The organism is Rhizobium sp. Root708 (genome assembly GCF_001429725.1).
GTDB lineage: Bacteria > Pseudomonadota > Alphaproteobacteria > Rhizobiales > Rhizobiaceae > Rhizobium.
Genome location: NZ_LMHV01000041.1, coordinates 286444 through 344114, shown reverse-complemented (window position 1 = coordinate 344114; position 57671 = coordinate 286444). Strand labels below are relative to the sequence as shown.

50 protein-coding genes and 1 other annotated feature (2 of these 51 only partly in view) are annotated in these 57671 nt (G+C 60.2%); of the genes, 26 read left to right on the top strand and 24 right to left on the bottom strand.

The genetic code is table 11. The features are described from left to right. Together ASE04_RS22515 and ASE04_RS22510 are read left to right on the top strand one after the other, a co-directional pair. Nucleotides 1-455 carry the 3' portion of an ABC transporter permease gene (locus ASE04_RS22515; RefSeq protein ID WP_056822363.1) on the top strand. The gene continues 595 nt to the left of window position 1, outside the view, so only the last 455 of its 1050 coding nucleotides appear in the window; its start codon lies beyond the left edge, outside the window; its stop codon occupies nucleotides 453-455. Nucleotides 456-507: 52 nt separating this feature from the next. Then, entirely contained in the window at nucleotides 508-1551 is a 1044-nt protein-coding gene (locus tag ASE04_RS22510; RefSeq protein ID WP_056822358.1) for a substrate-binding domain-containing protein, read from the top strand. Nucleotides 1552-1642: 91 nt separating this feature from the next. Here the strand turns inward: ASE04_RS22510 and ASE04_RS22505 are convergent, their stop codons facing one another. From ASE04_RS22505 to ASE04_RS22490, 4 genes are all read right to left on the bottom strand, one after another. Then, the gene (locus tag ASE04_RS22505) at nucleotides 1643-3697 is read right to left on the bottom strand and encodes a bifunctional aldolase/short-chain dehydrogenase (protein ID WP_056822353.1); all 2055 of its coding nucleotides are present in this window, start codon (nucleotides 3695-3697) and stop codon (nucleotides 1643-1645) included. Nucleotides 3698-3747: 50 nt separating this feature from the next. Further along, nucleotides 3748-4728, bottom strand: a complete 981-nt coding sequence (locus tag ASE04_RS22500) for a sugar-binding transcriptional regulator (RefSeq protein ID WP_056822350.1) — start codon at nucleotides 4726-4728, stop codon at nucleotides 3748-3750. Nucleotides 4729-5102: 374 nt separating this feature from the next. Beyond that, nucleotides 5103-5882 carry an ABC transporter ATP-binding protein gene (locus ASE04_RS22495; protein WP_056822345.1) on the bottom strand — a complete coding sequence of 260 codons (780 nt, stop codon included), beginning with the start codon at nucleotides 5880-5882 and terminating at the stop codon, nucleotides 5103-5105. 122 nt (nucleotides 5883-6004) lie between these two features. Then, nucleotides 6005-6991, bottom strand: a complete 987-nt coding sequence (locus tag ASE04_RS22490) for a helix-turn-helix transcriptional regulator (RefSeq protein WP_056822339.1) — start codon at nucleotides 6989-6991, stop codon at nucleotides 6005-6007. 193 nt (nucleotides 6992-7184) lie between these two features. On the opposite strand from ASE04_RS22490, the gene ASE04_RS22485 reads away from it, so the two are divergent. The 3 genes from ASE04_RS22485 to ASE04_RS22475 are packed head-to-tail and all read left to right on the top strand — an operon-like array spanning nucleotide 7185 to nucleotide 11499. After that, nucleotides 7185-9416 carry a TonB-dependent siderophore receptor gene (locus tag ASE04_RS22485; RefSeq protein ID WP_056822335.1) on the top strand — a complete coding sequence of 744 codons (2232 nt, stop codon included), beginning with the start codon at nucleotides 7185-7187 and terminating at the stop codon, nucleotides 9414-9416. 5 nt (nucleotides 9417-9421) lie between these two features. After that, nucleotides 9422-10543 (top strand): ABC transporter substrate-binding protein, encoded by a 1122-nt coding sequence (locus tag ASE04_RS22480; RefSeq protein WP_244490475.1) that lies wholly within the window; start codon nucleotides 9422-9424, stop codon nucleotides 10541-10543. An 8-nt stretch (nucleotides 10544-10551) separates the two neighbouring features. After that, nucleotides 10552-11499, top strand: a complete 948-nt coding sequence (locus tag ASE04_RS22475) for an alpha/beta hydrolase (protein ID WP_082597441.1) — start codon at nucleotides 10552-10554, stop codon at nucleotides 11497-11499. Between the two features lie 29 nt (nucleotides 11500-11528). On the opposite strand, the gene ASE04_RS22470 is transcribed toward ASE04_RS22475, so the two are convergent. Beyond that, on the bottom strand, nucleotides 11529-12323 hold the full coding sequence (locus ASE04_RS22470) for a class I SAM-dependent methyltransferase (RefSeq protein ID WP_056822326.1): 795 nt from the start codon (nucleotides 12321-12323) through the stop codon (nucleotides 11529-11531). Nucleotides 12324-12440: 117 nt separating this feature from the next. On the opposite strand from ASE04_RS22470, the gene ASE04_RS22465 reads away from it, so the two are divergent. Genes ASE04_RS22465 through ASE04_RS22455 form a run of 3 tightly spaced genes read left to right on the top strand, consistent with a single transcriptional unit; the run spans nucleotide 12441 to nucleotide 15381 of the window. Continuing rightward, complete coding sequence (locus ASE04_RS22465; protein ID WP_443216900.1) at nucleotides 12441-13565, top strand: ABC transporter substrate-binding protein; 1125 nt, start codon at nucleotides 12441-12443, stop codon at nucleotides 13563-13565. Nucleotides 13566-13567: 2 nt separating this feature from the next. Further along, on the top strand, nucleotides 13568-14632 hold the full coding sequence (locus ASE04_RS22460; RefSeq protein WP_056822321.1) for a FecCD family ABC transporter permease: 1065 nt from the start codon (nucleotides 13568-13570) through the stop codon (nucleotides 14630-14632). Then, a complete protein-coding gene (locus tag ASE04_RS22455) occupies nucleotides 14626-15381 on the top strand; it encodes an ABC transporter ATP-binding protein (RefSeq protein WP_056822320.1) in 756 nt (251 codons plus the stop codon). Before ASE04_RS22460 ends, ASE04_RS22455 begins: the two co-directional genes overlap by 7 nt. A 45-nt stretch (nucleotides 15382-15426) precedes the next feature. Here the strand turns inward: ASE04_RS22455 and ASE04_RS22450 are convergent, their stop codons facing one another. The 6 genes from ASE04_RS22450 to ASE04_RS22425 form a co-directional block, all read right to left on the bottom strand. Next, entirely contained in the window at nucleotides 15427-16443 is a 1017-nt protein-coding gene (locus tag ASE04_RS22450) for a LacI family DNA-binding transcriptional regulator (protein ID WP_056822755.1), read from the bottom strand. Between the two features lie 121 nt (nucleotides 16444-16564). Continuing rightward, complete coding sequence (locus ASE04_RS22445; protein WP_056822317.1) at nucleotides 16565-17848, bottom strand: D-tagatose-bisphosphate aldolase, class II, non-catalytic subunit; 1284 nt, start codon at nucleotides 17846-17848, stop codon at nucleotides 16565-16567. Nucleotides 17849-17860: 12 nt separating this feature from the next. Further along, nucleotides 17861-18793 (bottom strand): tagatose kinase, encoded by a 933-nt coding sequence (locus tag ASE04_RS22440; RefSeq protein ID WP_056822314.1) that lies wholly within the window; start codon nucleotides 18791-18793, stop codon nucleotides 17861-17863. Between the two features lie 10 nt (nucleotides 18794-18803). Further along, the gene (locus ASE04_RS22435; RefSeq protein WP_056822307.1) at nucleotides 18804-19766 is read right to left on the bottom strand and encodes an ABC transporter permease; all 963 of its coding nucleotides are present in this window, start codon (nucleotides 19764-19766) and stop codon (nucleotides 18804-18806) included. Further along, on the bottom strand, nucleotides 19763-21277 hold the full coding sequence (locus tag ASE04_RS22430) for a sugar ABC transporter ATP-binding protein (RefSeq protein WP_056822305.1): 1515 nt from the start codon (nucleotides 21275-21277) through the stop codon (nucleotides 19763-19765). Before ASE04_RS22430 ends, ASE04_RS22435 begins: the two co-directional genes overlap by 4 nt. Nucleotides 21278-21382: 105 nt before the next feature. Then, nucleotides 21383-22273, bottom strand: a complete 891-nt coding sequence (locus ASE04_RS22425) for a substrate-binding domain-containing protein (protein WP_056822303.1) — start codon at nucleotides 22271-22273, stop codon at nucleotides 21383-21385. A 338-nt stretch (nucleotides 22274-22611) separates the two neighbouring features. Between ASE04_RS22425 and ASE04_RS22420 the strand changes: the two genes are divergently transcribed. After that, entirely contained in the window at nucleotides 22612-23340 is a 729-nt protein-coding gene (locus tag ASE04_RS22420; protein WP_056822301.1) for a L,D-transpeptidase, read from the top strand. A 46-nt stretch (nucleotides 23341-23386) separates the two neighbouring features. Here ASE04_RS22420 and ASE04_RS22415 read toward each other — a convergent pair whose 3' ends face one another. The 5 genes from ASE04_RS22415 to ASE04_RS22395 are packed head-to-tail and all read right to left on the bottom strand — an operon-like array spanning nucleotide 23387 to nucleotide 28255. Beyond that, complete coding sequence (locus ASE04_RS22415; protein ID WP_056822753.1) at nucleotides 23387-24526, bottom strand: MalY/PatB family protein; 1140 nt, start codon at nucleotides 24524-24526, stop codon at nucleotides 23387-23389. 5 nt (nucleotides 24527-24531) lie between these two features. Then, nucleotides 24532-25290: an SDR family oxidoreductase gene (locus tag ASE04_RS22410; RefSeq protein ID WP_056822300.1), complete on the bottom strand. Its 759-nt coding sequence runs from the start codon at nucleotides 25288-25290 to the stop codon at nucleotides 24532-24534. Next, nucleotides 25290-26216, bottom strand: a complete 927-nt coding sequence (locus ASE04_RS22405) for a dihydrodipicolinate synthase family protein (RefSeq protein ID WP_056822299.1) — start codon at nucleotides 26214-26216, stop codon at nucleotides 25290-25292. Before ASE04_RS22405 ends, ASE04_RS22410 begins: the two co-directional genes overlap by 1 nt. Nucleotides 26217-26231: 15 nt before the next feature. Continuing rightward, the gene (locus ASE04_RS22400; protein WP_056822298.1) at nucleotides 26232-27596 is read right to left on the bottom strand and encodes a dihydroorotase; all 1365 of its coding nucleotides are present in this window, start codon (nucleotides 27594-27596) and stop codon (nucleotides 26232-26234) included. Continuing rightward, nucleotides 27593-28255 carry an aspartate/glutamate racemase family protein gene (locus ASE04_RS22395; RefSeq protein ID WP_056822297.1) on the bottom strand — a complete coding sequence of 221 codons (663 nt, stop codon included), beginning with the start codon at nucleotides 28253-28255 and terminating at the stop codon, nucleotides 27593-27595. The genes ASE04_RS22400 and ASE04_RS22395 overlap by 4 nt, the downstream gene beginning before the upstream one ends. Before the next feature lie 198 nt (nucleotides 28256-28453). Here ASE04_RS22395 and ASE04_RS22390 point away from each other — a divergent pair, with 198 nt between their 5' ends. Continuing rightward, on the top strand, nucleotides 28454-29155 hold the full coding sequence (locus ASE04_RS22390) for a GntR family transcriptional regulator (RefSeq protein ID WP_056822295.1): 702 nt from the start codon (nucleotides 28454-28456) through the stop codon (nucleotides 29153-29155). 15 nt (nucleotides 29156-29170) lie between these two features. On the opposite strand, the gene ASE04_RS22385 is transcribed toward ASE04_RS22390, so the two are convergent. After that, nucleotides 29171-30964, bottom strand: coding sequence for an ABC transporter ATP-binding protein (locus ASE04_RS22385; RefSeq protein WP_056822293.1), 1794 nt, complete (start codon nucleotides 30962-30964; stop codon nucleotides 29171-29173). 147 nt (nucleotides 30965-31111) lie between these two features. On the opposite strand from ASE04_RS22385, the gene ASE04_RS22380 reads away from it, so the two are divergent. The 14 genes from ASE04_RS22380 to ASE04_RS22315 all read left to right on the top strand — a co-directional run bounded on the left by ASE04_RS22380 (nucleotide 31112) and on the right by ASE04_RS22315 (nucleotide 48256). Next, nucleotides 31112-31969 (top strand): sulfurtransferase, encoded by an 858-nt coding sequence (locus ASE04_RS22380; RefSeq protein ID WP_056822286.1) that lies wholly within the window; start codon nucleotides 31112-31114, stop codon nucleotides 31967-31969. A gap of 250 nt (nucleotides 31970-32219) precedes the next feature. Further along, nucleotides 32220-33782 (top strand): ABC transporter substrate-binding protein, encoded by a 1563-nt coding sequence (locus ASE04_RS22375; RefSeq protein ID WP_056822273.1) that lies wholly within the window; start codon nucleotides 32220-32222, stop codon nucleotides 33780-33782. Nucleotides 33783-33906: 124 nt separating this feature from the next. Further along, nucleotides 33907-34917: an ABC transporter permease gene (locus ASE04_RS22370; RefSeq protein WP_056822268.1), complete on the top strand. Its 1011-nt coding sequence runs from the start codon at nucleotides 33907-33909 to the stop codon at nucleotides 34915-34917. 5 nt (nucleotides 34918-34922) lie between these two features. Beyond that, nucleotides 34923-35762, top strand: coding sequence for an ABC transporter permease (locus ASE04_RS22365; protein ID WP_056822267.1), 840 nt, complete (start codon nucleotides 34923-34925; stop codon nucleotides 35760-35762). Nucleotides 35763-35769: 7 nt separating this feature from the next. Further along, complete coding sequence (locus ASE04_RS22360) at nucleotides 35770-37155, top strand: ABC transporter substrate-binding protein (RefSeq protein ID WP_200960758.1); 1386 nt, start codon at nucleotides 35770-35772, stop codon at nucleotides 37153-37155. Between the two features lie 14 nt (nucleotides 37156-37169). Then, nucleotides 37170-37550 (top strand): VOC family protein, encoded by a 381-nt coding sequence (locus tag ASE04_RS22355; protein ID WP_056822260.1) that lies wholly within the window; start codon nucleotides 37170-37172, stop codon nucleotides 37548-37550. Then, on the top strand, nucleotides 37550-39607 hold the full coding sequence (locus ASE04_RS22350) for an SUMF1/EgtB/PvdO family nonheme iron enzyme (protein ID WP_056822257.1): 2058 nt from the start codon (nucleotides 37550-37552) through the stop codon (nucleotides 39605-39607). The genes ASE04_RS22355 and ASE04_RS22350 overlap by 1 nt, the downstream gene beginning before the upstream one ends. 389 nt (nucleotides 39608-39996) lie before the next feature. Beyond that, nucleotides 39997-40320, top strand: a complete 324-nt coding sequence (locus ASE04_RS22345; protein WP_200960757.1) for a hypothetical protein — start codon at nucleotides 39997-39999, stop codon at nucleotides 40318-40320. Nucleotides 40321-41127: 807 nt separating this feature from the next. Beyond that, nucleotides 41128-42081 (top strand): LacI family DNA-binding transcriptional regulator, encoded by a 954-nt coding sequence (locus ASE04_RS22340; RefSeq protein ID WP_443216903.1) that lies wholly within the window; start codon nucleotides 41128-41130, stop codon nucleotides 42079-42081. Between the two features lie 54 nt (nucleotides 42082-42135). After that, on the top strand, nucleotides 42136-43371 hold the full coding sequence (locus tag ASE04_RS22335) for an ABC transporter substrate-binding protein (RefSeq protein WP_056822249.1): 1236 nt from the start codon (nucleotides 42136-42138) through the stop codon (nucleotides 43369-43371). A gap of 69 nt (nucleotides 43372-43440) precedes the next feature. Then, a complete protein-coding gene (locus tag ASE04_RS22330) occupies nucleotides 43441-44355 on the top strand; it encodes a carbohydrate ABC transporter permease (RefSeq protein WP_056822246.1) in 915 nt (304 codons plus the stop codon). Next, a complete protein-coding gene (locus ASE04_RS22325) occupies nucleotides 44352-45215 on the top strand; it encodes a carbohydrate ABC transporter permease (RefSeq protein ID WP_056822243.1) in 864 nt (287 codons plus the stop codon). Before ASE04_RS22330 ends, ASE04_RS22325 begins: the two co-directional genes overlap by 4 nt. A gap of 25 nt (nucleotides 45216-45240) precedes the next feature. Continuing rightward, nucleotides 45241-47163 carry a glycoside hydrolase family 127 protein gene (locus ASE04_RS22320; protein WP_056822240.1) on the top strand — a complete coding sequence of 641 codons (1923 nt, stop codon included), beginning with the start codon at nucleotides 45241-45243 and terminating at the stop codon, nucleotides 47161-47163. A gap of 19 nt (nucleotides 47164-47182) precedes the next feature. Next, nucleotides 47183-48256: an ABC transporter ATP-binding protein gene (locus ASE04_RS22315; RefSeq protein ID WP_056822238.1), complete on the top strand. Its 1074-nt coding sequence runs from the start codon at nucleotides 47183-47185 to the stop codon at nucleotides 48254-48256. A 66-nt stretch (nucleotides 48257-48322) separates the two neighbouring features. Here the strand turns inward: ASE04_RS22315 and ppk2 are convergent, their stop codons facing one another. After that, nucleotides 48323-49237: a polyphosphate kinase 2 gene (gene ppk2, locus ASE04_RS22310; RefSeq protein ID WP_056822234.1), complete on the bottom strand. Its 915-nt coding sequence runs from the start codon at nucleotides 49235-49237 to the stop codon at nucleotides 48323-48325. 221 nt (nucleotides 49238-49458) lie between these two features. Next, nucleotides 49459-49514 (top strand) — a sequence feature (sul1 is cis-regulatory element that is thought to sense ions involved in sulfur or methionine metabolism; They are found in Alphaproteobacteria). A gap of 66 nt (nucleotides 49515-49580) precedes the next feature. Between ppk2 and ASE04_RS22305 the strand changes: the two genes are divergently transcribed. After that, nucleotides 49581-51044 carry a SulP family inorganic anion transporter gene (locus ASE04_RS22305; protein WP_056822231.1) on the top strand — a complete coding sequence of 488 codons (1464 nt, stop codon included), beginning with the start codon at nucleotides 49581-49583 and terminating at the stop codon, nucleotides 51042-51044. A gap of 55 nt (nucleotides 51045-51099) precedes the next feature. Here the strand turns inward: ASE04_RS22305 and ASE04_RS22300 are convergent, their stop codons facing one another. Beyond that, entirely contained in the window at nucleotides 51100-51306 is a 207-nt protein-coding gene (locus tag ASE04_RS22300) for a CsbD family protein (RefSeq protein ID WP_056822227.1), read from the bottom strand. A gap of 367 nt (nucleotides 51307-51673) precedes the next feature. On the opposite strand from ASE04_RS22300, the gene ASE04_RS22295 reads away from it, so the two are divergent. Next, a complete protein-coding gene (locus ASE04_RS22295; RefSeq protein WP_056822744.1) occupies nucleotides 51674-53161 on the top strand; it encodes a DegQ family serine endoprotease in 1488 nt (495 codons plus the stop codon). Between the two features lie 73 nt (nucleotides 53162-53234). Here the strand turns inward: ASE04_RS22295 and ASE04_RS22290 are convergent, their stop codons facing one another. The 5 genes in view from ASE04_RS22290 to ASE04_RS22270 are tightly spaced (at most 52 nt apart) and all read right to left on the bottom strand, a layout consistent with a single transcriptional unit that may run on beyond the window. Next, a complete protein-coding gene (locus ASE04_RS22290; RefSeq protein ID WP_056822224.1) occupies nucleotides 53235-54230 on the bottom strand; it encodes a sugar kinase in 996 nt (331 codons plus the stop codon). After that, entirely contained in the window at nucleotides 54227-55042 is an 816-nt protein-coding gene (locus ASE04_RS22285; protein ID WP_056822220.1) for a carbohydrate ABC transporter permease, read from the bottom strand. The genes ASE04_RS22290 and ASE04_RS22285 overlap by 4 nt, the downstream gene beginning before the upstream one ends. 2 nt (nucleotides 55043-55044) lie before the next feature. Next, nucleotides 55045-55983 carry a carbohydrate ABC transporter permease gene (locus ASE04_RS22280; RefSeq protein WP_056822217.1) on the bottom strand — a complete coding sequence of 313 codons (939 nt, stop codon included), beginning with the start codon at nucleotides 55981-55983 and terminating at the stop codon, nucleotides 55045-55047. Next, nucleotides 55983-57314, bottom strand: coding sequence for an ABC transporter substrate-binding protein (locus ASE04_RS22275; protein ID WP_056822214.1), 1332 nt, complete (start codon nucleotides 57312-57314; stop codon nucleotides 55983-55985). The genes ASE04_RS22280 and ASE04_RS22275 overlap by 1 nt, the downstream gene beginning before the upstream one ends. A 52-nt stretch (nucleotides 57315-57366) precedes the next feature. Further along, nucleotides 57367-57671, bottom strand: partial view of a GntR family transcriptional regulator gene (locus ASE04_RS22270; protein ID WP_443216899.1) — the final stretch only. The gene runs 373 nt beyond the window's last position; only the last 305 of its 678 coding nucleotides appear in the window; its start codon lies off the right edge, out of view; it ends in the stop codon at nucleotides 57367-57369.

The window sequence follows — 57671 nt, the reverse complement described above, 5'->3', positions numbered from 1 at the left end:
TCGTGGTGCTGATCGTGCTGGCGATCGTGATCTGGTTCTTCCTGGAGTACACTCGGTTCGGTCGCATGATGTATGCGGTTGGCTCCAACGAGCGCGCCGCAAGCCTCGCCGGCGCCCCGGTCAATGCCTACAAGATCTCGGCTTACATCATCTCGGGCGTCTTCGCATCGATCGGCGGGATCCTTCTCGCGGCGCGTCTCGGCCGCGGCGATATTGCCTCCGGCAACAATCTTCTGCTCGATGCCGTTGCTGCGGCGCTCATCGGCTTTGCGGTCATGGGAGCCGCCAAGCCGAACGCGTTCGGAACAGCGGTCGGCGCCCTCTTTGTCGGCATCCTTCTTCAAGGGCTGACGATGATGAACGCGCCCTATTACACACAGGACTTCGTGAAGGGCGCCGTCCTCGTGATCGCCCTGATCTTCACCTTTGCCCTCTCGAAAAGAGGCAAACCCTGACGGGCGCTGCCCGCAGGCGGATAGACAAGGTTCACCAGTGGAGGAGACTGAAATGAACATAACACGCAGAACCCTGGGCAAGTTAACGCTCGGGCTGATGGGCGCGACGGCATTCGCCGGCCCGTTGGCAGCAGCAGACATGCCAAAGCCATTCGACAAGCCGGGCGACGTGAAGATCGCGCTCGTGCGCTATCTGTCGACCGGTGACTTCTTCCAGTCGTACCTTGCCGGTGTGGAGGCACAGGCAAAGGCGCTCGGCGTTCAGTTGCAGGTTTTCGACAGCCGCCAGGATGCGGCGCTCCAGGCTGACATGGTCGACCAGGCCATCGCGCTCGGCGTCCAGGGCATCATCATCCAGCACGGCCTGACGGAATCCATGAAGGAAGCCGCGCAGCGTGCGATCGATGCCGGTATCAAGGTTGTCGCCTTCGACGTCAATGTCGAGAACGACAAGATTCCCCAAGTCGAGCAGTCGGACCGCGACCTTGCCCGCCTGGCTCTGGAGCAGGCGGTGAAAGACAACGGCGAAAGCTTCAAGGCCGGCTACGTCTACGTAGCGGGTATTGCGCCGCTCGACCGTCGCGACGAGACCTGGAAGCAGTTCAAGGCAAAGTACAACGGCATCAATGAAGCCGCGCAATTCGGCACGATGGACAATCCGATTGCCAACTCCGTCGCGAACCAGGCCCGCTCGGTAATCACCGCCAACCCCGATATCACCGTGATGTTTGCGCCCTACGACGAATTCGCCAAGGGCGTGAAAATCGCCGTCGACGAGGCGGGTTTGTCGTCGAACGTAAAGATCTACTCCGCCGACATTTCCACGCCTGACATCGCGGCGATGCGTGAATCGGGTTCTGCCTGGGCCGCGACGGCTGCAACGAATCCGGCGGTCGTTGGCCAGGTCTCGGTGCGTTCGCTGGCAATGCTTCTGGCGGGAGAAGATCCGGGCCATCAGGTTATCGTGCCGCCGACGCTGATCACGCAGAAAGATCTGAATGATCAGGACATCAAGAACATGGAAGAACTCGGCGTGAAGCTGCCGCAGTTCGCGCATGCCGAGGTTGCCATGCCTGCCTGGATGCCGAAGCCCTAAGCCGGTAGCATTCGCAAAGAGAAAGGGACGGCCGATCAGCCGTCCCTTTTTTCGTTCTCCGATTTAGTTCCGCGGGGTGGCCATGCCTTACCTAGCGCATTGCGGCTGCGATGTTGCCGCCGTCAACAGTTGTGACATCGGCCGTCGTGCGCTCCGCGAGAGCGTGATGGATGAAGGCTCTCGCCACATCATCAGCCGTCACCTCGAGGCCGAGAAGGTTGCCGGCCATATATTCGTCGGTTGATACACCGCGTGCGGCCGATCGGTTCGCAATCATCTCGTCGTTCAGCAGACCGGAGCGGATCCGGTCGGCGTTGACGGCGTTGACGCGGATGCGGTCCGCGCCATGCTCCAGCGCGTACTGCCGGGACAAGAAGAGTGTCGCGGCCTTCGGCAAGCCATAGGCGCCGAATTTTGCCCCCGGATTGACCGCCTGTTTCGAAGCGTTGAACAACAGGACGCCGCCGGTTTCCTGGGCCTTCATGATGCGCACGGCGTTCTGCGCCACAGTCTGGTGGGCGAAAAAGTTGAGCTCGAAGCTCTTTCGCAAAAGCGCATCGTCCATCGTGGCGATCGGGCTCTCCCAGGCGGCGCCGGCATTGGAGACGACGATGTCGACGCCGCCGAACCTCGACACCGCTGCATCGAAAGCGGCGCGCACAGACGCGGGATCCGTGATGTCGCAGCCCAGTCCGATCGCGCCGTTACCGACGGCCTTGGCGATCGCGGCTGCCTTTTCACCGTCGAGGTCAACGACAACGGCATGCGCGCCTTCCGCGACGAAGGCTTTCACGATCGCAGCGCCAATAGCGCCGGCGCCGCCGGTAACGAGCACAACCTGGCCGGTAAACGGCTTCGGCTTGGCGCCGCTGAGCTTTGCCTGCTCGAGCGACCAATATTCGAGATCGAAGAGGTCCGAACGGCTTACCGGCTCGAAACGTCCGACCGATTCAGCGTCGCGTGCTGCCTCGATCCACATTTCGCCGACATCGGCAGCGATCGCGGCATCCTTGTAGGTGCGTCCATGCCCGAACATGCCGACGCCGGCCACCAGGGTCAGCCGCGGCTTCGGATCGAGCATGACGCGTTTGACGTCGTCGCGGGCGTCATTGCCACGGAAATACTCGGTGTAGTCGGCGACAAAGGATGCAACGCGCTCATCGATGACGGCGCGATAGTCGCCCAACGCATCTTGCGCCGGCGCCGGCAACACTACCGGGCCAGTCTTGATGCGGATCGAAAGGTCGGGTGTCGAGACGCCGCGTGCGGCCATATCATCGACCTCAGCCGCGTTGACGAAATCGAGGATTGCCGGGGAACTCCGGAAAACGCTCACCATGCGATCGAAGCGGCCGTTACCCTTGTCGACGGCCACCGCGCCGCGCAGCATCGGCGCAATGTCATTGGGGCCTGCAATAGCGGCGGGTAAGCGGGCGGACGTGAAAGGATTGCGTCCGTTGTGCCTGACATAGTCCTCGGCAAGCGTGACGTAGTGGATCATCCGGTCATAGGCCTCTTTGGCCGTCTCGGCGAAGGTGAAGATTCCATGCTTGTCGAGGATCAGCCCCTCGACTGTCGGGTCTTGCTCGAACACCTCCGCGGCCGCCTTTGCGAGAGCAAAACCGGGCATGATGTAAGGCACGAAGCCCATCTTCTTGCCGAACAGTTCCTGCGACATCGTTCGGCTGGCGGCCTGGTCGGCAATCGCAAGGATCGCCGTGGAATGGGTATGATCGACGAACTTGTGCGGCAGGAAGGCATGCAGCAGCGCCTCAACCGACGGATTCGGAGCAGCGGGATCCATGAGATTGGCGCGCAGCAGCGTGACCATGTCTTCATCCGATAACTTTTCGAACCTGCGGCTTTTCAGAAGTGGGCCCATCTTTACGGCAGGCAGGCCGGGGGGCTCGATGGTGCCCATGTCCCATCCGCTTCCCTTCACGCACAACACCGCGTGCGTATCGCCGACCATATCGGTGGCTTCGGTCTTGACGGACGTGTTTCCACCGCCATGGAGAACGAGACGAGGTTCACCGCCCAGAAGCCGGGTCGTATAGGTTCGCAGCGCAAGGTCACGGCCGATGCCCTTCGCTGCGTAGTCGGCGACAACCTTCTCCGCCGTGTCGTCCCGCCACAGATTTTCCATTGTATGTTCCTCCCGATAAATCGGCTGCACCGAGGGCTGCCTGATGAAACCTAGGCGGCGCCTGGAGCGCCTTTGCCAAGCCCTTCCCGGTTCCAGCGCTCCATGACTTTACGCGCCATCGAGGTGGTAACGATGAGATGCGATGCGAAACCGCCCCTGAGGGCAGCCATCAGCGGCTCGAACTTGTTGTCTTCCTGCACGACAAGCATGCGCTTCTTGATGGCGCGGATCGAACTCAGATCGGCGGATATGCAGCGCCGGTTATGGGCGCAATCCATCCATTGCCCGTCACGATCGATCAGCTGTCCGGCGATGACGCCGGCGGCACCGTTCTTTCCAAGCGTATGCATGTCTTCCGCCGAAAGCGCGCCGCATTTGACGAGGTGACTGTCATCCTCGATGCCGCCGACCGAGTAGAGAGCCAGCTGACAATCGGAGATCGTCGCAAGCTGCTCCTTGATGACGGGCTCGCCGCGCAATTCTTCGGCAAGGCGCTCGGTCGAAAGCACGAGCGGTGCGTAGAAGTTAATGCCTTCGGCATTCAGGCGGCGGGCAATTTCGGTCGTGCATTGATCCGGACGGTAGGAGTAGGGCGCGCCGAGGTTTCCGCAAAGCTGCACAACCGTTACCCCGCGCAGATCCGCGAATGGCATCACGTCGGCGATATGATAGACGGTACGGCCCCACGCCACGCCGATCCGGTCGCCTTTCTCGATCAGCTCGAGGAAAACCGAGGCCGCCACTACAGGCATTTCCGCCGCAGGATCCATAGCCTGCCGGTCCTCAGGAACGATCCAGGCAGTCGTCAAACCTGTTGCGTCCTCGAGCTCGCGGGCGAGAACGTCGTCCGAAAACAACTCGGAAGACGTGGTGATCGTGACGATGCCCATTTCACGCGCGCGGCGGAGATAGGCCGCGATTGATGCGCGGGAAATTTCCAGCTTCTGTGCGACCTCGTCCTGGCGCAGGCCGTGATTGTAATAGAGCCAGGCGGCCTTATGGATGATCTGGTCGGTGGCGCGGATGGGCATGGGGGCCTTTCAAGAATCTGTTCTGACATAATTCATCGATGCTGACAAAAGTCAATGCGATGATGAGGAGCTGGTCCGGCCAGGCCTCCGTGAAACTTCTGACAGCCCGTCATGCTTGGAGTTCTCGGCGTGTCGACGCCAAAGCAGCACCTGATCGCAGGCGCTCGTCGCTCCTATGGAATAGAAGCGATTTCAAGGCTATTACGGCAACGAGAAGATAGGTGACAGCCTACGAGGACCGTCAGAGCCAACGGCAGGACGCTTCCCAGCATGGATGCCCACGCATGCGAGCCTGGCCAGTTCAGGAAGCACGCGCCGGCGTGCTCCCGCAATCGCGGGCGCAAGCGGGCTGCCAACTTCGGTTCTTGTCTGGCTTAAAGGATATAGCTGATCGGCGCGTGGCTCACGGGGTGAGGGAACACGCCCATTTCGACGCCGAAAACGGATTTCAACACGTCGGACTGAACGATCTCGCCGGGGCGTCCCCGCGCGGAAATCCGGCCGTTGTTGAGCGCAACGATCTCGTCGCAGTAGCGGGCCGCGAGATTGATGTCGTGGAGAACCACGACGATGGTCAAGCCGCGTTCGTGGCTGAGTTCGCGCAGAAGAGCGAGCACGCCATCCTGGTGCAGCAGATCGAGCGCAGAAGTCGGCTCATCGAGAAGCAGGCAGCTCGCGTTCTGCGCAAGCATCATGGCGATCCAGGCGCGCTGGCGTTCACCGCCCGACATATTGGCAACCAGACTGTCCCGAAACCGCTCAAGGTCTGTTCTCTCAATGGCATCATCGACAAGCTGCTGGTCGCTCTTGGTAAAACGGCCGAGTGTTCCATGCCAGGGAAAGCGGCCGAGGGCGACGAGCTCACGCACGGTCATGCCGTCGGTTGTCGGCGTAAACTGCGGCATGTAGGCGACTTCGCGGGCGAAGGCCCGGGCCTTCCAGTCCGCCGCAGCTTCGCCCTGCAGGCGGACATCGCCCGAGGTGGGAGAGATTTGCCGCGCCATGATTTTCAGAAGCGTGCTCTTGCCGCTGCCGTTCTGGCCGACCAGGCCGTAGACCCGACCTTTTTCAAGCGAGAGATCGATACCGGAGAGGATCAGTTTCTTCTCGGCCTCGTATTGCACCTGAGACATGGACAGGAACGTGGTCGCCATACGAGCATCTCCGAATTCGGCAAAAGCACTTTGAATGTGCCAATGCTTCTGCAAAACCTTACTGGATATGTCAACTTAGAAAGGCGGCATTGTTTTTCCGGGACATCGCGGAAAGCTGGTGGCTATTTGGGGCGCCGCGCGTCCTTGGGGGTGAAACCGAAGCGGCGCTTGAAGGCGGTCGAGAAATTCGCGGCGCTGGTATAGCCGGCCATGTATGCCGCCTGCGCGATCGACAGTTCCTCGTTTTCGAGCGCAAGCCGAGCCTGCTCGAGTCTCCTGGCGCGGACATAATGAAAGACGGTCGTGTCATGGGCGGTATGGAAGAGACGCTGCAGCGTGTTGACCCCGACCCCAGCCCTTGCGGCGATTTCCTCCAGCGAAAGCGGATCGGTGGTGCCGGCAATCAGTTCTTCGGCCAGCATCAGGCGGCGTCTTTCGGCGACCGTGAGGCCGCTGCGCCCGTCGGCCGGATTATGATCCTCGGACAGCATGCCGAAAGCCTCTCCGATAATGCCGAGCACACGGCTTTCGATGTAGAGGCGGCTGAGGCAAGTATCTATCGCCGGAGGACGGATCACCTGTTCGGCAAGCGCCAAGAGAGAAGCGCTGGGTGTCCATGAGCGGGCCGCAAGTGTTTGAGCCGTAAAGCGCTTGATGCCACTGGCGCTTGCATCGGAGAATACGTCGCCCGATTCCAGCCATTCAGGAAAAATCTTTATCGTCAGTTTGCGCACCCGGTCGCCGATTGCCGCGCGCCGCCGAAAGACCTCTGGGCCTTTCTGGTGGAAAAGCGTGGCCGACGGCGTCCAGCAATCGCGATCGTGCCTGCGCGGCATCGGAATGTCCTGGTTTCCGATGCTCGCGGCAACGCCGCCCCGGAAGAACAGCTTGATGCCGAGATGCGCCGGCGCCTCCGTTTCGGTGTGGAGATCGCAAAGGTTCGTGACATCGGAATAGTGCACGCTGAGGCCGGATCTGATCGCGGTCTTGCTGAAGCTGCCTTTCAGGAGGGCCTTGTCGGATTCGATATTGGAGTTCAGCAGCCGGAAGGAACGGTTTCCTGCCTGCATCTGCCCAAAGAATTCATGCGCCTTTAACAGAGAGCTCATTGGGCAACTTTATCCGTTTTTGAAACCGGGCGGCGCTCAGCGTTCCGAACTCAAACAAAACTGGCGTTTTCTCAAACAAGTTCATCATGGCCATGCCGTCGCAAATGCGTATAACGCCAAAACATGACAACTTCCATCATCTTTTTCAATCGTGATGGATGCGCGCTACCAGAGAAGCATTCGCGAGGGATAAATGACTTACCGACAGATCGTTGCAGGGTTGCTGGCCGGATCGGCGAGCCTCTTTGCGGTGACGACGGCCATGGCCGAAGATCAAACTGCGACGGACCTGCAGAAGATCACGATCGCGGCAGAGAAAGGTACGGATAGCGGCCCTGTCGCCAAGCGATCACGCGCGGGCACGAAGACGGACACCGCCATCATTGAGACGCCTCAGTCTGTATCGGTCGTAACGAGCGAGCAGTTCGAGAAGCAGGGCGCGACAAGCGTGTCGTCGGCGCTTCGCTACGAGCCCGGCGTGACCACCGGCTCGCGCCCCGGCGATCGCTTTGATAGCGTCTTTATCCGCGGCTTCGGTGGCTTCGGCGGCAACGCCAACTACGTTCACTACTGGGATGGTCTGCGGCTGCCGACGGGCATCAACTATGATGTGCCGTCGATCGATCCGTATCTGCTCGACGGTATTGAAATCACGCGCGGACCGGCATCCGTTCTGTACGGTTCGGGAAATCCAGGCGGCATCGTCAATCTTGTCAGCAAGGAACCGCAATCGGAAAGTGCCAACGAGGTGTTCACGCGTTTCGGCAATGACGGCCGCGCCGAAGCCGGCTTCGACTTTACCGGACCGGCTGATGACAGCGGTGACCTGCTGTATCGGCTGACCGGCGTCGGGCGCCTTTATGATCTCGGCTTCGATTACTCCGACAGCAAGAGGATCGCCATCGCGCCCTCGCTGACCTGGTCGCCGGACGAGGACACGACCTTGACGATCAAGGCGAGCTATACCCGCGACCCGAATGCGGCCCTGACAAACTGGATGCCTGCTCTCGGAACGCTGCAGACAAATCCGAACGGCCAGATTCCCTACGACTTCTTCAGCGGCAATCCGAATTACAATTCTTTCGCGCGGACGCAGGCCACCATCGGCTACGAACTGGAGCATCGTTTCAACGAAGTCTGGACGGCCAGGCAGAATTTGCGAATGATGCACAGCGAAAGCGAGTTCAAGGCTTACTCAGTCGTGCCGAACGCGAATGCCTGGGCTGCGGCCGCAAGCTGCGGCGGCGTCGCCTACCTTTGCATCGGGCGCCAGTCGACGCATTACGTCGAACAGTTCAATGCGCTTGCCATCGACAATCAGCTTCAGGCTGATTTCGACACCGGAGCGCTCGAGCACAAGGTTCTCTTCGGCCTCGATTATCAGCTCATCGACGCCCGTTCGACCTATGGCAATGGGGCGACGACCTATATCAACTACCTCAATCCGGTTTATGAGGCTGCGCCGAGCGTGGCTTTCACCGGCCAACAGGACCAGACCCGTCGGCAGACCGGCGTCTACATTCAGGATCAGGTAAAGGTCGATAACTGGGCGTTCGTGCTCGCTGGTCGCAATGATTGGTCGTCCATCGACAGCGCGACCACGACATTTTCAAGTGGTGCGGTGAAAGAGGTCGATACGACCGACAGCGCGTTCACCTGGAAAGCCGGACTGCTCTACGAGTTCGACAACGGGATCGCACCTTATGCAAGCTATGCCACCTCGTTCGATCCGACCATGGGCACCGGCTATGGTGGCACGCCTTTCAAACCGACGACCGGGCAGCAGTATGAAGTCGGGATAAAGTACCAGCCGACCAATTTCGACGGGCTCTTCACCGTCGCGCTCTATGACCTGACGCAACAGAACGTCCTGACGACGGACACCGTGCATACCAGTACCAACACGACGCTCACCGGCTGCACTTCTACCACCTGCCAGACCCAGACCGGCGAAGTCCGATCACGCGGTGTCGAATTGGGAGCGAAGTTCGCGATCCTCGATGGGCTGAACCTCAGTGCCGCCTATACCTACGCCGATGTTGAAGTCACCAGGAGCAATGTCGCGTCGACGCTCGGCAAGACCCCTGTTGGCGCTCCCGCTCATATGGCGAGCCTTTGGACGGACTACACGATCGGCCAAGGCGCACTGGAGGGCCTGAACTTCGGCGCGGGCGTTCGCTACATGGGCTCGACGAACGGCGACGCCGCGAATACGACCGCCATGAAGGTTCCCGCCTACACGTTGTTCGATGCGGCAGTCAGCTATGACTTTGGCAACTACGACCCGAAGATGAAGGGCTTCCAGCTGGCGGTTAACGCCACCAACCTCTTCAACAAAGAGTATGTCGCAGCCTGCGCGTCGATGTATCAGTGCTTCTATGGCACCGGCCGTGTCGTCATGGCGACAGCCACCTACAAATGGTAATGAGCATGAGAGCGATCCTCGTCCGCAAATATCATCACGCCGGAAGGTTTTTCGCTCTCGTCGCGTCAGCGCTGCTTTTGCTGACCTTCGTCTCCGGGGCTTCGGCGGCGATCACCGTCACGGACATCAAAGGCCGGCAGGTTTCGCTGCCGAAGCCTGCTCACCGGCTTGTCATCGACGACGGGCGGATGATCATCGCGCTGGGCTTTCTGACCGACGATCCGGTTTCGATGATTGCGGCATGGCCGCACGATGTCGATCGCTTCGGGCGCGAGCTTTACGCCGACTACCAGAAGCGGTTCCCGCAGATCGACGCGCTGCCAAAATCGACGAGCAATGCGCAGGACATGGCCGTCGAGCAGATTCTGGCCGGTCGCCCCGATGCGGTGGTGTTGTCGGTCTTCTCGCATCCGGCGGAAGAACAGCTGAAGCAGCTGGATGACGCCGGCATCCCCGTCATCTTCGTGGATTTTGTCACCAACCCGCTGAAGAACACCGATATCAGTCTCGAGATTCTGGGGACGATAACCGGCCGCGAAGAGCAGGCGCAACGCGTTGTCGAACTGCGTCAGCAACATAGAGCGCTGATCGCGCAGCGTGCGCGTGATGTCGCGGTTTCAGACAAACCTTCCGTATTTCTGGAGCCACATGCCTCAACACAGGAAGCATGCTGCAATTCTCCGGGCGGTGCGGGCATCGGAACCTTCATCGATTTTGCCGGAGCGCGCAATATCGGCGACATCCTCAAGGGCAAGCCGTCAGGTCAGCTCAGCCCGGAGTACATCCTGGCCTCGAAGCCGGAGGTCTATATCGCGACCGGCGGAGAATACATGAAAAGCCGTGGTGGGCTTCTGGTCGGTCCGCGCTTTGACGCGCAGATGACGAGCCTGTCCCTGCAGCAACTGTTGGAGCGTCCCGGCTTTGCCGCGCTCCCGGCTGCACAGGATCATGCCGTTCACGGTTTTTCGCAGCAGCTGTTCAACTCGCCGCTCGATATGCTTGCCCTCGAACTCATCGCCAAGTGGTCGCATCCGAAGCTGTTTGCCGATCTGGATGTCGAGGAAACACGGCGCGCGTTAAATGCTCTGTCGGCTGTGCCGCTCAGCGGCCTCTATTGGACGGAATAGTGCGGACCATGCGCAAAGATAAAACCGTGGGGATGCCCGGAGAACCGCGTGGCCGGTATGGCGACGACGCTTGCGATCGATCGGATACCCCCAGCGAGCTTCCGCTGGAGGCCACGCCGCTGTTTCTCCCGGACTGTCGTCGGTTTGTCCTGCGAGCCGATGAGACCGGTCTCGAATACGAGATATTCATCTATGTGCCTGACCTGCCGGCACCGCCCGCCGGCTTTCCTGTCTTCTATGTGCTCGACGCCAATGCGGACTTCGTCACAGTTGCTGAAACTGTCCGTCGTGTTTCGCGACGGTCGTCCGCGACCGGAATCTGTCCCGCGATCGTGGTCGGTATCGGTTATCCCAACACGACAAGTTATGCCGCCGACCGTCGCTACTTTGACTTTACGCGGGGACCGGCGGCAAGCGCGTCGACGGATGTTCCTGCAGACATATTTGGTGGCCAAGCAGCCTGCATCAGGCTCATAAGTCAGCAGCTTTTGCCGATGATTGCTGCGCAGTTTCCTGTCCACCAGACACGGCGTGCGTTGCTTGGACATTCGCTTGCCGGTCATTTTGTCTTGGAAGTTCTGGCGCAACAGCCTGCGCTTTTCGATGGCTATATCGCCTTCAGTCCGTCCATCTGGTGGGACCAGCAGCGGTTGGTGGATAGCCTCAGCGATGGAAAGACTACGAATCCTCTTCGGCTCTATGTCGCGTCCGGCCGTTGGGAGCAGGACCTTGCACCATGGCAAGACCTGGCGACGCTGAGCGCCTCATATCATGCTTTGCGCCAGCAGCGTCGCATGGTCGACAACGCCCGTGACTTCGCGCGGAAAGTCGAGACGTCGTTCGGCGCAAACGCAGATGTTCGTTTTGAGATTGGCGAGGACGAGGACCACGCTACGATCATGACGACCTTGCTGACGCGTGCGCTGCGGTTCGTTGCGATGGGCTGGTTGGACTGAGCTGCCGGGGGCCGTCACACGCCTTCGCCTTACTCCGGCTTCACTGCCACGATCGCGTAGCGGTGCTGCAGTCCACGCGCCAGCGCCTTGAAGTAATTCCAGTTCTTCGCCTGGCTTTTGTGGATCCGGCGGAGGTCGCTGTCGATGGCCACGGGAGCAAACCCTGCCTTCTTCAGGAGATTCGCGACCGCCTCGGCTCTCGCACCTTCGGAAAAATGGACACGCGCCAGGATGCTCTTGTGCTGTTGCGCGAGTTCCTGTGGAGCATGCAGGGGATCGGTTTTCAAAAGGCCGGCGCGTTCCAGCCATGTCGCCAACTGCCGGACCGCGCGCTCGGCACGCCCGACGTTGACGAAGTCGCCATCAACGACAAGCAGCCGGCCGCCTGGTTTCAGCACGCGGAACCACTCGCGAAAGCAGGCCTCCGGATCCACCAGCGTCCAGACAAGATGGCGATTGATGACCACATCGTATGTGTCGGCGGCCTCCATCGTGCGCTCGGCGTCGCCGACAAAGAAGCTGATGGCGCGCCCGCGTGCCTTGGCCTTGGCGCGAGCCCGCTCAAGCATCGCTTCGGACCAGTCGATCCCGGTTACCTGGTAGCCGAGATCGTCCATGAGGTGGGAGATGACGCCGGTGCCGCTGGCAAGGTCCAGCGCTTTGCGCCCATCGCCCTGACCCAGATGCTTGAGAAGCAACGCATGCCAAGCCTGTCGCTCCTCTTCGGAGAAGATCTCGTGACCGGGAGATTGGTCGAAGGTTTCGGAGCGTCGGGACCAATAGTCCTTGATCTCGTCGCGCAAGCCATGATTGTGCCCTTGCATTTCCACGTCCCTTTCAAGCCCGTCACCGTTTCGAACTCTTCTAAAAGATAAAACTTGACGCTTCCAATCATAAAATAAATACAGGGCGCAATTTCCACCGGAGTTCTCTCGATGCGAATGACCCTTAGAGTCGCAGCCGTTTCCGTCGGCATGCTGATGTCGGCTGCTTGGCCGACGCTTGCCGATACCATCACGTTGAAAGACGTCACCGGTCGCGACGTTAAGGTCGATGTTCCTGTAAAGCACATCATTCTCGGAGAGGGACGGCAGATCTACTTCCTCGCGGCGCTGGACAAGACAAATCCTTTCGAGCACGTGGTTGGCTGGCGTGACGATCTGCCGAAGGCCGATCCGGAAACTTACGACGCCTATCTCGCAAAGTATCCCGAAATCGCCAAGCTTCCGACATTCGGCGGCATGAAGGACGGAACCTTCGATATCGAGCAGGCCGTCGCGCTGAAGCCGGATGTCATCCTCATGAACGTCGACGCCAAGACGGCGACCGAAGAGGCTGGTTACATCGAAAAGCTCGGCAAGGTCGGAATTCCTCTCGTGTATGTCGACTTCCGCGAGAAGCCGATGGAAAACACCGAGCCCAGCATGCGGATCATGGGTCAGTTGATGGGCAAGGAACAAGTTGCCGAGGATTTCATCAGCTTCCGGGCTGACAGCATCAAGCGCGTTACCGACGTGCTGGCGAAGGAAAATCCGCCGAAGCCGGTTGTTTTCGTGGAACGGGCAGGCGGCTACTCGGATGATTGCTGCATGTCCTTCGGCAACGAGAATTTCGGCAAGATGGTCGAGATCGCCGGCGGCAGTAACATGGCCAAGGGCATCATCCCCGGCACATTCGGAACCGTGAACCCGGAACAGATCATCGCATCGAACCCGGACCAGATCATCGTGACCGGCGGCATGTGGGATGCATATGTTCCCGGCGGCAAGTGGGTCGGTGTCGGCTACGGCGCTGATCTGAAGGAAGCACGGCGCAAGCTGGAAGGGCTGACCGAGCGCCCGGCCTTCACCGGCGTCAAGGCGGTAAAGGACGGCAACGTCCACGCCATCTGGCACCAGTTCTACAACAATCCCTATCAGTTCGTGGCCATCCAGGAGATCGCCAAGTGGCTGCACCCGGATCTCTTCCAGGATCTCGACCCGGAAGCCACGTTCAAGGAGCTGCACACCCGCTTCCTGCCGCTGGACTACAAGCCTGGCTACTTCGTTTCGCTGAAGGATAATTGATAATGGCGGACGCGGCGCTTCAGCCGATCGCAACGGGGCGGGAGCGCTATCGCGCTCTCGCCTTGCGGCGTATTGTGATCCTCTGTCTCCTGACAGTTGCGCTTGCATTCAGCATTGCCGCCGACATGGCTCTCGGCCCTGCGAACTATAGCCTCAAGGAGGTCCTTGCGGCGCTCTTCGATCCGGCGACGGCGGGCGACCAGTTGCGCGTCGTCATCTGGGATATTCGCATGCCCATCGCGTTGATGGCGGTTACGGTAGGGGCCTCTCTCTCCGTTGCCGGCGCTCAGATGCAGACGATCCTCTCCAATCCGCTGGCGAGCCCGTTCACATTGGGTATCTCGGCAGCCGCCGGTTTCGGCGCGGCGCTTGCACTCGTGGGCGGCGTGGCGATCTTTCCGGGCGCGGTCGAATACATGGTGCCGATCAATGCCTTCCTGATGGCTATGCTCGCAGCACTTTTCATCCATTTCGCTTCCACGATGCGCGGCGTGACGGTCGAAACGATCGTTCTTCTCGGCATCGCCCTCGTCTTCACCTTCAACGCAGCGCTCTCCCTGCTGGAATATCTGGCGTCCGAGCAGGCGCTGGCCGCCGTGGTTTTCTGGACCATGGGCAGCCTGACGAAGGCGACGTGGAGCAAGGTCTACGTCACGGCTGCCATTCTTGTGGTGACGCTGCCGCTCTTCGTGCGCAATGCCTGGGCGCTGACGGCGCTTCGGTTGGGTGACGACAAGGCGGCAAGCATGGGCGTGAACGTCCGCGGGCTTCGGCTGCGGACCATGTTGACGGTGAGCCTTTTGGCCGCCATCCCGGTTTCCTTCGTAGGAACGATCGGCTTCGTCGGTCTGGTTGGTCCGCATATCGCGCGCATGCTGGTGGGTGAGGATCAGCGCTTCTTCCTTCCCGGCGCGGTCATCGCAGGCGCATTGCTGCTGTCCGTGACGTCGGTTGTCAGCAAGATCCTCATTCCCGGTGCGATCCTGCCGATCGGCGTCATAACGGCGGTCGTTGGCGTTCCCTTCTTCTTCGTTCTCATTTTCAGCAACAGGAGGCGGGCTTGGTAGCTCTTAGCCTGAAGCAGGTCGGCGCCTCGTATGGCCGTGTGACGGTCCTTTCGAATGTCGGCATCGATACGCTGAAAGCGGGAAGTTTGACGGCCGTTGTCGGGCCGAACGCTGCGGGCAAATCCACATTGTTCAAGCGGATCGCCGGCCTCATCTCCGGTCCGGGGCTGGTCGAACTGTCGGGCTCCGCGAACAACGACCGCGCCATCTGCTACATGCCGCAGGATACCGGTGCGAACGCAGTGCTGACCGTCTACGAGTCGGTTCTTCTGGCGGCGAAGCAGGGTGGCAGCTGGCGTGTCCACGACGGCGAGCTTTTCGAAATCGATGCCATTTTGCGGGCGTTGCGGATCGAGGATTTGGCTTTCCGTGGCCTTGGCGAACTTTCCGGCGGGCAGCGGCAGCTCGTTTCGCTTGCGCAGGCGCTGGTTAGGAAACCCGAGGTTCTGCTGATGGACGAGCCAACCTCGGCGCTCGATCTTCATCGCCAGATCGAGGTCCTGGGCTTCGTGCGCGATCTGGCCGGCAAGACCGGCATGATTGTCCTCGTCGCCTTGCACGATCTGAACCACGCGCTGCGCTATTGCGAGCAGACCATCGTGATTGCAGGAGGCAACATGGTGGTAAGCGGTGAGACAGAAGAGGTCATCAATTCCGACATGCTGCGGGAGATCTACAAGGTTCAGGCCCGGATCGAGACCTGCTCGCAGGGCCAGAAGTTCCTTCTTGTCGACGGTATTGCACCTTAGCGATCTAACTGTGCGAAGGAGGGATGCGAGGTCGCGTCCCCGTGTTTACGCAGATTCTCTCAACTGGAGCTCCGCCTTGAGAAGAATGCGCCCATCCGGCGGGAAGTCGCTTCGCGGCCCTGTCGGCTCTCCGAGCTTGTGCAACAACAGCTCGATCGCCAGCCGTCCGATATCATTGTAGTTCTGCGCAACCGTCGTGATCGGCGGACAGGCGTAGCGGGAAAGCGGATGGTCGTCGTGGCCTGCCACCCGCAGATCGCAACCCGGTGCATGGCCGACCTTCAGGCCCGCTTGGTAGGCGGCGGAAATGACACCGAACGCCATGCGGTCGTTCGCGCACAAGACGGTTCGCGTCGGAAAGCCGCCTTCGCGAAAAATTCGCTGGGTCTGTTCAAAGCCGAAACGTTCGAAGTCCCACGAGCGCTGCGGCTCAAGTTCGAGGACGATTGGCTCGAGTTTCAAAAGCTTCATCGAGCGGCGGAACGCCTGCTCGCGTGTGCGGGCATTGTTGTTGACCGACGGCATCGGGAAGTAGCAGGGCTGCTCGCCCGAGCGCGACAAATAATCGACGATCAGCTGGAAACTCTGCTCGTTGTCGGTGCCGACGAAGGACGAACTCTCGTCGAGCGGCGAGTCCACGTAGACCAGCGGTATGCTGTCGCCAAGCGCGGCGAGGGTGTCGTGATGGGAGTCTACCCCGAGTGGAGCGATGATGGCGCCGGCCACGTTCATCGACTTGAAGGTCTCGATGGCGCGGTCTTCCATTTCCGGATTGCCGTCGGAGGACAGAACGAAGGCGAGAAATCCAGCCTCGTTGGCGATCAGTTCGATGCGCCGTGTCAGCGCCATGTAGAAGGGATCGGTCGAGTTCGGGATGATGACCCCGAGAATGTTGGTGCGACGTCGGTTCAGATTGACGGCGAAAATATTTGGTCTGAAGCCGGATTGCTTGACGGCGATTTCAATCAGATCACGCGTCTTGCCGCGAACCGACTTGGGATCGTTGAAATACTTCGAAACGGTCGGCCTGGACAGGCCAACGAATTCCGCGAAGTCTTCCATCGTCTTGATTGGTTTATCCAATTTTTTCTCCCGCAGCACGATCGTCATATCCGTTGGAAAGAGCGTCGCCTGTCAACTGAAAAGGCGACACCATCCCCAGCGGCGAGGAACATCGATACCGCTATGCCTTGCAGGCCTCGAAGTAGTCTTCGAGCACCAGATCGATCGCACCGACGATCAGCCCGGTTGCGGTTGGAGCGACCTTGCCGTCGCGCACCAGCGGGTAGAGCCGCTGCAGGTACTGGCTTATCATTGTCTCCGGAATGTCCGTGTCGCCAAAAAGCTCTAGCAAATTCGAAACGGCAGCCGAGATCTTCGGCTGTGGCCAGTAGTAGCGGATACGATCGCTATAGGAGAAATGGCGCTGCAGATGCTGCTCCTCGTCAGAGCCGTGGTAGTACTTGTTCCAGTTGCCTGGATCCGAAACCATGACGTCCTCGGCGACCTGCAAAAGCGTGGCGGTTCGACTGTCACCGAAGAGGAATGTCGCAATCTGGTCGAGGCCGTAGAGCGCTTCGCGCAGCGCGAAAGTCAGCCCTGGCCCGACCTTCAGGATCGCAAAGCCATCAGCGACCAGATCGCGTAGCGCGGCGCGCGTCTGGTAGTCGGTCGAATGTGCCTCGAAAACGAGCCCGGGAAGGCCCGCCAGGCTTTCGCTCAGGGCTTTCGCCTTCTGTCTGTCGTAGGCGATGACGTTGTGATTGCCGAATTCGACACCGGGTTGAACGACGACACCGACAGCCCTTTGGAAAGCGTCCTTGACGCCAGCCGCTTCGAATGCGCGTGCGTGGATACGAACCGTTTCGGCTGCCGCATCGGGCTTCGTCGGCTCCAGTTCTTCGATCTCTTCCATCGCCCCGCCCGGGATCGGGACTTCGGTTCCGATGATGTAGACGGGTTGCGGGCCAGCGGCGTCAACAATTGCCTCTTCGGCCGCTCTGGCAAGCCGCGCCGCCCGCGCAGCCGTTACCTCGTCGCTGAGGGCCACCGGCTCGCCGGCGCAGCCCATGCTGGTGTCGAGATGCAGTTTGGTGAAACCGGCCCTTGCATAGGCGCGGATCATGGTCTCGGCCTTCTCCATCGCCGCGTCGGCACTCATCGCCTTCCAAGGGTTGGGTCCGAGATGGTCACCGCCGAGGATGACGTCGGTCATCGGGAAGCCCGTCTTGGCGGCGATCTGTTCGACGAAGGCGCGGAAGTCTGCGGGCGTCATTCCGGTGTAGCCGCCGTCCTGGTTGACCTGATTACAGGTCGCTTCGATAAGCAACGGCGACTGGGCTCGCAAGGCGTGCAGCATTGCGGCTTCGATCACGAAGGGATGCGCCGAGCAGACCGATGGAATGCCTTTGAAGCCGGTCTTGCGCTCGCGCCAGGTTGCGATATCGAGAAGGTAATTCTGCGTCATGCGATTGTCTTTCTATGCGGCAAGAAAGGTGTCGATTTCAGCGCGGGTGGAGGCGCCTTCCATGGGGCCGGTCTTGGTGACGGCCAGGGCACCTGCTGCGTTGGCATATCGAAGCGCGGTCTGCGGGGTTTCACCCTCCAGCCACAGGGTTACGAAGGTCGCGCCGAAGCAGTCGCCAGCACCGGTCGGATCGACTTCCGCGAGCTTCATGCCCGGCCGAGTGAGGCTCCCTTTGGCATCGTAGTAGGTCGCGCCGGCGGCACCTTGCTTGAGCACGATTGCCTGGACGCCCTTTGCAAGCAGTTCCTGAACGGCGGCTTCCTCGGTCCGGGCCGAGGCGAAGAGGTAGAGCTCCTCACCGCTCGGAAGAAAGAGGTCTGTTTCCACAATGACGGCCTGAAGGGCTTCGCGCATGCCGGGGCTGTTGAGGATCTCGGGTCGAAGGTTTGGGTCGAACGAGACCGTGCCGCCTCTCGCCTTGATCGCGCGCATTGCCGAGAGAACGGTTTCGATCACGCTCGGTGCGTAGAGCGACGTTCCCATCACATGAAGGTGCGATGCTTCCGCAACGAGTTGCTTGGCAGCGTCGGTGAGTTCGATCGTGCCGCATGCGCTGTGGCGAATATTGAAGACAAACGCCCTGCTTCCGTCGTCACGGTAGCGGACAAATGCGCTTCCGGTCGTGCCGCCGGCAACGACGTTGATACCGGAAATATCGACGCCGTCGGTCTTTAGCCGGTCGATGTTGACCCATCCGAAATCGTCGTCGCCGACCGAAGAGATGATGGCGCAGGGGTGGCCAAGCTTGCCCACCTGATCGATGAAGATTGCCGGTGCGCCTGAGGGAAATGGGCCGATCAACGGAACGGCGGAGCGAAATCCGTTGCCCCGGTCCGTCGCGATGATCTCGACGAGGACTTCACCGATCGTCAGAATTTTTTTCATGGTGTTCTGCCTATTGCTTGGCGCGCTTGGCGCGAACGTCGAGCCAGACGGCGATGAGAATGACGAGGCCCTTCACGATCAGCTGGTAGAAGTAAGGGACCGACAGCATGTTCATGCCGTTGTTCATGACGCCGATGATCAGCGCTCCGATCAGTGTGCCGGTCATGGTGCCGACGCCACCCGCGAGGCTCGTTCCGCCGAGAACCGCGGCTGCGATGGCATCGAGTTCGTAGCTCACGCCAGCGTTCGTTTGAGCGGAAAACAGGCGGGACGAGAGAAGAATGCCACTGATTGCCGCCATAACGCCGGAAATCATGAAAATGGTGATCTTCAGGCGATCGACCTTGATACCGGAGTACAGCGCGGCTTCACGATTGCCGCCGGTCAGATAGGCACGGCGGCCAAAGGTCGTCTTTCCAAGCAGAACCTGATTGAAGACGAAAAGAACGAGGACGATCCAGATGATGATCGGCAATCCGAGGAAGCTTTCCGTTCCGATCGCCGTCCACGTCTCGTTCATGATCATCGCCGGCGCACCGTTGGTCGGCAGGCTGACAAGACCGCGATAGATACCCATCGTCGCGACGGTCACGATGAAGGACGGCAGCAACAGCTTGGCTGTTAATACGCCGTTGATCAGGCCCATCAGGGCGCCGGCAAGCAATGTAAGGACCAGCGCCGGGGCAAACCCCATGCCGTAGGCGAAACACTGCGCGCCGACCATGCCGGCCACGGCGATGATCGAACCGATCGACAGGTCGATTTCGCCGAGGAGAATGACCCACGTCATGCCGAAGGCGGCGATCGCGATGACCGCTACCTGCTGAAGCACGTTCATGAAGTTGGCCACCGACATGAACCGCGGGTTCATGACCGAAAAGATGGCGCAGAGAATGATGAGAGAAAGGAAAATGCCGCCATACTGCTTGAAGATCTTCAAGAGGGCTGCATTGGAGGTCTGTGTCTGGCTCATGATGTCATCCCTGTCGCAAAAGCCATAATCTTTTCGGGTGTCAGATCGCCGTCGACGGCGATGCCGATGAGCTTGCCTTCGTGCATGACCGCGACCCGGTCGCTCATGCCAAGCACTTCGGGCAGTTCCGACGAAATAAGAAGGATCGCCGTTCCGTCCGCGGCAAGTTGACGTATGATCTTGTAGATCTCGAATTTCGCACCGACATCGACGCCGCGTGTGGGTTCGTCGAGGATCAGAACCTTGGGCTTCATCAAAAGCCATTTGGCGAGCACGATCTTCTGCTGGTTGCCGCCCGACAGCGCGCCGGCAGGCGTATCCAACGATCCCGTCTTGATCGACAGGCGGGAAACCTGGGCAATGGCGGAGTCTCGCTCCGAACGGCGACGCAGGAAGCCGAGCTTGTTGGCAAAGTGCTTCAGCGCCACCATCGAAATATTCGTCTCGACGCTCTGGCTGAGGACGAGACCTTCTTCCTTGCGGTTCTCGGTCACGAAACCCAGTCCGTTCTCGATGGCGCGGACGGGAGAACCGAGATCGATTGCCGCGCCGTTCAGACGCACCGTGCCGCCGGCGCGTTTCATGCCGAACAAGGCATTCATGATTTCGGAGCGACCGGAGCCGATCAGTCCAAAGAATCCGAGGATCTCGCCCGGACGGACGGCAAAGGAGACGTCATCGAACTCACCCTCGCGGGTAAGGTTTTTGACGGAGAGGACAGGCGGCACGGAGAGGTCAGGTGCTGCCTGCTCGCGAGCAGGATAGATCTCGTCCATCCGCCGCCCGACCATAAGCGCGATCAGCTCTTCGATGGTCACGCTCTCGCGCTGACGCGTAGTGATGTACTCACCGTCGCGGATCACCGTGATGTCGTCGCTGAGGCGCATGATTTCTTCCATGCGATGCGAGATGTAGATGACGGCCGCGCCGCGCGCCTTGAGACGCTCGATAATCTGGAACAGGATTTCGGCTTCGCTGTCGCTGAGCGACGACGTCGGTTCATCGAGAATGACGACCTTTGCCTCGATGCTGAGCCCTTTGGCGATCTCGACCAACTGACGCTGGGCGATCGACAGGTTGCCGACTTTCTCATCGACGGCGATCGGCAATCCCAATTCCGCTACGATCCGCGCGGCATCCCTGGCGAGCTTTCGATCGTTGATAAAGCCTGCTGTCGCCGGCTCGCGTGTCGCAAGGATATTCTCCGCAACGGTCATGTTGTTGCAGAGGCTGAGCTCCTGAAACACGATCGTCAGGCCAAGTGAGGCCGCCTGCTGCGGATCCGTCGGGTGATAGGGCTGACCATCCAGAGTGATGTCGCCCGATGACGGTTGGTAGACGCCGGCAAGGATCTTCATCAGCGTCGACTTGCCCGCGCCATTTTCGCCGAGGAGCGTGTGGACGCGACCGCGTCGGACGTCCAGTTGCATCGACTTCAGCGCTGCGACAGGGCCAAACGTCTTGGAGATGCTATTGATTTTGAGAATGGTATCTGCGGTGGGCGCATTCATGGCGGCCTCCTTGTCAATCTTTGCAGATGGCTCCGCGCTGCGTATGCGCGGAGCCATCTAGCACGGAGCGGCCCCGTCCTGGGAAAAGGACCGTCCTGGAGCAGATCACTTCTTGACGTAGACGCCGGGCACGATCGGCTGCTCGGCAGGGACTTCTTCGCCGGCGATGACCTTGACGGCCGTGTCGACAGCGGTCTTGCCCATCTGGTCCGGGAACTGCTGGATCACGCCAACCATTACAGGATTGGTGTCGACTGCTTTGCGGGCTTCTTCCATGCCGTCAAAGCCGATGACCTTGACCTGGTTTTCCAGGCCTGCAGCCTTCACAGCCACGGCAGCAGCGAGAGCGGCGTCATCGCCGAAGCCGAAGATGCCGGTGATATCAGGATTTGCCTGCAGCATGTTCTGTGCAGCCGCGAGCGCCTCGGCGCGCGTGATGCCGGTCTGCTGCGCGACGATCTTGATGTCGGGGTGACCGGAGATCGACTTCTTGAAGCCGTCGATGCGGTTCACGACGGACTGGACCGTCGGGTAGTCGATGATCGCAACGTTACCCTTGTCGCCGATTTCCTTTGCCATGAGGTCGCCAGCCTTGACACCACCGGTAAAGTTGTCGGTTCCGATGTGGGAGGTGACCTTCGCGCCAGCTGCGGGGACGTCAACCGTGATCACCTTGATGCCGGCCTTCTCAGCCTTGGCGATCGCAGCGACGACGCCTTGGCTGTCGACGGGCGAGATGACGATGACGCTTACGCCCTTGACGATGAAGTCTTCGACGTCGGCGAGCTGCTTGTTCAGATCCTGGTTCGCGATGGAGATTTCCAGAGGCACGTTCTTTGCCTTGGCTTCCGTCGTCATCGCATTGGCGAGTTCGATGTAGAAGGGATGTTGCTGCGTAAGCAACGACGCACCAATGCCATCCGCATGTGCAGCAAATGCCGACAGGGTGAGTGCAGTGCCCAATGCGAGCGACGCCATGAATGTTTTGATTGCCATGTTTCCTCCCGAGTAGGACTCGGCTTGGGCCTTCATCTTTCGTAGCGCGACCGAGTAGGCCCTCCCGAAACCCGATCGCGCTTTTATACACCATCAAAATTTACGCGTGTCAAATTATAAAGAATCGCAATGAAAGAAAAATGTGGACACACAGAACGTATCGTTGTTTTCATTCCGAATATGTAGCCAGAGGTAGCAGTCTGTTGCATTTGCTCAACACGGGTCCCTGATGCTGCCTGCACTTGACGTGCTTCCGGTGCGCTAATCACAATTCGGCCACGGATCGGACTAGGGGCTGCAGGTGCCAATCATGCCCAACCGAATCGGAAAATCTGAAATTGCATCCCACCACCTTGATCCGCGTGTTCGCAGTAGCGGCCGTGGCGGCTCTTCTTGCCGCCTGCACCCAATCCGGATCGATACCGATCGACGCAAATGCGATCCCGCGTCCAACGGCCAAGCCGCCCGTATCGTCTGAAGTCGAGCGATCCGAGCTTGCGCAAGCCGCGGCGCGTGAGCCGAAGAAGCCGGACTATGCGCAGACCTATGCTGCGCTGGAGGACGGCGAGTATCGCCTGCCTGGAATCGACCATGGTCGGGTTGATCCAACCTATCTGCGCCAGGAAGTGGACTACGCGACGGATGAACCGGCGGGCACCATCATTGTGGATACCAGCCAGAAGTTTCTCTACTTCGTGCTCGGCGACGGCCGCGCGATGCGCTACGGCGTTAGTCTTGGAGCCCAGGGGCGCGGCTGGAAGGGGCGAGCCGTCATCCAGTGGAAGAGAAAGTGGCCAACCTGGACGCCGACGCCGGCCATGATCGCGCGCAATCCGAAGCTTGAGACGTGGAAGCAAGGGATGCCGCCAGGCCTGACGAACCCGCTTGGCGCCCGCGCGCTCTATATCTATCAGGATGGCGTGGACACGCTTTACCGCATCCACGGGTCGCCCGAATGGCAGTCGATCGGAAAGAATGCGTCGTCGGGCTGTGTGCGGATGTTCAATCAGGATGTCATCGATCTCTATGATCGCGTCCGCGGGAAGTCGCAGCTTATCGTCCAATAAACGGGCTCTGCGCGAAACGGGCCGCCTTGGCGGCCCGAATTTACTTTTACGCCAGCGACCGCTCCATGCGATCGAGCGCGTCGTCCAGCAGAACGCGAGGGCATCCGAAATTGAAGCGGATGAAATCGCCGTAGTCATGGCCAAATTCCGAACCGGCACTGAAGCCGACTTTTCCATGCTGCAGGAAGTGCGTGTGCGGGTCGGTCTGAAGCTTCATTGCCGAACAGTCCAGCCAGGCGAGGAAGGTGGCTTCAGCGGGGATCAGGCGGATTTCAGGGAAACGTCTGGCGACTTCGGCCGAGAGATAGTCGCGGTTGCTCGAGAGATAGGCGAGCATATCCGTCTTCCAGCGATCGGCTTTCGAGAATGCCGCAAGCGTTGCTTCCAGACCCAGGATGTTGACGCTATCGACCATCCCAAGCCGCGATTGCATGAATGCGTCGCGCATCGCCTTGTTGCGGATGATCGCGAATGCGGTCTTCAGGCCGGCGATGTTGTAGGTCTTGCTGGCTGCCATCAGCGTGATTGTCCGCTCGGTAGCGTCCTGCGAGAGGCTGGCGATCGGAACGTGGCGGCGGCCATCGAAGAGAAGATCACAGTGGATCTCGTCGGATATGATGAGCGTATCGTTCTTGCGGCAAAGCTCTGCAATGCTCACCAGTTCGTCGCGAGTGAACACCTTGCCGGTCGGGTTCTGCGGATTGCAGAACAGAAGCGCATGCGAGTCGGCGATCTTGCCGGCAAAGGCCTCCATGTCCATGGCATACCCGGCGTCGCTCGCGATCAGGGGTGCATCGATAAGCTGCAGGCCCCAATGGCTTGGTGCGTTGAGGATCGGGCGATAAACGGGCGTCTGGACCAGCACGCCGTCGCCGGGGCGAAGCATCGCCTTCAGCGCCATGTTGAAACCTGGTTCCACGCCCGGCAAAAAGACAATCTCGTCGGGCGAAACTGTCCAGTCGTATTTGCTTTGCATGTCAGCGACGATTTGCGCACGCAGTTCGTCGCGCGCAACGCCATAACCGAGGAGGGGATGTTCGAGACGATTGCGGATCGCGTCCACGATCTCCGGAGCCGCCGGGAAATCCATGTCGGCAACCCACATGGGCAGAACGTCACCGGGGTATTTGCTCCATTTGGAGCTGCCGGTGCCGCGGCGCTCGTGAACGACATCGAAATCGGTCATGCGTGTCATAACCCCTTGATCATACCGCCGTCGACGCGGATGGCGGAGCCTGTCACATAACTTGCCTGAGCGCTTGCCAAAAAGACGGCGACGGCGGCAAATTCTTCCGGCTTGCCGTAGCGGCGCGCGGGAATGTCGTTGCGCGATGCTTCCTGCACGGCTTCCACGCTGGCGCCGCTGTTTTGAGCCTTGATGCCGTCGAGTTCGCGTACGCGGTCCGTGTCGATCCGTCCCGGCAGGATCATGTTGACCGTGACGCCGTGCTGAGCGACTTCGCCCGCCAATGTCTTCGACCAGCCGGCGATCGCGGCGCGGACCCCGTTAGACAGGGCAAGATTGGGGATCGGCTGTTCGATGCCGGAGCTGCCGATGGTAATGATGCGGCCCCACTTGCGCTCGATCATGCCGGGAAGCATCGCGTTGGAGATGTCGAAGATCGACGTGGCCATCGCGTCGAACGCAGAGCGCCAGCTGTCGCGCGTCTGGCCGAGCGCCGGCCCTGCCTTCGGGCCGCCGGAGTTGTTGACGAGAATGTCGACGCCGCCCTGGTCGGAAAGCGTCGCGATCAGAGCCGCGACGGAAGACTGGTCGGCGAGATCGACGGCGACAGGTGTGACATTGGCGTGAGGCGGGATCTTGTCGGCGCTTCGGGCGGCTGCGAATACCTGCACGCCCTCATCGGCCAGACCCCTCGCAATTGCTCCGCCGAGGCCACGACTTGCGCCGAGAACGAGCGCCTTCTTTCCGGAAATCTGCAGATCCATTATGCCAACGCCTCCAACTTGCGTTCCTGTCGTTCGATGAGTTTTTCGACTTCAGCAACCGCCTGCGCGCTGAGCGCCATTCCCGGACGCCGCTGCGCGGCACTCGCGATTGCTCCTCGCTTGGCGAGCACATACTTGCGGACCGCGAGGCCGAGACTCGGCTGCTGTTCGTAACGCATAAGCGGCAGGTAGGCGTCGAAGACATCCTGCGCCGCTTCATGTCTGCCGTCGCGGCTAAGGCGGCAGACGTCCACCATCATCTCAGGGTAGGGGAAGCCCGTCATTGCGCCATCTGCGCCGCGTTGCATTTCCTCCGGCAGAAAGATGCCGGCATTGCCACACAGGATCGAAACGCGCCGACGGCCTTTCGCTTCCGCTTCGCGCAGATCGGTTATCTTCTGGAGGCCCGGCCAGTCCTCGTGCTTCACCATGACGATACCAGGATGCGCTTCGATGATCGCGCCGAGCGTCTTCGAGCTGATCTGGACACTTGTCGAAAGCGGGAAGTCCTGCAGTACGACCGGGACATCGCTGCCGATGGTTTCGACAACATTGCGATAGTAGCCGATGATCTGGTCGTCGGTGCGCAGCAACGAGGGGGGAGCCACCATGACGCCAGCCGCGCCGATATCCATCACCGCTTTCGTCAATTCTCCGATCGCGGCGAGCCCCGGCGCGGAAACGCCGACGACGACGGGGCGGTTGCCCGAGCGCTTTAGCGTCTGGCGCGCGACTTCGATCGACTCCGCCTGCGTAAGCTTTGGCGCTTCGCCCATCATGCCGAGAATGGTCAGGCCATCGGCACCCTTCTCATAGTAGAAATCGACCATGCGATCGATGCTGGTGGCGTCGAGCGATCCATCCTCGTTGAACGGTGTGACGGCGATGACGAAGACGCCTTGGCTGTCTGATGTGATGAGCGGCATGATGGCTATCCGATCCTATTCAAACCAGTGAGAGCTGCCACGGCGAACAAAGCGCCCGGCTCCGGGGTTGTTGACGACGGCCACACCGTCCCATGCGAGTTGCCCGCCGAGATAGGTGCGGGTGACGGTCACGCAGAATGCGCGGCCATCAAAGGGGCTCCAGCAGAGCTCGTCATGGGCCCGGGAGGAGTCCCATATCTGCGGCCTGCGCGAGAGGACCGCGAGGTCGGCATCCGCGCCAAGCCGGATCGCGCCCTTCCTCGGCCAGAGCCCGAAGAATTTCGCGGGGCGCTCGCAAAGCTGCTCGACGGTGATCGTCGCGGCATCAAGGCGACGGTTGTCTGCCGCCGTATAGAAAGCGGGAAGCAGTGTTTCCAGCCCCGGCACGCCGGCGCCTGCGTCGAAGATCGACGGCGTGAACTTGTTGTCAACGGGCCAGCTCGAATGGTCGGAGCTGACAAAGGCAACACGGCCAGAGAGGATCTCATCCCACAGGGCGTCGATCTGGCCCGGACGGATCGGCGGGTTGACCTTCATGCGGGCGCCGAGTTCGGCGCCGTCGCGATCCGGGTCGAACCAGAGATAATGAACGCAGAGTTCGCCAGTCGCCCTGAAGCCGTCGGCAAGGTAGTTGTCGACAAGCTGAAAGCCGCGCGGTGTCGTCAGGTGAACAATGTGCGCATGGGCGCCGGAAGCCGCCCCAAGCTCAAGGAACTGGGCCGTTGCCGCCAACTCGGCGGCCGGCGGCCGGCTCCCGGAGTGCGCCTCGATGCCATTGCGGTTTGAGGCTTTCGCAGCGGCGATATAAGCCCTGACGATCTCCTGGTCTTCATTGTGCACGCCGAGTGGAATTCTCGTGTCGCGAAGTGCGAGAAACGTCGCGAGGATCTGGTCGGAGGCGATGCGTGGAAAGCGCGTCGGGCTGCTTTCGAAGGTGGAAATCTTGAAGGCAACCACACCGCCTTCGATCAACGGCTCGACGTCGTCGGTCGTTTGGCCGGGCAGTATCGTGCCGTAGAGCGCGACATCGGCATGGGCGTGCTCGGTGATGGCTGCTATCTTGTCGTCGAGGCGCTCCAGCGAGTTCAACGGAACCGGGTTGTCGTAGGGCATGTCGACGATCGTCGTCACGCCGCCGGCGATCGCCGAGCGGGTGGTCGACCGAATGCCGGGAAGACCGCCGTAACTGCAGGCGTGTGTCTGGCCATCGACCACGCCGGGTATGATCAGATCGTCGCCGGCGTCGAAGATTTCCTTTGCCGCAGGTGCGCTGCCGGTTCCGATGGCTGCGATCTTGCCGTCGCTGACAGCGACCCAGGTGTTTTCAGCCGGCCCGTCCGGAAGAACAACGGTGCCGCTTACTACAAGATCAAACGTCATTGTTTCGTCTTTCCGTAAGCGAGGTCGAGATTGGTGCAGGCGAGCGCGACGCCAGCCTGAACCGGATCGACAACGGGAATGCCCAGGCTGTCCTGCAGCGCGGTTCGATAGGCGCCGAGGCCGGCGCAGCCGAGGATGACGACGTCGGCGCCATCCTCGTCGCGCAAAAGACGAGCGGTGCGTGATACCGTCTCGACGACGTTGCCCGACATCAGCTGTACGACCGTCATATCAATCGACCGATCGCCGGCGAGGCGGCGCTCGAGTTGCAGCTCCTTGAGGTAACGCAAGTGGCGGGCGATCGAGGAGGGGCCGAGCGAGATGACGCCAAATCGTGCCCCGAGGCCAATCGCGGCGAGGTAGGCGGATTCAGCGATGCCGAGAACCGGGCGATCCGACAGCTTGCGGACATGCGCGATGCCGGGATCGGAGAAACAGGCGAGCACGAAGGCATCGGCCGATGAGGCTGAAATTGCTTCAACGATGTTCGGAATAACCTCGCTGACGTGCGCGTCAGTCTCGATCCCCGGCGGTGATTTCGCAAGTTCGACGCATTCGATCCTGTGCGATGTCGCAGCCCGAATAGGGCTCAGACATGCCTCCATGGAACGGGTGACCGAAGCAGAGCTGTTGGGGTTGATGACAAGAATGTCGGACACGACGCACCCTTGGGTTCGTGCGCAGCCATGGCGATTGCGCAATCAAGATATACCACGTAATATATTACAGGCGAGATGGTGTCAAAGTCCAGTTTGCCCGAGACGCGAATGTTCGTAATATCGAAAGCCTTTGACTTGCCGGCGATGTATGGCGAGAAAGCAGCGTGGCCCTGTTGTGGTCGGATGGGAGATGGGTTTTTGAACAGCACTGACAGGTCGGGGCCGACGTCGGAAAGACGGGCGAAATCGCTGACGGAGCAAGCCTATATCATCTTGCGCGAGCGGATCATCGTCGGCCAGTTGGCGCCGGGCATGGCCGTCTCCGAACCCGAACTCGCCGAGAAGCTGGAAATGAGCAAGACGCCGGTGCGCGAGGCGATGGCGCGCCTGTGCGTCGAAGGGTTCATGGAAGCGTTCCCGCGGCGCGGCTATCGCGTCAAGCCGGTTACCGTCAACGATATGAATGACCTTTTTGCCGTTCGCGGCGTACTTGAGGGAACAGCTGCCGCACTTGCCGCGAAGAACCTGACCGAGGCAGAGCTGGATGCGCTCGATCAGCTGGCCAATGCAAGCTACGTCGTGGGCGAGAATGTCAGTACAAAAACCTTCGTCGATTCCAATGAGGAGTTTCACTCGGCAATCGCGCAGGGTTCGCGTAACCCACGCCTGCATTCCCTGGTGATGAGCCATCTCGAGGAGTGCGCCCGCCTCTTCTACATGGGGACAAGAATTCGCGACATTAATCCCGAGACGGCCAACGACCATCATCGGATCGTGACCGTCCTGCGCGAGCGCGACGGTGACAAGGCCCGCGCGGCAATGGTCGAGCACAACGAAAATACGCGCAAGGGTTTGCTCAACGCGCTGATTTCAAACGCGCAGGGCGGTTTCACTCTTTGATGAAACGCTGGTGCGCTAGGCTTGCTTGACGAGGTGACCCGGTGCCGCCTCGCGATAGGTCGCCTTCAGCGGGACGTAGTTCGCCGGCCTGATGGCACTTCCGAGTTCGATGCCAGGCTGGCGCGTGCGAACGTGGCGGCGGCTTGGATCGGCAATCGGAACGGCATCCAGTAGCCGCTTGGTGTAAGCATGTTGAGGGCTGGCGAAAATCTGCTCGCGCGATCCGATTTCAACGATCTCGCCGAGATACATGACCGCGACCCGGTGGCTCACGCGCTCGACGACAGCCATATCGTGGCTGATGAAGAGATAGGCGATTTTCAGGCTTTCCTGCAATTCCAGCATGAGGTTCACCACCTGCGCCTTGATCGACACGTCGAGTGCGGAGACAGCCTCGTCGGCAACAATCAGGTTCGGGTTCAGCGTCAAGGCGCGCGCGATGCTGATGCGCTGGCGCTGGCCGCCGGAGAATTCGTGCGGAAAGCGCCGCGCCATATCGGCATTTAGCCCGACCCGTTCGAGAAGATCGACGGCTTTGGCTATGGCTTCAGTCTTCGAGGCCAACCTGTGAGCGATCAACGGCTCGGCGATGGCATCGCCGATGCGCATGCGCGGGTTGAGGCTGGAATAGGGATCCTGGAAGATCATCTGCATCTGGCGGCGCTGGCGCGTGAGCATGCCCGGCGTCATCGCGCGGATATCTTCCCCATTGATGCGGATGCTGCCGCTCACAGGTTCGATCAGCCGCAGCACCGCGCGGCCGGTCGTCGACTTGCCGCAACCGGATTCTCCAACCAGGGAAAGGGTTTCGCCCTCTTTCAGATCGAACGAGACGTCTTCGACCGCGTGCACGCGGCCGGTTACGCGGCCGAGTACGCCGCTCTTGATATCGAATCGTGCAACGAGGTTGCCGACCTCGAGAACGTTGCGCTCGCCGGCGCGAGCGACCTCGCGCTCTCCAAGCGCAAGGCCGCTTTGGACGTCAACCAGCGGAAAGGTCGCGGGATTCGAGCGCCCGGTCATCGAACCGAGTTTCGGCACGGCCGAGAGCAATGCCTTCGTGTAGGCGTTCTCGGGCTCGGCAAAGATCGCATCCGTCGGCCCGCTTTCCAGTGCGCGCGAGCGGAACATCACGACAGTCCGGTCGGCGATCTCGGCGACTACGCCCATGTCGTGGGTGATAAAGAGCACGCCCATCTGCTCTTCGTCCTGAAGGCTCTTGATGAGGCCGAGGATTTCGGCCTGCACCGTAACATCGAGCGCGGTGGTTGGTTCGTCGGCAATCAAAAGCTTCGGTCTGCAGGCCAGCGCCATGGCGATCATCACGCGCTGCAGCGTGCCGCCGGAAAGCTCGTGCGGATATTCGTCGAAACGCTTCGCGGCCGCCGGAATGCGCACCCGGTCCAGCAAGGCGATTGTCTGCGCGCGAGCCTCGGTGGCGCTGACCCCGCGGTGGCGCCGAATTGCCTCCGCGATCTGGCGGCCGACGGTGAGCACCGGATTGAGGGACGTCATCGGCTCCTGAAAGATCATCGCGACCTCGTTGCCCCTGATGTCCTGCATCTCGCGCTCCGGCACGGTCAACAGCTCTCTTCCATTGAGCTTGACGCTACCCGCGATCCGAGAGGTTTTTTCCGGAAGCAGGCGCATGATCGACATCGCCGTCACGCTCTTTCCGGAGCCGGACTCGCCGACGATCGCCACCGTCTCGCCGGCAGCCACCGTCAGGCTGACATCGTTGACAACAGGCGTCCATTCTCCGGCACGGCGAAAGGAGGTTGTCAGATGTTCGACGGATAAGATGGTCACGTGGGACGCTCCTGTGGCCGTAGGGCTGTCGCCTTCCGTTCAAAAGACGAAAGGTCGTGATATACTACGTAAGATATTTCAGCTTGCCAAGCTGGATTGGATGAAGGAGGATGGTGAAATTCCTCCGCTTGCAAAGAAGTTGGCGCCATGACCGACGACGTCCGAAAAAAAGTTCTTCTGACACCCGTCGAACTGGACGAGCTTCGCAAATCAGGTGCAGACGTCACGGTGCTGGCGGTTCATTCGATCAATCCCTATACGGGTGCGCCATCTTTTAATGGGGCGCGTATCGAGGGGGCAATCGATACGGAAGCTTATACCGATTTTCAGGCGCCGGCCTCCTTCGAGGGTGGGCAGCGGCCCTTGCCGGACATTGTTGATCTGCAGGAAAAGGCCCGGCGCTGGGGGCTGCGCAAGGAGAGCACGATTGTCGTCTATGACGGCGATCGCAGCATGACGGCGGCGAGAGCGTGGTGGGTACTGCGGTGGGCCGGCCTACCCGATGTCCGCGTACTCGATGGCGGCATGCCGGCATGGCGTGCCTCTGGACTTCCGACGACGGAAAAGTTTGCAAGGCCGCAGCCAAACGAAATCGAGCTATCCGCCGGCCATATGCAGGAGCTCGATGCGGATGCTGCCTTGCGTCTCGGCAAGGAGGCGGTGTTGCTCGATGCACGCATCAGGCCCAATTACATCGGTGGCGCGGTTGCGCCGGGGCAGCCGGCAAGAGGCCATATTCCCTATGCGATCAGCGCGCCGGCACCGGACAATCTCACCGACTACGGCAACTTTACCGACGGGGCCACGCTGACGGAAATGTATCGTGCGCTCGGGGCGGATGGATCATGTCCGGTGGGGGTCTATTGCGGTGCCGGCATGTCGGCGGCGCATACAGTTCTGGCGCTTGCCTCGATCGGTGTAGAGGCGGCCATGTATCCGGGTTCTTGGTCTGCCTGGATCAGCGATCCGACACGTCCGGTGATAACGGGCGCGGATCCGCTTTGAATTGGCGTCTGACCGGTTCCAAGCCCGATCCCCTGTTTCTGTTCTCATAATGCGCGAATAATCGGCATATTTTTTCTTATATTGCATAAAGAATGTGCGATTTTGGCGATTGTCTAAACAGTCGCCAAGCACGCTTTACAGTCTCATTTCTGATGATATATTTCGTAGTATATCACGGAATGACCAAGCGATGTCAGTGTCGACGAGAACGGCTTTTGAACGAAAGCCACGACTACGAAAGGGGCGTAGAATGAAAGTCTGGAAGGGATTTTTCGCAGCGATGGTGGCATTGCCGCTCGTTGCCGGCAACGCGATCGCGCAGGACGCGGAACAGTTGAAGACGCTCGTCGTCGCCGTTCCCTCTGATCCCGTCAGCCTCGAGCCCGGCACCAACAAGGCCGAGCCGGTTGGCAGCGAGATCATTCTGAACGTCTTTGACACGCTGGTCGCCTGGACGGCGCCCGACTTCAAGGATCTGGAAGGCCGCCTTGCCGCGAGCTGGACTGTTTCCCCTGATGGCAAGGAATTCGACTTCAAGCTCCGTGACGGCGTGAAATTCCAGGATGGCACGCCTTTCGATGCCGCCGCCGTGAAGTTCTCGCTCGAACGCACCAAGACAACAAATTCCTACGTCAAGGCGACCTTTGACCTCATCAAGGATATCGCCGTCGTCTCGCCGGACGAGGTGAAGATCACACTTTCAGCCGCCTATCCGGCATTTTTGTCGATCCTCGCGCAGCCACAGTCGGCAATCGTGAGCCCGACCGCGGTGGAGAAGTATGGCGAGAAGTTTGCCGCCAATCCCGTCGGCACTGGTCCTTTTGTCTTCAAGAGTGCCCAGGCCGACACGAACGTCGTTCTCGAGGCTAACCCGGATTACTTCCGTGGTGCGCCCAAGCTTTCCAAGATCATCTACCGCGTCATTCCCGATGCTTCGACGCGCCGGCTCGAGCTCGAAAGCGGCGGCGTGGACATCGTTCAGCAGCAGGGCCAGCTGTCAGCCATCGCTGCGGAAGATATCGAAGCGCTGAAGGGCAACAAGGATGTGAAGGTGCTCGAAACATCGAGCCAGATCATCCGTCAGCTCGAGTTCAACAACAACAAGAAGGACGGTCCCTTCGCCAACGTCAAGGCACGCGAGGCAATCGCGCACGCGATCGACTATGACGGCCTCCTGCAGGGCGTCTTTGGAGGCACTGCCGAGCGCGTCTACGGTCCTCTGACCAGCAACAGCTGGGCGTTCAATCCGAAGATGAAGGAACTTGCGCCCGCTTATGATCCGGACCTGGCGAAGAAGCTTTTGGCGGAAGCCGGCGTCGATCCGTCCAGCGTCAACCTGAAGCTCTATAGCTTCCAAGGGCCGCTTTGGGGCGCTGTTGCCACCTTTGTCCAGGCGAACCTCGCCGACATCGGCATCAACGCCACAATCGAGCAGACCGAGTTCCCCGCGTTGCGGGCGTTGCAGACATCGGGCCAGTTCGATGTCGCGCTCGATGGTCGCCAGCCCTGGTACAACGATCCGGATGCGCACATCACAATCGGCTACCTGTCGTCTCTGGCCGACACGGCCATGACCTTCCGCATGCCTGGGGACAAGGACCTCGATGACCTCATCGTCAAGGCGCAGCAGACTTCGGATATGGAAGCCCGCAAGAAGCTCTATTTCGAGGTTCAGGAGGAAATCGCCAAGCGCGTTCCGGGCGCCTATCTCTTCAGCCCCAAGCTGATCGTGTTCACGCGCGCCAATGTCGAGGGACTCGTCGTTAACAGCGCACCGCCGCTCAACGAATACTGGTCCGTCTACAAGAAGTGACGAAGCTGCGCTAGAACACGAGCGATCCTGACGTCTCGCTCGTGGCACCACCGCGCCCCGGCACCGGCAATCGAACAGTGGCCACCCGCCGAGGCGGGCGGCTCCCATTGATGAGTGGAAAGGCATGGCGAGTTTCATCATACGACGACTGATCGCGCTGATACCCGTCATGTGCATCGTTCTGGTCATCGTTTTTTCCCTGGTTCGACTGATCCCGGGCGATCCGGCTGTGACGCTGCTCGGCCCCGGGGCGACGCAGGCGCAGATCGATGCGTTGCGGACTCAGCTTGATCTCGGTCAGCCCGTCGTATTTCAATTCCTCCACTACGTCGGGGGGCTCCTGCAGGGCGATTTCGGATTGTCGCTGAAGACGGGCTTGCCCGTCGCCCAGGAGATCGTCCTGCGATTGCCGGCGACGATCGAGTTGTCTGTATGCGCCGTCATCGTCGCGGTGATTTTCGGCATTCCGATCGGCGTTCTTTCCGCCATCCGGCCCAATTCGCTGTTCGATCATAGCACGCGCGTTGTTTCGCTGGTCGGCGTCTCGATGCCTGCCTTCCTGCTTGCGCTTATCCTCCAGCTGGTCTTCGGAACCTATCTCGGCTGGCTGCCGGTCTCCGGGAGGATGAGCTCGTTCATCACCGCCGAGCACATAACGGGCTTCGCCATTCTCGATGGCCTGCTCTCCGGCGATCTCGCCGCGGCTTGGAGCGCGGTGCAGCACCTGATCCTTCCAACGGCCGTATTGGCCGCCTTCCTCGCCGCCACGCTCGGACGCTTCGTGCGCAATACGATGCTTGACGTCATGGGCGAGGATTTCATCCGCACCGCCAGGGCCAAAGGCCTGCGGCGCGCCGATGTCGTGCTCAATCACGGGCTGCGCAATTCGCTCCTGCCGGCGATCACCGTCATCGGGCTGAAATTCGCCGAGATGCTGGGCGGCGCAATCCTGACGGAAACGATCTTCGCCTGGCCCGGGATCGGCCGCTACATGTTCGAGGCGATCAAGAACCGCGACTATCCGGTCATCCAAGGCACGACGCTGGTCTTCGCGCTGCTTTTCGTCATTACCTCGATCATCGTTGACGTTCTCTATGGCGTCCTCGATCCGCGCGTCCGCAAGAAGATGAAGTGAACGTCATGCGCGAATTCATAACGTTTCTCAGACGCAACACGCTCGCTGTCGTCGGGCTTGGTATTCTCGTCGCGCTGGTCGTGCTCATCACGATCGGGCCGATGATCACCGTGTATTCGCCGACCAAGCTCGATGTCCTCCATAAGCTTGCCGCGCCAAGCTTCGGCCACTGGCTCGGCACGGATGCCTTCGGCCGGGATGTGTTGACGCGCATCATGTATGGCGGGCGAGCCACACTGACGATCGGCGTGGGGGTCGTCGCCATCGCGTTTCTTGTCGGCGTGTTCTTCGGCACGATCGCTGGCTTTGCGGGTGGCTGGACGGACAGCATCATCATGCGCATCGTTGACGCCATCCTGGCTTTTCCGGCACTGGTGCTGGCAATCGCATTGGCGGCCGCATTCGGTCCAAGCCTGCAGAATGCGATGCTGGCCGTTGCGATCACGCTTGCTCCTCAGTTTGCCCGCGTGGCGCGCAGCCAGGCGCTCAGCGTTTCGGTCAAGCCCTATGTCGAAGCCGCCATCTCGCTCGGGCTGCCGAACAGCCGGATTCTCTTTCGCTACATCTTCGTCAACGGCCTCGGGCCGCTTCTGGTACAATCGACCCTGGCTTTGGGCAGTGCCATCCTGCAGACCGCCAGCCTCGGCTTCCTGGGGCTTGGCGCTCAGCCGCCGATGGCCGAGTGGGGCGCGGACGTGTCGGCGAACCTTCAATATGTGCGCAGCGCTCCCTGGGTAGCGCTGGCGCCCGGCATGGCGATCCTTTTCGCCGTGCTGTCTTTCAACCTTGTGGGCGACTCCCTGGCGGACTGGTTCAACCCGCGTCGCCGCAGCGAACTCGATTGAGGTCATCTTGGACACACTGACGATCAGCCTCGAGAAAGTCGACTTTCTTCCGCCGACGCGTGTCACGGACGACACGAGCGTTCTCACCTTGAAGAACCTTGTTTTCGAGCCGCTGTTGAAATGGGATGACGGGTTTGTCCGACCGGCGCTGTTTTCGCGTTGGCTTCATTCCGATGACGGTCGGGTGTGGCAATTTTTCATTCGAGATGGCGCGACGTTCCATGATGGGAAGGCGTGCGTGGCCGAGGATATCATCGGCTTTATCGATGGCATCCTGCAGGCGGTCGATACCTTCGGGATGAAGTGGTCCTATGCGCGCTATCTGGCCGACGCCCGGATTACGGCTGAGAGCGGGGGTGTGGTTCGGGTGGAAAATCCCGAGCCGATCGCCGACATTCTCGACATTTTCTCGGAGTTTTACATCTGCCGGTTGGACAAGGCTGGCTCGCCTGTCCTTGGCACCGGTCGCTATCGCGTCGAAGAGTTCGAGCCGGGTATTCGCACAATTCTCACCAAGGCAGGTTCGAGCAGTGGCCCCCGGCGGATCGTCGCGTTGGCGGATCGGCACGCGGAAGCGCGCTACGACTCCCTGCTACACGGCGAGGTCGACGCGGCACTCAACCTGGAGCGGATCGAGAAGCGGTTTGATTTCGACGAGAGCTTTGCCTGGGGAAAGGCCGTCAACACCCTCTCGGTCATGTACTATCTGAATTGCCAGCAGGGTATCTTCCGTTCACCTGCAGCGCGGCTGGCGGTCAATCATGCGGTTGACACAGCGCTGATCGCCAATGAGATTTTCCATGGGCTGGCAGTCCCATCATCCACGATCGTCAGCCCATTCCATCTTGGCGCGAAGCGCGCCGACCTGCGGCCGATCCCCTACGATCCGGAGAAGGCTCGAAGGCTGCTCGATAGTGTCGATACCGGTGCTGCCTTGACCTTGCGCACTCCGACGTTCATGCCGGAGAGGGCGCCAGAAGTCAGCCGTTTCGTGGGGGCTGCCCTTGAAGCGGTCGGCCTCAAGGTCGAAATCCAAACCGAACTCGATCGACCCGAATACGCCCGGCAGATCGGTCGCAAGGAAATGGGAGACATGGCGATCTTCGACTCGTCGCCACACAGCACCTTCCGCATCCTGAACGACAAGATCTCCAGCGCGACAGAGGCGGTCTGGTGGCAGGGTTACGACGATCCGGAAACCGAGGCGCTGATTTCGGCTGCAAACCGTGCCGTCGACGACGATGCCAGGGAATTCGCCTACGCCCGCTGCCTCACCCGTCTCCACCAGAATCCGCCGTGGCTCTATCTGGTCCATCCGATCGACGTCTTTGCGATGCGCAAGGGTATCGCCGGTCTCTCGATCGACCACAAGGGCACTCTAAACATCGACTAACGCAGGACGCGAAAATGGAAAAGGACTACTCGATCACCTTCTTCTACTATGAAGATATCCATGCCGTCGCACCGTTCTACGAGAAGGTGTTGGGTCTCGAACTGGTGTTGGACCAAGGGCTTGCCCGCATCTATCGCATCGCCGGAAACTGCTATTTCGGTATCGTCGACGGTAACCGCGGGCACCTCAAGCATCAGCAAAAGAGTGCGGTCCTGCTGACGATCGTCGCGCAGGATGTGGAAGGTTGGCATAAGCGCATGTCGGATGGCGGTGTGACGGGCTTGTCGGAAATATTGCGGGGCACTTACTGCGAGCACTTCTTTTTCGAGGACCCGGCGGGCTACGCAATCGAAATCCAGCGCTTTCATAATCCCGATATAGCAAAGCTGTTCTGATGACGTCAGTAGGGACCACCCCCGCCAGCCTGCGCGATGTGCTCTTCTCCAGAGCGCGCGCGTATGGGCAGCGCCCACTGCTGACCTTGCCGGACGGATCCGTTGCGGACTTGCGGAGCGGTTACATTCCGCTGCTCGTCAATTTCAGTTTCGAGGACAAGGCTGCCAAGGGCCTGCGAAAGCTTACGGACCAGTCGGAGCCGGAGCCTGCCGTATATTTCTCCGGGCTTGAGATGGCGAGGGATCATGCGGCCCTTATTCTCACCGCCGAGACCGGCGGTGGCAAAACGAGCTTTGCGCAGCATCTGGCGTTGACCCTCGCCGGCGAACGTCTGGCGCCGCTGCAGGTAGCGCGCAATGACCTCGGCGCCGTGCATGAGGAGCATTGGAATCTCGACCACGTTCTTCCCCTGTATGTGGCGATCAAACCCGGAGTTGATGTCCGGGAACTGTTGGGTGAAGCGTTTCCGGGCCTCGATACCCTGCTGTCGGGCGACGCATGGGCGGCGTCGGATGCAACTCTTCTTGTGATACTGGACGGGATCGAGGCCGCCGGTGACGGAGGGCCGGTTATGCTTGAGCAGGCACTCGCCCTTCAGGCTCGTTTCCCACGCGTTCGGCTGCTCGCGCTAGGCGAGCAATCCGCGGTGAAGAGCTGGGTATTGCCTCCATCCTTTGCGCGCTATGATCTATTGCCGCTGTCCCGGGCTCAACGACTTGAAGCCGGCAGGAGACTCGCTGGCCTTGATCTGGAACAGGAAAGGGTGGCGCTTGGTGCGGCGGCCGGAAATCCGGCGCAATTCGTCATGGCCCTTCACAGCCACGACGAAGGGCAGACCGAAGAGGCCATTACGGATCGCTGGCTGTCCAAGCTTGCCGGCGACGCGCAGACCGCCAACTTCCTCTGCGGGCTCGCCTTCGATGCGCTCTCGGGCACACTCGATGAAGAGGGGCTTTTCCCGGTGACGCGCGTGCGTCAATTGTTGGCGGCGCGACACTTGTCCACATTGCCGGCTGCGACTGCCGTTCAGGCGTTTCGCTCACGACCGTCGCTCTGGACACCGGTGCTGCAAAGTCTCGCCAGACGCCTGAAGGGTTCGGAAGCCGCGGATGGGCTTATCGAAACGCTCGTCGGCGGCGATGGCGACGATGCGCGCCGCGGTGCATTGCTCGCGGCGGGCCTCGGAGCGCACGCGAGACCGTCGAGGGATCTTATTGCCGCCCATCTTCTTGATATTGTCGGCCATGGTGTGCTGTCGATCCCCGAGCGCGAAAGCGCCGGCCGAATCCTGTCGGCCTGGGGTGATCCGCGCGACCTCGAGGCTCTCGCACAAGTGCCTGCGGGCGTTTGTGTCATTGGCTCCGATACGCATCCGAATTCCGCGCCCCCGCATGTAGTCGAGGTCGGAGCATTCCGGATCGGCCTCTATCCCGTCACCAATGCCGCCTACGCCGCCTTCGTGCGCGATACCGGCCGGCTCTGGCGCAGCCCTGACGGTCTTGCCGAGGACCGGCAAAATGCCCCGGCGACCGATCTGACGTGGCGCGATGCGCGAGCCTATTGCGACTGGCTGACCGATCGCTGGCGCGCGCAGGGAAAAATTGGCCCGGAAGACATCGTTCGGCTTCCAACCGAGCCTGAATGGGAGCGGGCAGCGCGTGGCGACCAGCCCGACCTCGGCGCGGAAACGATCGTCTATCCTTGGGGGCACGAGTGGATCGCGGACGCGGCCAATTCCGAGGAGGCAGGGCTAAACACCACCTGTACGGTCGGCCTGTTCCCCAAGGGGCGTTCTGCTTTTGGCTGTTACGACATGACGGGACAGGTATGGGAATGGTGCACGACGCTGTGGGGAGAGGACATGGCGACGCCAAGCTTCCGATACCCCTATGGTGACGATGGGCGTGAGGCTGATGATGCGGGTCCGGCCGTTCGCCGCGTCCTGCGCGGCGGCTGCTTTTCGAGCAACAAGATGAAAGCCTGCTGCACCTATCGCGGCAGCCTCGAGCCTGATGGCTTCTGGCGTGGCAACGGGTTCCGCGTCGTCGTGGCATGATGCGCATTTCATGGCGCATGGCATTCGCCGCGAACTGCTTCCATGGTTTTAGTTTCTAGAGGTGTAGTCACAGACCGAACGGTGGTTGCGGACAGCGCCGCCGTCCGTTGCTGGGTCCAGGAACCTGTCGTCGGCGTCGCTCCCGCGAACAAATTTGGTAACGGCGCGAGGCAGATAGCGCACCCGAGCCAGTCGTCAACTTGACGCGAAATCTAGACTGCCTTACTACGAACCCTCGATAGTTTGATTGCCGACCTTTGGTCTGCGCATTCGCGGTAGCTGCGAACATCCTCTTTCGAAATCATTCGACGCTCTGCGTTTGCGGCGCGGAGACTTTCATGCACACCCTTGACCGCCCGAGAGGGCTGCTTAGAAGCGAATAGAACAAAATGAACCAAGCTCCCAACTCTGCCGCCTCGGAGGCGCTCGTCGTGGCTCTGACGCCGGGCCAGACCTCAGCCCTGAAACTTGCGAAGCTGGGCGATCTCCATCCGCAGAATGCAAAGACCTGGACGCACCTGGATGCGACGGTCACCTATGCACGCTCGGACCGATTCAAGGAGCGCCCTATCAAGGTGAAAACAGCAACCACCGCTACAGTCGAGCGCCTGCAAGAGCTTGGGCTTATTGAGAGCGTCGATGGCTCGTCCGGTACGACGGCCCCGCAGAAAATCACGATGGCCGGCAAACTTTGGCTGCTCAAGCACAAGTGAGCGTGCAAGCCGTGCGGTAATGGAGCGTTCGCCACCGATCGGCGCAGGCATCCCAACGTTCATGACAGTTGGAAGAACACGACTGTCAGTCGTCGGGCGCTTGTTGCTCCGTTTCCGCGGGTTGCCAAGATTGCTTTGGAATTGGACGCCACGGTAGCCGCCGACATACGCAGCATTCGCCTGTGTGCCGGCTGGCGCGACGTTGCGGTCGCGACCGGTCTTTTCGATATCTATGAACAGGAACGGCACGGACGGCCAACGTGCAGGCGTCACCGCCGAGCGGATCGTTTCGTATCGGCGTCTGGGCGCCGCGAACGAACCGGGTCCGACCTCCTTCCCTTGGAAAGGCGATGTACTCACACACGCCCCACGATCTTCCGCCGATTGCGAAAGACCGGAAGTGTGCGAAGACCGCCAAGCGGCTGTAGCGTCGCTCAATACCGCTTTCCCTCCAGCATATTGTAGTATTCGTCGTGAAGGGGTCTCGAAACGTCGACCTCCCCGTTCGGCAGGGGAGCTCCCAGACGACGTGCAGGTCTCAGGCCTGTTCCGGGCGGAGCCGCGTCCCACGGTCTATTGAGATCGACTTCAAAACTAGATGGCGGCTATGCGCGTCAGCCGGTGTGGAACCTTGATTGGGTGTTCCCAACGATCTTATCAAAAATTTTCTGAGAAAACGTTTTCTCTTATTGACGGATCGCGTGAGAAAAGGTTTTCTCATCGTGTTTCTGGGAGGAGGCAATTCTGGCTGCAGTTCAAAGCAAAAGTGCGCGTGTGACCATTCACGACTTGGCAAAAGCTGCCGGCGTGAGTGTCTCGACCGTGTCGAAGGCGCTGAACGGCAATGGCCGAATGGCAGCCGAAACGCGCGAGCGTATCCAGCGCCTTGCGAGAGAAACAGGATTTCGTCCCAATGCGTTGGCGCGCGGGCTCTTGTCGAGCCGCAGCTTTACCGTCGGGCTTCTGACGAACGATACCTACGGGCGCTTCACATTGCCTGTCATGGCCGGCATTTCCGAGGCTCTTGTCGATCACGGCGTGTCGGTTTTCCTCTGCGCGATCGAGGATGATCCGACGCTCGCAAAGGTTCACGTCGATGCAATGCTCGACAAGCAGGTCGACGGGATCATTGCGACAGGCAAGCGAATCGATCGCTCGCTGCCCGTCGATCTGGAGGGATTGCCGGTACCGGTCGTCTACGCCTTCACGCAGGGTGCTACCGGAAGCGTGACGCTGACTTCCGATGACAGCCAAGGCGCGCGACTCGCGACCGAATGGCTGCGCGGTCTCGGTCGATCGCGTCTGGTTCACATCACCGGTCCGGACAGCTTTCAGTCAGCATGCGAGCGTGCCGATGCATTTCGAGAAGCGGGCGGACCCGACGCTGTCGTCATGCACGGCGAGTGGTCGGAGCTTTGGGGTCACCGGGCCATCGCAAACATCTGGCAAAGTGGGCGGGAACGGCCTGATGGCATCTTCTGCGGGAACGACCAGATCGCCCGCGGCGTGGTCGATGCGCTGCGCGAACGTAATGTGGCCGTGCCCGAGCAGGTTTCGGTCATCGGCTTTGACAATTGGGAGATTGTCGCGGCCCAGACGCGGCCGCCGCTGACGACGATCGACATGAACTTGAAGGAGGTTGGCCGTCAGGCCGGTCTCATGGTGCTTGCGCTATCGGAAGGAAAGACGGTCGAGGGTGGGGTGAGGAAACTGCCCTGCAAGCTCGTCGTCCGGAAATCTTGCGGAGGCGCGCAGGACTAAAGAGTGATCTGAAATCGGATCGTCGGGAGCGATCCGCCAATGGGAGGAGTGGAAATGCTGAAAAGACAATTCGCAATCGCAGCTTTGATGTCTGTCTACATGGCCTCGACGGCGTCTGCCGAGACCATCTCGATGTGGGTACGCTCGGGGATCGGCGATTCCTTCAAGGAAGTCGTCAAATCATTCAATGACAAGGGCGGTGACAAGGTCGAAATGACCGAAGTGCCGTTCTCGGAATTGGTGCAGAAATACGCAACCGCGGTTGCCGGTGGTCAGGCGCCGGATGCCCTGTCGCTCGACCTGATCTATACGCCGGCCTTTGCGTCGGCCGGTCAGCTGGAAGATCTTTCCGACTGGGCCAAGGCTCTGCCTTACTTCAATTCGCTGTCGCCATCGCATGTGAAGCTCGGAACCTACGACGGCAAGATCTATGGCATGCCGCTTTCGGTCGAAACCTCGATCTTTGCCTGGAACAAGGACCTCTACAAGAAGGCGGGTCTCGATCCGGAGAAGGCTCCGAAGACCTGGGAGGAGATCACCGCGAACGCTGAGAAAATCCGTGCTCTCGGTGGTGATACCTATGGCTTCTACTTCTCCGGCGGCGGTTGTGGCGGTTGCATGATCTTCACGTTCACGCCGCTGGTCTGGGGCGCCGGCGCCGACATTCTTTCCGCGGACGGAAAGACCGCGACGCTCGACACGCCGCAGATGCGAAAGGCCGTGGATATCTATCGCAACCTAGTGGCCAAGGATACGGTTCCGGCCGGCTCCGCGAGTGATAACGGCGTGAACTTCCTGAGCTTTACCAACGGCAAGATCGGCCAGCAAAGTCTTGGTGCGTTTGCGATCGGTACCCTGGTCACGCAGCACCCCGAGATCAATTTCGGCGTAACGCTGATACCGGGTGTCGATGGCAAGCCTTCGTCCTTCGCCGGTGGCGATAACTTCGTGGTGACGAAGGGGACGCCGAGGCTTGATGCGGTCAAGAAGTTCCTCGAATACACCTATTCCGTCGAAGGTCAGAAAATCATGGCGAAGTTCGGCAGCCTGCCGACCCGCGGTGATATCGCCAACGAAGTGCTCGACGGCCTCGATCCGCGCCTCAAGGTCGGCATCGAGGCAATTGCGGTCGCCAAGACGCCTTACACGCTTCAGTTCAACGACCTGATCAACTCGTCGAACGGTCCATGGGCGACCTTCATCAACGCGTCGATCTACGGCAGCGATGTCGACGGTGCGTTCTCCAACGCGCAAGCGGAGATGCAGTCGATCATCGATGCGGCAAACTGAGCTTGTCCTCATGCGCCGGGAGGGGATCTCCCTCCCGGTTTTTCAAAGCACATAGCGGAAGAATTCAGGATGACGTCAACTCAGACGGCAGGACTCCATCGCCGCCGGGTCCGAAAAAAAAGCGGCTATCGCGGATTACTTTACATCGCGCCGGCAATGGCTCTCGTTCTGGTCTTCTTCGTATTGCCAGTCCTGTTCACGGTCTGGATGAGTCTGCACAAGTGGCCGTTGCTCGGCCAGCCGAGTTGGAGCGGCTTGCAGAACTACACACGCATGTTCTCCGATGTGCGGTTTCTCCAGGCTCTGACTTTCACGGCGAAATATACGTTCTTCGTGACGATCGCGATCTTCGCCGTCGCGTTTCCGCTGGCTCTTTTCGTCGAGCGGCACCGTCCTTTCATCTCGTTCTATCGTACCGCCATCTTCCTCCCCGTCGTTGTTGGGCTTGCGTCGGCCTCCCTGTTGTGGGTGTGGCTCGCCAATGTCGATAGCGGCCTGTTCGGCCCGCTTCTGCAACGTCTCGGACTGACGTCGGGCAAGGTCAACCTGCTGGCTACCTTCGATGCCGCCTTCCTGACCGTCATTGCCATGGTGGTCTGGAAGATCGCCGGTTTCACGATGATCATTCTGGTGACCGGATTACAGGCGATCCCGACAGAGTTGACGGAAGCCGCGCGGATCGACGGCGCCGGTCGCTGGCAGCGGTTCCGGTATCTGACGCTGCCGCTCATGCGTAGAACGATTGCGCTGGCACTGATCCTGTCCGTCACCGGCTCAATCCTGGCGTTCGACCAGTTCTACATCATGACCAGTGGTGGTCCGCAAAATCGTATGATTTCAGTTGTTTACTACATATTCAACCAGTCGTTCGTTTCGTTCAATCTGGGATACGGCGCAGCACTCTCTATTGCATTGCTCGCCATCCTCGTCGCCATCAGCGTCGTTCAGCTGTGGCTACTGAGAGTAGGGGACGAGCGGCCATGACAACGAAAGCCGATATGCGTCTTCGACGCAAGCGCTGGACCGCCTTGCGCTATCATGGCATCGGTTTGGGGGCTGCGTTCTTCTTCCTCGCGCCGTTCGTCATCACGCTTCTCTCATCGTTCCGGCCAAACGCGGAGGCGGGATTGCCGCCGCTGCCGCCCTGGCCCACCATGGGCGTAAGCTTTGATGCCTATCGGGCTCTCGACACGTTCGGGTCCGGCATCTGGCGGCACATGCTGAACTCCTTCGTGGTGTCGACCGGCACGGTCTTCCTGACCGTTGTCGTCAGCCTTCTCGCTGGATACGGCTTCTCGCGGTATCGCTTCCCCCTGAAGAACGTGATGTTCGTTCTGATCATCGCGACGCTGATGATCCCGTTTCAGTCCATTCTGACGCCGCTCTTCATCATCCTGGCGCGTCTCGGGCTCAACAACTCGTTGTTCGGCCTGACGCTTGTCTACGTAACGCTTCAGCTGCCGTTCTCCGTCTTCATGATGCGAAACGCCTTTGATGCCGTGCCGAAGGAGATCGAGGAGGCGGCGCGTATCGATGGGGCGCGTGACCTGAAACTTCTCGTCCGGGTCCTGCTGCCGTTGGTTATGCCGGGGGTGGCGACGGTTGCGATCTTCGCATTCCTGAACGCCTGGAACGAGTTCTTCGCCGCCCTCGTCCTCCTGTCTTCGAACGACAACTACACGCTGCCGGTTTTGATGACGGCGGTGCGAGCGGGACGCCTCGGCGCCATCAATTGGGGTGCCGTCCAGGCCGGCGTGGCCGTCATGGTGGTCCCCTGCCTCTTCGTATTTCTGCTTCTGCAACGCTATTACATGCGCGGGCTGATGGCCGGCGCGGTGAAATGATCCAACCGAAAGTGAAGATGATCCGATGACAAAAACAAAGACACACCGCCAGTTTCGCCCCGTCGGCGTTCCCGACGTTTCACTGTCCGGCTTTTGGGGCAAGTGGCAGGACGCGGTATGCAATTCCACAGCCGAAACCTTGCTCGACAGATGCGTCGAGGCAGGCATGCTGCGCGCCATCGATGTCGACCAGCCAAGCCCCGGGATCGTCATTCCCATTCAGCCGTGGGGCGGCACGACCCAGATGTTCTGGGACTCCGATCTCGGCAAATCCATCGAGACGATCGCCTATTCGCTCTACCGGCAGCCCAATCCAAAGCTCGAGGCTCGGGCGGACGCCATCATCGATCTCTATGAGAAACTGCAGGACGAAGATGGATATGTGAATGCGTGGTTCCAGCGTGTCCAGCCGGAGCGGCGCTGGACCAATCTGCGCGATCATCACGAGCTCTACTGCGCCGGCCATCTGATGGAGGCGGCCGTTGCCTACTATCAGGCGACCGGAAAGCGGAAGCTTCTCGACGTGATGATCCGTTTTGCGGACTACATGATCAAGGTCTTCGGACATGGCGAAGGCCAGCTTCCGGGCTATTGCGGCCACGAGGAAGTGGAACTCGCTCTGGTCAAGCTTGCCCGCGTGACGGGTGAGAAGAAGTACCTGGACCTTGCGAAATTCTTCGTCGATGAGCGCGGCCGCGAACCGCACTTCTTTACCGACGAAGCAATCCGGGACGGACGCGATCCGGCAAGCTTCATTCAGAAGACCTACGAATATGGTCAGGCGCATGAGCCGGTGCGCGATCAGCGCAAGGTGGTGGGTCACGCCGTTCGCGCGATGTATCTCTATTCTGGTATGGCCGACATCGCCACGGAGTATAATGACGATACCCTGACCGAGGCGCTTGAAGCGCTCTGGGATGATCTGACGACGAAGCAGATGTACGTCACCGGCGGGATTGGTCCTGCCGCCAGCAACGAAGGCTTCACCGACTACTTCGACCTTCCGAATGACACGGCCTACGCCGAGACCTGCGCATCGGTTGGTCTCGTATTCTGGGCGAGCCGAATGCTTGGCCGAGGCCCCGACCGCCGCTATGCCGACATCATGGAGCAGGCGCTCTACAACGGCGCTCTGCCTGGCTTGTCCATCGACGGCAAGACGTTCTTCTATGACAATCCGCTCGAAAGCAGCGGAAAGCATCATCGCTGGATTTGGCACCATTGCCCTTGCTGCCCGCCGAACATCGCGCGTCTCGTAACGTCGATCGGTTCGTACATGTATGCGGCAGCCGACGATGAAATCGCGGTTCATCTGTATGGTGAGAGCAAGGCAAACTTCAGCCTCGCAAATGGTAGCGAGGTAGAGCTTACGCAGAACACCAACTACCCGTGGGAGGGAGCAGTTGAGTTCAAGGTCGGCCTCAAGGCGCGCTCTACTTTCGCCTTGTCGCTCCGCGTGCCGGAGTGGGCTGTCGGGGCAACGCTCACCATCAACGGCGAAAAGGTCGATGTCGCTTCCCATCTTGTCGACGGATATGTCCGCCTCGAGCGAGAGTGGACCGACGGTGATCGCCTGGCGCTTGATCTGCCGCTGGCCCTGCGCCCGCAATATGCAAACCCCAAGGTCAGACAGGACGTCGGACGCGTGGCGCTGATGCGTGGGCCGCTCGTTTATTGCGCCGAGGAAGTCGACAACGGCAAGGACCTGAACGCGATCGTCCTGCCGCGACAGCTGCCGTCGGCACAGACAAGCGTTCTTGGAGACCTGAACGGCGCCGTCGCCGTGGACGTTGAGGTCATGCGCGAGGATGTGTCGGATTGGGGATCGCCGCTCTATCGCACCGAACCCGCCAAGCGCGCGTCCGCCAAGGCACGGTTCGTGCCCTATCATCTGTGGGACAACCGCGAGCCGGGCGAGATGCTCGTCTGGGTTCAGGCAGACAAGTAGACAGCCAGGGGCACGACACATGAAACAGACAAGTGTCGAATTACGTGACGTCCGCAAGAGCTACGGCAGTTTGCAAGTCGTTCACGGGATCGATCTTGCCATCGACGAAGGCGAGTTCGTCGTCTTCGTCGGTCCCTCCGGATGCGGCAAGTCGACTCTCCTGCGAATGATTGCGGGGCTTGAGGATGTGACCTCGGGGGAGATCGTGATCAAGGGCCGCGACGTGACCGATCTCGACCCCTCCGAGCGCGGCATCGCCATGGTCTTCCAGTCCTATGCGCTTTATCCGCATATGAGCGTCCGCGACAATCTCGGCTTCGGACTGAAGATGGCAAACACTGACGCGGCGGAAATCGCCCGCCGCGTCGGACAGGCGTCCGGCGTCCTCAAGATCGACCATCTGCTCGAGCGCCGCCCAGGGCAGCTTTCCGGCGGCCAGCGGCAACGCGTGGCGATCGGCCGCGCGATCGTGCGCGAGCCGGACGTATTCCTTTTCGACGAACCCCTGTCGAATCTGGACGCCGAACTGCGTGTCTCGATGCGCATCGAGATCGCCAAGCTGCACCGCAAGCTTGCCAACACGATGATCTATGTGACCCATGATCAGACGGAAGCGATGACGCTTGCAGACAAGATCGTCGTGCTGAGGGATGGGCGGATCGAGCAGACCGGCTCGCCGCGAGAGGTCTATGAGAACCCGGCCAACGTCTTTGTTGCGGGTTTCATCGGGTCGCCCCGGATGAATCTGCTCAACGCTATCTGGCGCGGGGATGGTCAGCTGAGCGTCGGCGGACAGAATCTCGTGGCCGAGGGTTTCAGCGGCCAGCATCCCGATGTCGGAGACAAGCTGATCTTCGGGATCAGGCCTGAGCACTTTCAGGTCAGCGATGGTAGCGGCGCGATCCGCGCCACGGTCGAATTCACTGAGTATCTTGGCGGGCTGCGCTACGTCTACTGCACGCTTGCGGACGGGCAAAGTCTCGTTGTCGAACAGCGAGACGGCCCGGACATCGCGGAAGGGCAGAAAATCGCGCTTTCGGCACCATCAGACAAGTATCGCTACTTCGATGAAGCTGGAGTTCGGATGCGATAGTCGAGCGCGCCTTCGGTTTGATATCTGCCTGCCGTCAGGCAGATATCATCCGTTTGTGCGTGACGCTTAGTATTTGCTCGGAACATAGAGTTCCGGTGGAAGCACCTTGCGTTCGTAATCCGGATTGAAGACGCGATCCGGAAGGGTGATTTCCTCGTGCGGGACATCCGTATAGGGGATGAGCTGCAGCAGGTGGTCGATGCAGTTCAGTCGCGCCCGCTTCTTGTCGTTGCCTTCGACGATATGCCACGGCGCCTCAGGAATATTGGTGCGCGCGAAAGTCTCTTCCTTCGCCTTGGTATAGGATTCCCAGCGGACGCGGGACTCCAGATCCATCGGCGACAATTTCCACTGCTTCAGCGGATCGTGAATGCGCACGAGAAAGCGCATCTGCTGTTCTTCGTCGGTTATGGAGAACCAGTATTTGACGAGCCTGATGCCGGAGCGGACGAGCATGCGTTCGAATTCGGGAACGTCATCGAAGAACTGTTCCACCTGATCCTCACCGGCAAAACCCATCACCCGTTCGACGCCCGAGCGATTGTACCAGGATCGATCGAAAAGAACGATCTCGCCGCCTGCAGGAAGGTGCGGCACGTAGCGCTGGAAATACCACTGCGTCTTTTCGCGGTCCGACGGTGCCGGCAATGCGACCACGCGAACGACACGCGGATTGAGGCGCTGGGTTATGCGCTTGATGACGCCGCCCTTTCCGGCCGAGTCGCGACCTTCGAAAATGACGACCACTTTCTCCTTATTGTAGACCACCCAGTCCTGAAGCTTGATCAGCTCGGACTGAAGAGCGAGAAGAGCTCGGAAGTAATCAAGGCGGGGAATCGACGCGGGGTGAGCTTCGCGATAGATTTTACGGATCGCGTCCGACAGGGCGGGCTCGGATAGCTCCAGCTCATAGTCTTCGTCGATCGTGTCGGCCAACTCGGCTTCGAGCCAGTCCTGTTGATTATTGTCAGACGGTTTCATCCTTTACCCCTCGCTGTGCCCGCACGATACGGTTGTCGGCTAACGATGCCTCGACACCAGATGCCTAAGGGCATCTAGCTTGTAAGCATGAACGCAGCATGACACCTTGCCGAAGGAGGTCAACTTACCGCGAACTCGCTTGTCGAGCGGCTGCTTTCGAAATGAGAACGGCTTTGATGTTGCCATGCGAAATCGCATTCGACTATAAAGTTCGAACTCACCCTGGACCCGGTGAAAATCCGGGTGGCTCTTCTGGCCGCCGATCCGCCAGACAACGCACAGCCTGCAGGCCTATTAAAACCGCTGGATAGCGGTATCAGCCAGCTTTGCGAGATCCATTCACATGCCATTATCAGCCATTCGTCGAGATTGGGGCGCCAATCCGGCGCGCGAAATTCTAGCCGGGGCCGTCGCGACCTTCGCATTGATCCCCGAGGTCATTGCCTTTGCCTTCGTCGCCGGCGTCGATCCGGAGGTCGGTCTTTTCGCCTCCTTCGTCATCGGAATCGTCATCGCCTTCACCGGCGGCAGGCCAGCCATGGTGTCGGCTGCAGCGGGATCGGTGGCACTCGTCGCCGCGCCGCTCGTCCATTCGCATGGGCTTCCCTATCTGCTCGCGGCTGGATTGCTCGCGGGCGTATTCCAGATTGCTTTCGGCTTGCTTCGGCTTGGGGCCCTCATGCGGTTCGTCTCCAAGTCGGTCCGCACCGGTTTCGTAAACGCGCTGGCGATCCTCATCTTCTCGGCGCAGCTGCCGCATATTCTCGGTGGCGGCTGGACTGCCTACGCCATGCTGGCGGCAGGGCTTGCGATCATCTATCTGGTTCCGCGAATTTCGACCGCAATCCCTTCGCCGTTGATCTGTATTCTCGTCCTGACGCTGGCATCGGTCTATTTGAAGCTGCCGATACCGACCGTTGCCGACCTCGGCAAGCTTCCGGATTCCCTTCCCACGTTCTCCTGGCTAACGGTGCCGTTGACCTGGGAAACACTGTCGATCATTGCGCCGCCCGCCCTGGCGATAGCCATGGTGGGGCTGCTGGAATCGCTGATGACGGCTAGCGTCGTTGACGATCTGACGGGTACGCCGAGCTCCAAGAATCGGGAATGCCTGGGTCTTGGAATGGCGAATGCCGCGGCCAGCCTCTTTGGCGGTATCGCCGGCTGCGGAATGATCGGGCAGACGGTCAGCAATGTGAAATATGGTGGCCGCGGTCGGCTATCGACGCTCTTTGCCGGTGCCTTCCTGTTGATCCTGATGGTGCTGTTGAAGCCCTGGGTTTCCCAGGTGCCGGTTGCCGCGCTCGTTGCGATCATGGTGACGGTGTCCATCGATACCTTCGACTGGGCCTCCGTGCGAACGCTGATCGTTCATCCGAAGACCTCGAGCATGGTGATGTTCTCGACGGTGATCGTGACCGTATTGAGTGCCAACCTGGCACTCGGCGTCACAGTGGGCGTTCTCCTCAGCGGCGTATTCTTCACCTTCAAGGTCGCGCGGCTCCTTCAGGTCAAGTCCGAAGCCGATCCGGAAACGGGCAAGCTGACCTATCGCGTATCGGGCCAGGTGTTCTTTGCATCCGCCGACATGTTCGTTGATGCTTTTGACATACAGGGCGCGGCGGAAGATGCCGTTGTGATCGACGTTTCTCAGGCTCATTTCTGGGATATTACGGCGGTCGCCGCCCTGGAAAAGGTCGTCGAGCGCTTCCGCAAGCACCACGCCTCGGTCGTTGTTGTCGGTTTGAACGATGCCAGTGCGACGTTGATCGGGAGCCTCGGATCGACGCCGCTAAAAGAAGTATAGAAATAAACCCGCCGGCTAGCCGGCGGGCTCTAAAACCTTTGGCGTCCAGGCGATCCTAGTGCCAAGTCTGGTTGTCGTACCAGCTGTCGATGTCGTTCTTCGCGCGATCTTTGGCGAGGCCGTAACGTTCCTGCAATTTGCCTTCCAGCTGTTCGCGCTTGCCGGCAATCTGATCAAGGTCGTCGTCTGTGAGCTTGCCCCACTGTTCCTTAACCTTGCCCTTCATCTGCTTCCAGTTTCCTTCGACGCGATTCCAATCCATCGATATTCTCCTTCTGCTTTGGATAGAATGGCAACGATGCAGCTCGGATAAGGTTTCATTTTCGTGCGGATTTGGGCTGGCTGCAGGCAGCCGCGGCTTCGCCGACGCATCGCGCTGAAGTCGTGTGTTTTAAGTATTAAATTATTGTAATGCTTACGGCTTTGCAATGAAACGGTAATCAACATTTAATTTGTAAAGGAGCGTTGGCGGGCGCATATAAATTTCAACGCTGATGCTTTGAGCCGGTAAGAGTAGGTCCTGGAATTACCTCAGGCGGTTCTGTTCAAGTTAGCGTCCAAGAGCCCCGACGCCCATTCCCGAGCAGGAAGAAGACGCCGTAACCCCACGTTTGAAGGGATATTTTGCCATGCCCAGAATTCTCCTGAAGCACCGCACCGCGGCCCTGGTCGGTGCCGCAATCGTGGCAGGCGCAGCCGCCTTGCCGTTCGCCTTCGATATCAGCGCGAATGCCGCTCCGGCGGCTGTCGCCAGCCCTGCTGCCAACGGCGGATCCTTCGCCTCGGTGGTCGATGCCGACAAGCCCGCGGTCGTGACCGTGACCACCACCATGAAGGCTGATGTCAGCGATGACCAGCAGCAGGCCGCGCCCGACGACGAGTTCCGGCAGTTCTTCGAACAGCAGGGCATTCCGACGCCAAAGGCGGCGCCTCACAGTGAGGGACAACGTGCCATGGCGCTCGGCTCCGGTTTCATCATCAGCCCGGATGGTGTGATCGTCACCAACAACCACGTCATCGACCATGCCGTGACTATCAAGGTTACGCTCGACGATGGCACGGAGTTGCCGGCAAAGCTGCTTGGGAGCGACGCCAAGTCTGACTTGGCCGTACTCAAGATCGACGCACCCAAGCCGCTTGCAACGATCGCCTGGGGCGATTCAAACAAGCTCAAGCTTGGAGATCAGATCTTGGCGATCGGCAATCCGTTCGGCATTGGCACGACCGTCACGGCCGGTATCGTCTCGGCTCGCGGTCGCGATCTCCACAGCGGACCGTATGACGACTTCATCCAGATCGATGCGCCGATCAATCACGGCAATTCGGGCGGACCGCTTGTCGATAGCACCGGCAATGTCGTCGGCATTAATACGGCGATCTATTCGCCGAACGGTGGCAGTGTCGGCGTCGGCTTCGCAATTCCTTCCGACGAGGCCAAGGCTATCGTCGCGAAACTGCAGAAGAGCGGCTCCATCGAGCACGGCTATCTCGGTGTGCAGATCCAGCCGGTCACCCAGGATGTTGCCGATGCGGTCGGCTTGTCAAAGGCGCAAGGAGCGCTCGTGGCTGCCGTCAGCGATGACGCCCCCGCCGCGCAGGCCGGTGTAAAGCCCGGCGACATTGTCACCGCCGTCGGCGGCAGCGAAGTCAGGACTCCCAAGGACCTGTCGCGCCTGGTCGCCGATCTTGCGCCTGGTGACCAGAGAACACTGAGCGTCTGGCGCGATGGCAAGACGACGGATGTGAGCGTGACGATTGCCGGCAACGATGACGGCGAACAGCAGGCTGCAGCAGATACTAAGCCAGAGGCCAATGCTGGACCGACGATCGGTATCGGCCTTGCGAACCTGACGCCGGACGCCCGGCAGGAGCTTAATCTGCCGAAAGGTTCGGCCGGAGCCCTCGTCGCGAGTGTCAACCCCGACAAGCCTGCCGCGGCGGCAGGCGTCCAGGCGGGCGACGTTATCGTCGCCGTAAACGACAAGCCGGTCGGCGGCGCCCGTGATGTCAAGCATGCGGTCGCGGAAGCCGCCAAAGCCGGTCACAAGTCGGTTCTTCTGCTGATCGAACGCAGCGGGGCTCAGACCTTCGTGGCAGTGCCTTTCAAGTCCGCCTGAGAGGCAGACCGCATCGCAGGCCGGAGTTCCATCCAGCTCCGGCCTGACGCTTTCTCAAGAGTTAAGTAGAGCGTCAGGCGCTGATCTCGGCGTCGGGCGAGTTTCGCAAGGGCATGTCGACCGCAGCCGGCTGCCAGTCCGCGAGCGCGGCGTACAGTTCCGGGCGCGTCGGCGCTCCTATCCGGCCTCCAAATTTCTGACATTTGATGGCCGCCGCCATGGAAGACAGACGCATGATGTCTTCCATCGGCATTCTTTCCGCCAGGGTCAGCGCGAAGGTTCCGTGAAAAATATCTCCGGCGGCCAGCGTATCGATGGCCTTGATCCGCGGAGCCTCAAGATGCCGGACGAAGCCTCTTTCTTCATCAAACCAATAGCAGCCCTTCTCGCCCATCGTGACGCTGATGAAGGCCTGGCTGAACCGTTCCTTGAGAGCGGTAAGGATAGCAAGCGGATCGTTCAGTCCCGAAACACGTTCGGCGGCCGGCTGGGAGAAGACGATGTGGGTCGCCGACGGCGCCAGCATCTCAATGATGCCGTCAGGCGCTACATCGCCATCGAGGATAGAGGGAATTCCGGCCTCTTGTGCCGCACGCAAGGTCTGAAGCGCCAGATCTGGCCAACGAACATCGACGAGCACCGCATCGAAGTCGGCAAGATCCTCGGGGCTGACGAAGGGAACGACGTCATGCAGGCGCGGATCGTAGAAGGGCACGATCAGGCGCTCTCCGTCATCATCGATCAGAATTGTGGACAGAGCCGAACGGGCGCCATCGACACGTCGCATCTGGCTGGTGTTCACACCGCTTGCCTGAAGGTCGCTGACGATCCGCGCGCCGGTATCATCGTTTCCGACAGCGCCCCAGAGGGTTGCCTTGCCGCCAAGCCTTGCAACGGCAAAGGCAGCGCTGGAGGCCATGCCTTCGGCAATCTGCAGCATCTCGTAGGGCAGGACCTTGCCCTGCCCGGTGGGCATGGTGCGGACCCTGAAGAGCGTATCAAGGACGGCAGCACCGACGCACAGGACATGCCGCACCGGCTCGGGCTGAGCGTCAACAGCCTTCGTCACTTCACGGCACCTGCGGTAAGACCGGCGACGATCTGCCGCTGTGCGAAGACCGTCAGGATCAGCACCGGCAGCGTCACGATGAGGGCGGCTGCGGCCAGCGGCCCCCAGCTAACCTGTTCGAACGAAAGCATGTTGTAGACCGCGACCGGCAGAGTGCGCGTCTCACGGCTTGCAAGCACGATGCCGAAGACGAAGTTGTTCCAGGAAAAGATCACCGATAGGATGAAGGCGACGACGATGCCTGGCCGCGCGATCGGCAGCGCGACCAGCCGGAAGACTTGCCACGGCGTCGCCCCATCGATGCTTGCGGCCTCTTCCAGTTCCATCGGCGTTGTTTCGAAATAGCCGATCATGATCCAGACGACGATCGGGACGGTGACGACGAGGTGGATAATGATCTGGGGCCAAAGCGTGCCAAGCAGATTCAGCCATTGGAAGAGAAGGAACAGCGGTATCAGGAAGGAGAGGCCGGGCGTCATCCGGGCGATCATGATGATGACCGCCGATTTCTCAGCCTTCAGGCGGGCTATGCCGTAGCCGGCCGGAACGCCGATCAGGAGTGCTAGCAGCGTTGCAGCACCCGTCACCAGCACCGAGTTCCAGAGATAGAGGAAGAAGTTGTTTTCTTCGAAAACCTTCAAGTAGTTCGACCATGCGAAGCGTTCGGGGATGAAGATCGGCGGATAGGCGCCGTTGTCGATCTCGTATTTGAGAGACAGCGAGATCATCCAGAGGAAGAACAGGATCACCGGCGAGACCATCACCAGGGCCACGAACAAAAGTCCAAGCCGATCGAGTGCCTTGCGCTTCATTATCATGCCTCTCCGTCGGACCAGTTGGCGCGCTGTTTGACCTTCAACAGAATGAAAGAGAGCACGACGATCAGCACGAAGAATATGACGGCCATCGCCGAGCCATATCCGATGTCGTAGTAGGAAAAGGCCGTATTGTAGAGATAGATATTGATGGTCTCCGAGGCAGTGCCTGGGCCGCCTTGTGTCATCGCGTAGATGATGTCGAAACTCTTGACGGCATCGATGCTGCGGATGATGACCGCGATCATCAGGAATGGTGCGATCATCGGCAATGTGAGGTAGCGGAATTTCTGCCAGACGTTCGCGCCGTCGATTTCCGCGCTTTCATACGGCTCACGCGGCACTGCAGCCAGTCCGCCCAGCACGATCAGCATCACAAGCGGCGTCCATTGCCAGGTTTCCACGAGCACCAGCGAGGGAATGACGCTCATCTGGTTGTAGATCCATTCCTGTGGCCCGATGCCTATGAAGGACAGCAGGTAATTCAGCACGCCGAGTTGCGGGTGAAACATCATCGTCCAGACGAGGGCGATGGCGACCGGGGTCGCCATCATCGGCATCACGAATATGCCTCGCAGAACACCGCGCAGCGGAAATTGCGCGTCGAAGATGAGCGCAGCCAGTGTTCCCAGAAACAGGGGAGCAACGACCGACAGCGTCGTATAGAGCACGGTATGCCACAGCGATTCCCAGAAACGCAGGTCAACCGCCAAGCGGAGATAGTTGTCCAACCCGGCGAAGACCTGAGCCTGGCCCAGTGTCCAGCTGTTGACGCTCATCCAGAGGGTGAAGACCCAGGGAAAGACGATCACAGCCGCCACGACGACCAGAGCGGGAATGACGAAAGGCCAATAGTTGGGAGCAAACCGGCCCGGTTTGCTCCGCTGTTTCGCCGCGGCCTTGACCGCGGCTGTGGTTTCCATGCCCACCGATGCCATTATCCCTCGCTTCGCGCCAGAACCGGCTCGAACTGAGCCGTGGCATTCTTCAGCTCCGCCGCAGGGTCGGCGCCGCCGATCATGTTGGTCAGGCCGACGCCGTAGATGTCACGGAACTCCGTGACCGGGATGATAACGGGCAGTGCCAGTTGCGATACCTTGGCCGAACCGGCAACGGCATCGAGCCAGGTCGAAGGCATCTTGACGCCTTCGCGTACTTTGGCGTCTTCCAGAATGGACTGCCGGAAAGGAACGCCAGCGCCCGCCTGCAAGAGACGCGCACCCATATCGTGGGAAATGGCCCACTGGCAGAAGAGATAGGCTGCTTCCTTTTTCTGGCTGGCGGCGACCACGCCGAGACCGTCTCCCGTGGTCGCGGCGGCCTGAGCCTTCGGCCCCTTCGGCATGACGCCGTAGCCAACCTGGCCAACGACGCGGGACTTCTCGGGGTTTTCGATCGGCGGTGCGAAGCCGACGCCATCGAGCCACATGCCGATCTTGCCCTGCAGGAAGGCGGACTGGGCTTCGGCCCAGTTGAAGCCGGATACGCCGGGAGGTGCGGCCTTGGTCATCAGGCGCTGGTAAAGCTTGGCGGCCTCGATCGCCTCCTCGGAGTTCGTGCGCAGCTTGCCGTCCGGTCCGAGCGGGCTCGATCCATGGCCGAGAAGCAGGGTCGTCCAGACCGGCGTGTTGGCGTTCTTCAGCCCGCGCGCAACGAAACCATAGGTGCCGGCCGATGGATCGGTCAGTGCTTCGGCGGCGCTTGCCAGTTCATCGAAGGTGGTCGGATAGGAAAGCCCCTTCTTCTCGAAGAGCGCCTTGTTCCAGTAGATGATCCAGTAGTCGACCGAGAAGGGCAGGGAGCGCAGGACGCCGTCGCTGTCCTTTGCGAAGGTCATGCCGGCTTCCGCGAAGTCGCTCTCGACCAGCGACGGATCGGTGAGTGACGGATCCTTCAGGAAACCGCTGATATCCGCAAGCCAACCGCCCTTTTCGAACTGGCGCTTCTGGACGTGGTAGCTCATATGCACGACGTCGAAGCTCGGCTTGCCGGAGGCCAATTCAATCGTGGTCTTCTGGCGTTGCTGCTGCTCGGGCGTGGCCTCGGCGTTGACCTTGATGCCGGTCAGGTCTTCGAATTCCGAGAGATACTTGATCAGCGTTTCGCTGCGTGGGCTCTTGACCAGGTTGACTTCCAGTGTCGTGCCGGAAAAGCGCTTCCAGTCAACAGCAGCCGCGGCCGGGCGGAAGCCCGCGAGGGTGCTGGCACCGAGTGCCGCGCTGCCGGCGAGAAAGCCGCGCCGGGTCGGGTTTAAAAATGATGATGGCATGTAACTCCTCCTCTTGTTGCCGGCGATCTCCTCATCGCCGGCTTGTTATGAACTAGATCCTCAGTGCGCGATCCCTCGCGTGGTTGATGTGCGCGGCGAGATTGCTGACGGCGTCCTCTGCCGATCGCCGCTCGATTGCTTCCAGAACCTTCAGGTGCTCTCCCATGACAGGACCAACGCGGCCATCGATGCGGAAGCGCTCCTGGCTGATCAGGCGCATCTTGATCGAGTTGACCCGATAGGCGTTGGAAATGATCGTGTTTCCCAGCGCGTCGATGAAGGCATCATGCATGCCCCAGTCGACGACCTGGGCGCGGACTTCCAGTTCGTGCGACGCGTCACCATTGGCAATTGCGT

What these genes read in the sequence shown, in the direction of transcription:
- ASE04_RS22300 (WP_056822227.1), bottom strand. Translation starts at nt 51,306, where the DNA reads ATGGATTGGAATCGCGTCGAAGGAAACTGGAAGCAGATGAAGGGCAAG.
- ASE04_RS22345 (WP_200960757.1), top strand. Translation starts at nt 39,997, where the DNA reads ATGAACCAAGCTCCCAACTCTGCCGCCTCGGAGGCGCTCGTCGTGGCT.
- ASE04_RS22325 (WP_056822243.1), top strand. Translation starts at nt 44,352, where the DNA reads ATGACAACGAAAGCCGATATGCGTCTTCGACGCAAGCGCTGGACCGCC.
- ASE04_RS22315 (WP_056822238.1), top strand. Translation starts at nt 47,183, where the DNA reads ATGAAACAGACAAGTGTCGAATTACGTGACGTCCGCAAGAGCTACGGC.
- ASE04_RS22440 (WP_056822314.1), bottom strand. Translation starts at nt 18,793, where the DNA reads ATGAAAAAAATTCTGACGATCGGTGAAGTCCTCGTCGAGATCATCGCG.
- ASE04_RS22450 (WP_056822755.1), bottom strand. Translation starts at nt 16,443, where the DNA reads ATGGAAGACTTCGCGGAATTCGTTGGCCTGTCCAGGCCGACCGTTTCG.
- ASE04_RS22430 (WP_056822305.1), bottom strand. Translation starts at nt 21,277, where the DNA reads ATGAATGCGCCCACCGCAGATACCATTCTCAAAATCAATAGCATCTCC.
- ASE04_RS22350 (WP_056822257.1), top strand. Translation starts at nt 37,550, where the DNA reads ATGACGTCAGTAGGGACCACCCCCGCCAGCCTGCGCGATGTGCTCTTC.
- ASE04_RS22435 (WP_056822307.1), bottom strand. Translation starts at nt 19,766, where the DNA reads ATGAGCCAGACACAGACCTCCAATGCAGCCCTCTTGAAGATCTTCAAG.
- ASE04_RS22295 (WP_056822744.1), top strand. Translation starts at nt 51,674, where the DNA reads ATGCCCAGAATTCTCCTGAAGCACCGCACCGCGGCCCTGGTCGGTGCC.
- ASE04_RS22275 (WP_056822214.1), bottom strand. Translation starts at nt 57,314, where the DNA reads ATGCCATCATCATTTTTAAACCCGACCCGGCGCGGCTTTCTCGCCGGC.
- ASE04_RS22480 (WP_244490475.1), top strand. Translation starts at nt 9,422, where the DNA reads ATGAGAGCGATCCTCGTCCGCAAATATCATCACGCCGGAAGGTTTTTC.
- ASE04_RS22500 (WP_056822350.1), bottom strand. Translation starts at nt 4,728, where the DNA reads ATGCCCATCCGCGCCACCGACCAGATCATCCATAAGGCCGCCTGGCTC.
- ASE04_RS22285 (WP_056822220.1), bottom strand. Translation starts at nt 55,042, where the DNA reads ATGAAGCGCAAGGCACTCGATCGGCTTGGACTTTTGTTCGTGGCCCTG.
- ASE04_RS22495 (WP_056822345.1), bottom strand. Translation starts at nt 5,882, where the DNA reads ATGGCGACCACGTTCCTGTCCATGTCTCAGGTGCAATACGAGGCCGAG.
- ASE04_RS22415 (WP_056822753.1), bottom strand. Translation starts at nt 24,526, where the DNA reads ATGACCGATTTCGATGTCGTTCACGAGCGCCGCGGCACCGGCAGCTCC.
- ASE04_RS22445 (WP_056822317.1), bottom strand. Translation starts at nt 17,848, where the DNA reads ATGACGCAGAATTACCTTCTCGATATCGCAACCTGGCGCGAGCGCAAG.
- ASE04_RS22305 (WP_056822231.1), top strand. Translation starts at nt 49,581, where the DNA reads ATGCCATTATCAGCCATTCGTCGAGATTGGGGCGCCAATCCGGCGCGC.
- ASE04_RS22510 (WP_056822358.1), top strand. Translation starts at nt 508, where the DNA reads ATGAACATAACACGCAGAACCCTGGGCAAGTTAACGCTCGGGCTGATG.
- ASE04_RS22365 (WP_056822267.1), top strand. Translation starts at nt 34,923, where the DNA reads ATGCGCGAATTCATAACGTTTCTCAGACGCAACACGCTCGCTGTCGTC.
- ASE04_RS22505 (WP_056822353.1), bottom strand. Translation starts at nt 3,697, where the DNA reads ATGGAAAATCTGTGGCGGGACGACACGGCGGAGAAGGTTGTCGCCGAC.
- ASE04_RS22470 (WP_056822326.1), bottom strand. Translation starts at nt 12,323, where the DNA reads ATGCAAGGGCACAATCATGGCTTGCGCGACGAGATCAAGGACTATTGG.
- ASE04_RS22425 (WP_056822303.1), bottom strand. Translation starts at nt 22,273, where the DNA reads ATGGCAATCAAAACATTCATGGCGTCGCTCGCATTGGGCACTGCACTC.
- ASE04_RS22375 (WP_056822273.1), top strand. Translation starts at nt 32,220, where the DNA reads ATGAAAGTCTGGAAGGGATTTTTCGCAGCGATGGTGGCATTGCCGCTC.
- ASE04_RS22465 (WP_443216900.1), top strand. Translation starts at nt 12,441, where the DNA reads ATGACCCTTAGAGTCGCAGCCGTTTCCGTCGGCATGCTGATGTCGGCT.
- ASE04_RS22320 (WP_056822240.1), top strand. Translation starts at nt 45,241, where the DNA reads ATGACAAAAACAAAGACACACCGCCAGTTTCGCCCCGTCGGCGTTCCC.
- ASE04_RS22370 (WP_056822268.1), top strand. Translation starts at nt 33,907, where the DNA reads ATGGCGAGTTTCATCATACGACGACTGATCGCGCTGATACCCGTCATG.
- ASE04_RS22335 (WP_056822249.1), top strand. Translation starts at nt 42,136, where the DNA reads ATGCTGAAAAGACAATTCGCAATCGCAGCTTTGATGTCTGTCTACATG.
- ASE04_RS22490 (WP_056822339.1), bottom strand. Translation starts at nt 6,991, where the DNA reads ATGAGCTCTCTGTTAAAGGCGCATGAATTCTTTGGGCAGATGCAGGCA.
- ASE04_RS22355 (WP_056822260.1), top strand. Translation starts at nt 37,170, where the DNA reads ATGGAAAAGGACTACTCGATCACCTTCTTCTACTATGAAGATATCCAT.
- ppk2 (WP_056822234.1), bottom strand. Translation starts at nt 49,237, where the DNA reads ATGAAACCGTCTGACAATAATCAACAGGACTGGCTCGAAGCCGAGTTG.
- ASE04_RS22405 (WP_056822299.1), bottom strand. Translation starts at nt 26,216, where the DNA reads ATGCCGCTCATCACATCAGACAGCCAAGGCGTCTTCGTCATCGCCGTC.
- ASE04_RS22485 (WP_056822335.1), top strand. Translation starts at nt 7,185, where the DNA reads ATGACTTACCGACAGATCGTTGCAGGGTTGCTGGCCGGATCGGCGAGC.
- ASE04_RS22475 (WP_082597441.1), top strand. Translation starts at nt 10,552, where the DNA reads ATGCGCAAAGATAAAACCGTGGGGATGCCCGGAGAACCGCGTGGCCGG.
- ASE04_RS22380 (WP_056822286.1), top strand. Translation starts at nt 31,112, where the DNA reads ATGACCGACGACGTCCGAAAAAAAGTTCTTCTGACACCCGTCGAACTG.
- ASE04_RS22460 (WP_056822321.1), top strand. Translation starts at nt 13,568, where the DNA reads ATGGCGGACGCGGCGCTTCAGCCGATCGCAACGGGGCGGGAGCGCTAT.
- ASE04_RS22280 (WP_056822217.1), bottom strand. Translation starts at nt 55,983, where the DNA reads ATGGCATCGGTGGGCATGGAAACCACAGCCGCGGTCAAGGCCGCGGCG.
- ASE04_RS22410 (WP_056822300.1), bottom strand. Translation starts at nt 25,290, where the DNA reads ATGGATCTGCAGATTTCCGGAAAGAAGGCGCTCGTTCTCGGCGCAAGT.
- ASE04_RS22330 (WP_056822246.1), top strand. Translation starts at nt 43,441, where the DNA reads ATGACGTCAACTCAGACGGCAGGACTCCATCGCCGCCGGGTCCGAAAA.
- ASE04_RS22400 (WP_056822298.1), bottom strand. Translation starts at nt 27,596, where the DNA reads ATGACGTTTGATCTTGTAGTAAGCGGCACCGTTGTTCTTCCGGACGGG.